52 protein-coding genes (1 of these 52 cut by a window edge) are annotated in these 57,671 nt (G+C 71.4%); 25 read left to right on the forward strand and 27 right to left on the reverse strand.

Annotated features, from left to right (window positions below; translation table 11 throughout):
- Positions 1-300 precede the first annotated feature (300 nt).
- Genes AB0877_RS02980 through purS form a run of 4 tightly spaced genes read right to left on the reverse strand, consistent with a single transcriptional unit; the run spans position 301 to position 4,720 of the window.
- The gene (locus tag AB0877_RS02980) at positions 301-1,056 is read right to left on the reverse strand and encodes a 2-phosphosulfolactate phosphatase (RefSeq protein ID WP_366606194.1); all 756 of its coding nucleotides are present in this window, start codon (positions 1,054-1,056) and stop codon (positions 301-303) included.
- A 4-nt stretch (positions 1,057-1,060) separates the two neighbouring features.
- Positions 1,061-3,730 (reverse strand): phosphoribosylformylglycinamidine synthase subunit PurL, encoded by a 2,670-nt coding sequence (purL, locus tag AB0877_RS02985; protein ID WP_366606047.1) that lies wholly within the window; start codon positions 3,728-3,730, stop codon positions 1,061-1,063.
- Between the two features lie 46 nt (positions 3,731-3,776).
- Positions 3,777-4,460, reverse strand: a complete 684-nt coding sequence (gene purQ, locus AB0877_RS02990) for a phosphoribosylformylglycinamidine synthase subunit PurQ (protein WP_366606049.1) — start codon at positions 4,458-4,460, stop codon at positions 3,777-3,779.
- On the reverse strand, positions 4,457-4,720 hold the full coding sequence (gene purS / locus AB0877_RS02995; protein WP_091624745.1) for a phosphoribosylformylglycinamidine synthase subunit PurS: 264 nt from the start codon (positions 4,718-4,720) through the stop codon (positions 4,457-4,459). Before purS ends, purQ begins: the two co-directional genes overlap by 4 nt.
- 358 nt (positions 4,721-5,078) lie before the next feature.
- On the opposite strand from purS, the gene AB0877_RS03000 reads away from it, so the two are divergent.
- Positions 5,079-5,762, forward strand: coding sequence for a trypsin-like serine protease (locus AB0877_RS03000; RefSeq protein ID WP_366606051.1), 684 nt, complete (start codon positions 5,079-5,081; stop codon positions 5,760-5,762).
- 24 nt (positions 5,763-5,786) lie between these two features.
- Positions 5,787-6,350, forward strand: a complete 564-nt coding sequence (locus AB0877_RS03005) for a YbjQ family protein (protein WP_366606196.1) — start codon at positions 5,787-5,789, stop codon at positions 6,348-6,350.
- A gap of 133 nt (positions 6,351-6,483) precedes the next feature.
- On the opposite strand, the gene purB is transcribed toward AB0877_RS03005, so the two are convergent.
- Positions 6,484-7,908, reverse strand: a complete 1,425-nt coding sequence (purB, locus tag AB0877_RS03010) for an adenylosuccinate lyase (RefSeq protein ID WP_366606052.1) — start codon at positions 7,906-7,908, stop codon at positions 6,484-6,486.
- A 175-nt stretch (positions 7,909-8,083) separates the two neighbouring features.
- Here purB and AB0877_RS03015 point away from each other — a divergent pair, with 175 nt between their 5' ends.
- Both AB0877_RS03015 and AB0877_RS03020 read left to right on the forward strand, forming a co-directional pair.
- Positions 8,084-10,399 carry a PKD domain-containing protein gene (locus AB0877_RS03015; protein ID WP_366606054.1) on the forward strand — a complete coding sequence of 772 codons (2,316 nt, stop codon included), beginning with the start codon at positions 8,084-8,086 and terminating at the stop codon, positions 10,397-10,399.
- Between the two features lie 222 nt (positions 10,400-10,621).
- On the forward strand, positions 10,622-12,946 hold the full coding sequence (locus AB0877_RS03020; RefSeq protein ID WP_366606056.1) for a PKD domain-containing protein: 2,325 nt from the start codon (positions 10,622-10,624) through the stop codon (positions 12,944-12,946).
- Positions 12,947-13,013: 67 nt separating this feature from the next.
- On the opposite strand, the gene AB0877_RS03025 is transcribed toward AB0877_RS03020, so the two are convergent.
- The gene (locus AB0877_RS03025; RefSeq protein WP_366606058.1) at positions 13,014-14,306 is read right to left on the reverse strand and encodes an acetyl-CoA C-acetyltransferase; all 1,293 of its coding nucleotides are present in this window, start codon (positions 14,304-14,306) and stop codon (positions 13,014-13,016) included.
- A gap of 56 nt (positions 14,307-14,362) precedes the next feature.
- Between AB0877_RS03025 and AB0877_RS03030 the strand changes: the two genes are divergently transcribed.
- The 7 genes from AB0877_RS03030 (at position 14,363) to AB0877_RS03060 (ending at position 21,380) form a co-directional block, all read left to right on the forward strand.
- Entirely contained in the window at positions 14,363-15,718 is a 1,356-nt protein-coding gene (locus AB0877_RS03030; protein ID WP_366606060.1) for a 3-oxoacyl-ACP reductase, read from the forward strand.
- 137 nt (positions 15,719-15,855) lie between these two features.
- The gene (locus tag AB0877_RS03035) at positions 15,856-16,671 is read left to right on the forward strand and encodes a MaoC/PaaZ C-terminal domain-containing protein (protein ID WP_366606198.1); all 816 of its coding nucleotides are present in this window, start codon (positions 15,856-15,858) and stop codon (positions 16,669-16,671) included.
- A gap of 81 nt (positions 16,672-16,752) precedes the next feature.
- A complete protein-coding gene (locus AB0877_RS03040) occupies positions 16,753-17,505 on the forward strand; it encodes an NUDIX domain-containing protein (protein WP_366606062.1) in 753 nt (250 codons plus the stop codon).
- Complete coding sequence (locus tag AB0877_RS03045; RefSeq protein WP_366606064.1) at positions 17,502-18,470, forward strand: serine/threonine protein kinase; 969 nt, start codon at positions 17,502-17,504, stop codon at positions 18,468-18,470. The genes AB0877_RS03040 and AB0877_RS03045 overlap by 4 nt, the downstream gene beginning before the upstream one ends.
- A gap of 9 nt (positions 18,471-18,479) precedes the next feature.
- The gene (locus AB0877_RS03050) at positions 18,480-19,439 is read left to right on the forward strand and encodes a hypothetical protein (protein ID WP_366606065.1); all 960 of its coding nucleotides are present in this window, start codon (positions 18,480-18,482) and stop codon (positions 19,437-19,439) included.
- Positions 19,436-20,698 carry an adenylosuccinate synthetase gene (locus AB0877_RS03055; protein WP_366606066.1) on the forward strand — a complete coding sequence of 421 codons (1,263 nt, stop codon included), beginning with the start codon at positions 19,436-19,438 and terminating at the stop codon, positions 20,696-20,698. Before AB0877_RS03050 ends, AB0877_RS03055 begins: the two co-directional genes overlap by 4 nt.
- A 61-nt stretch (positions 20,699-20,759) precedes the next feature.
- Positions 20,760-21,380 (forward strand): DedA family protein, encoded by a 621-nt coding sequence (locus AB0877_RS03060; RefSeq protein WP_366606068.1) that lies wholly within the window; start codon positions 20,760-20,762, stop codon positions 21,378-21,380.
- A gap of 12 nt (positions 21,381-21,392) precedes the next feature.
- On the opposite strand, the gene AB0877_RS03065 is transcribed toward AB0877_RS03060, so the two are convergent.
- Positions 21,393-22,034, reverse strand: coding sequence for a response regulator transcription factor (locus tag AB0877_RS03065; protein WP_366606070.1), 642 nt, complete (start codon positions 22,032-22,034; stop codon positions 21,393-21,395).
- A complete protein-coding gene (locus AB0877_RS03070) occupies positions 22,031-23,182 on the reverse strand; it encodes a histidine kinase (RefSeq protein ID WP_366606072.1) in 1,152 nt (383 codons plus the stop codon). Before AB0877_RS03070 ends, AB0877_RS03065 begins: the two co-directional genes overlap by 4 nt.
- A 167-nt stretch (positions 23,183-23,349) precedes the next feature.
- Here AB0877_RS03070 and AB0877_RS03075 point away from each other — a divergent pair, with 167 nt between their 5' ends.
- Positions 23,350-24,018 (forward strand): DedA family protein, encoded by a 669-nt coding sequence (locus AB0877_RS03075; protein ID WP_366606200.1) that lies wholly within the window; start codon positions 23,350-23,352, stop codon positions 24,016-24,018.
- On the opposite strand, the gene AB0877_RS03080 is transcribed toward AB0877_RS03075, so the two are convergent.
- Positions 23,993-24,631: a TetR/AcrR family transcriptional regulator gene (locus AB0877_RS03080; protein WP_366606074.1), complete on the reverse strand. Its 639-nt coding sequence runs from the start codon at positions 24,629-24,631 to the stop codon at positions 23,993-23,995. The genes AB0877_RS03075 and AB0877_RS03080 overlap by 26 nt on opposite strands.
- A 68-nt stretch (positions 24,632-24,699) precedes the next feature.
- Here AB0877_RS03080 and AB0877_RS03085 point away from each other — a divergent pair, with 68 nt between their 5' ends.
- From AB0877_RS03085 to AB0877_RS03095, 3 genes are all read left to right on the forward strand, one after another.
- A complete protein-coding gene (locus AB0877_RS03085) occupies positions 24,700-25,152 on the forward strand; it encodes an SCP2 sterol-binding domain-containing protein (protein WP_366606077.1) in 453 nt (150 codons plus the stop codon).
- Between the two features lies 1 nt (position 25,153).
- Positions 25,154-26,368, forward strand: coding sequence for an acyl-CoA dehydrogenase family protein (locus tag AB0877_RS03090; RefSeq protein WP_366606079.1), 1,215 nt, complete (start codon positions 25,154-25,156; stop codon positions 26,366-26,368).
- Between the two features lie 194 nt (positions 26,369-26,562).
- The gene (locus AB0877_RS03095; RefSeq protein ID WP_366606080.1) at positions 26,563-28,125 is read left to right on the forward strand and encodes an AMP-binding protein; all 1,563 of its coding nucleotides are present in this window, start codon (positions 26,563-26,565) and stop codon (positions 28,123-28,125) included.
- 63 nt (positions 28,126-28,188) lie between these two features.
- On the opposite strand, the gene purD is transcribed toward AB0877_RS03095, so the two are convergent.
- The 3 genes from purD to AB0877_RS03110 form a co-directional block, all read right to left on the reverse strand.
- On the reverse strand, positions 28,189-29,439 hold the full coding sequence (purD, locus tag AB0877_RS03100) for a phosphoribosylamine--glycine ligase (protein WP_366606082.1): 1,251 nt from the start codon (positions 29,437-29,439) through the stop codon (positions 28,189-28,191).
- 83 nt (positions 29,440-29,522) lie between these two features.
- On the reverse strand, positions 29,523-30,458 hold the full coding sequence (locus AB0877_RS03105; protein WP_366606084.1) for a type IV toxin-antitoxin system AbiEi family antitoxin domain-containing protein: 936 nt from the start codon (positions 30,456-30,458) through the stop codon (positions 29,523-29,525).
- Positions 30,459-30,643: 185 nt separating this feature from the next.
- A complete protein-coding gene (locus AB0877_RS03110; protein WP_366606086.1) occupies positions 30,644-31,933 on the reverse strand; it encodes an adenylosuccinate synthase in 1,290 nt (429 codons plus the stop codon).
- A gap of 124 nt (positions 31,934-32,057) precedes the next feature.
- On the opposite strand from AB0877_RS03110, the gene AB0877_RS03115 reads away from it, so the two are divergent.
- Complete coding sequence (locus AB0877_RS03115) at positions 32,058-33,131, forward strand: diacylglycerol kinase family protein (protein WP_366606088.1); 1,074 nt, start codon at positions 32,058-32,060, stop codon at positions 33,129-33,131.
- Between the two features lie 728 nt (positions 33,132-33,859).
- Positions 33,860-35,734 (forward strand): chromosome partitioning protein, encoded by a 1,875-nt coding sequence (locus tag AB0877_RS03120; protein WP_366606202.1) that lies wholly within the window; start codon positions 33,860-33,862, stop codon positions 35,732-35,734.
- Positions 35,735-35,780: 46 nt separating this feature from the next.
- Here the strand turns inward: AB0877_RS03120 and AB0877_RS03125 are convergent, their stop codons facing one another.
- Positions 35,781-36,209, reverse strand: coding sequence for a DUF3151 domain-containing protein (locus AB0877_RS03125; RefSeq protein WP_366606090.1), 429 nt, complete (start codon positions 36,207-36,209; stop codon positions 35,781-35,783).
- A 249-nt stretch (positions 36,210-36,458) separates the two neighbouring features.
- Here AB0877_RS03125 and AB0877_RS03130 point away from each other — a divergent pair, with 249 nt between their 5' ends.
- Positions 36,459-37,652 (forward strand): hypothetical protein, encoded by a 1,194-nt coding sequence (locus AB0877_RS03130; protein WP_366606092.1) that lies wholly within the window; start codon positions 36,459-36,461, stop codon positions 37,650-37,652.
- Positions 37,653-37,701: 49 nt separating this feature from the next.
- Here AB0877_RS03130 and fbaA read toward each other — a convergent pair whose 3' ends face one another.
- Together fbaA and AB0877_RS03140 are read right to left on the reverse strand one after the other, a co-directional pair.
- Positions 37,702-38,727: a class II fructose-bisphosphate aldolase gene (gene fbaA / locus AB0877_RS03135; RefSeq protein WP_366606094.1), complete on the reverse strand. Its 1,026-nt coding sequence runs from the start codon at positions 38,725-38,727 to the stop codon at positions 37,702-37,704.
- A gap of 135 nt (positions 38,728-38,862) precedes the next feature.
- Positions 38,863-39,246: a phage holin family protein gene (locus AB0877_RS03140; RefSeq protein ID WP_030491363.1), complete on the reverse strand. Its 384-nt coding sequence runs from the start codon at positions 39,244-39,246 to the stop codon at positions 38,863-38,865.
- Between the two features lie 124 nt (positions 39,247-39,370).
- Between AB0877_RS03140 and AB0877_RS03145 the strand changes: the two genes are divergently transcribed.
- Both AB0877_RS03145 and AB0877_RS03150 read left to right on the forward strand, forming a co-directional pair.
- A complete protein-coding gene (locus tag AB0877_RS03145; protein ID WP_366606096.1) occupies positions 39,371-39,583 on the forward strand; it encodes a hypothetical protein in 213 nt (70 codons plus the stop codon).
- A 146-nt stretch (positions 39,584-39,729) separates the two neighbouring features.
- On the forward strand, positions 39,730-41,331 hold the full coding sequence (locus AB0877_RS03150; protein ID WP_366606098.1) for an LPXTG cell wall anchor domain-containing protein: 1,602 nt from the start codon (positions 39,730-39,732) through the stop codon (positions 41,329-41,331).
- Positions 41,332-41,397: 66 nt separating this feature from the next.
- Here the strand turns inward: AB0877_RS03150 and AB0877_RS03155 are convergent, their stop codons facing one another.
- Positions 41,398-42,459: an LCP family protein gene (locus AB0877_RS03155; RefSeq protein WP_366606100.1), complete on the reverse strand. Its 1,062-nt coding sequence runs from the start codon at positions 42,457-42,459 to the stop codon at positions 41,398-41,400.
- Between the two features lie 2 nt (positions 42,460-42,461).
- The gene (locus AB0877_RS03160) at positions 42,462-42,941 is read right to left on the reverse strand and encodes a SigE family RNA polymerase sigma factor (protein WP_366606102.1); all 480 of its coding nucleotides are present in this window, start codon (positions 42,939-42,941) and stop codon (positions 42,462-42,464) included.
- 182 nt (positions 42,942-43,123) lie between these two features.
- On the opposite strand from AB0877_RS03160, the gene AB0877_RS03165 reads away from it, so the two are divergent.
- Entirely contained in the window at positions 43,124-44,710 is a 1,587-nt protein-coding gene (locus AB0877_RS03165; RefSeq protein WP_366606103.1) for an LPXTG cell wall anchor domain-containing protein, read from the forward strand.
- Between the two features lie 193 nt (positions 44,711-44,903).
- Positions 44,904-45,689 (forward strand): DedA family protein, encoded by a 786-nt coding sequence (locus tag AB0877_RS03170; protein ID WP_366606204.1) that lies wholly within the window; start codon positions 44,904-44,906, stop codon positions 45,687-45,689.
- Between the two features lie 166 nt (positions 45,690-45,855).
- Here AB0877_RS03170 and AB0877_RS03175 read toward each other — a convergent pair whose 3' ends face one another.
- From AB0877_RS03175 to AB0877_RS03220, 10 genes are all read right to left on the reverse strand, one after another.
- Complete coding sequence (locus tag AB0877_RS03175) at positions 45,856-46,233, reverse strand: metalloregulator ArsR/SmtB family transcription factor (RefSeq protein ID WP_030332125.1); 378 nt, start codon at positions 46,231-46,233, stop codon at positions 45,856-45,858.
- A 57-nt stretch (positions 46,234-46,290) separates the two neighbouring features.
- Complete coding sequence (gene pyrE / locus AB0877_RS03180) at positions 46,291-46,830, reverse strand: orotate phosphoribosyltransferase (protein ID WP_112586136.1); 540 nt, start codon at positions 46,828-46,830, stop codon at positions 46,291-46,293.
- 168 nt (positions 46,831-46,998) lie between these two features.
- A complete protein-coding gene (locus tag AB0877_RS03185; RefSeq protein ID WP_366606105.1) occupies positions 46,999-47,808 on the reverse strand; it encodes an SDR family NAD(P)-dependent oxidoreductase in 810 nt (269 codons plus the stop codon).
- 10 nt (positions 47,809-47,818) lie between these two features.
- Positions 47,819-48,475 (reverse strand): hypothetical protein, encoded by a 657-nt coding sequence (locus tag AB0877_RS03190; RefSeq protein WP_366606107.1) that lies wholly within the window; start codon positions 48,473-48,475, stop codon positions 47,819-47,821.
- Between the two features lie 72 nt (positions 48,476-48,547).
- Positions 48,548-49,315, reverse strand: a complete 768-nt coding sequence (locus AB0877_RS03195) for a hypothetical protein (protein ID WP_366606109.1) — start codon at positions 49,313-49,315, stop codon at positions 48,548-48,550.
- A gap of 101 nt (positions 49,316-49,416) precedes the next feature.
- Positions 49,417-49,998 (reverse strand): DUF4178 domain-containing protein, encoded by a 582-nt coding sequence (locus tag AB0877_RS03200; protein ID WP_366606111.1) that lies wholly within the window; start codon positions 49,996-49,998, stop codon positions 49,417-49,419.
- 82 nt (positions 49,999-50,080) lie between these two features.
- Positions 50,081-50,935, reverse strand: coding sequence for a hypothetical protein (locus tag AB0877_RS03205; RefSeq protein WP_366606113.1), 855 nt, complete (start codon positions 50,933-50,935; stop codon positions 50,081-50,083).
- A 69-nt stretch (positions 50,936-51,004) separates the two neighbouring features.
- On the reverse strand, positions 51,005-51,385 hold the full coding sequence (locus AB0877_RS03210; RefSeq protein WP_366606114.1) for a hypothetical protein: 381 nt from the start codon (positions 51,383-51,385) through the stop codon (positions 51,005-51,007).
- Positions 51,386-51,493: 108 nt separating this feature from the next.
- A complete protein-coding gene (clpB, locus tag AB0877_RS03215; RefSeq protein WP_366606116.1) occupies positions 51,494-54,085 on the reverse strand; it encodes an ATP-dependent chaperone ClpB in 2,592 nt (863 codons plus the stop codon).
- Between the two features lie 85 nt (positions 54,086-54,170).
- Entirely contained in the window at positions 54,171-54,815 is a 645-nt protein-coding gene (locus tag AB0877_RS03220) for a helix-turn-helix domain-containing protein (RefSeq protein WP_366606118.1), read from the reverse strand.
- 85 nt (positions 54,816-54,900) lie between these two features.
- Between AB0877_RS03220 and AB0877_RS03225 the strand changes: the two genes are divergently transcribed.
- The 3 genes from AB0877_RS03225 to AB0877_RS03235 all read left to right on the forward strand — a co-directional run.
- Entirely contained in the window at positions 54,901-56,037 is a 1,137-nt protein-coding gene (locus tag AB0877_RS03225) for an epoxide hydrolase (protein WP_366606120.1), read from the forward strand.
- A 97-nt stretch (positions 56,038-56,134) separates the two neighbouring features.
- On the forward strand, positions 56,135-56,635 hold the full coding sequence (locus tag AB0877_RS03230) for a TrkA C-terminal domain-containing protein (protein WP_354943754.1): 501 nt from the start codon (positions 56,135-56,137) through the stop codon (positions 56,633-56,635).
- Between the two features lie 5 nt (positions 56,636-56,640).
- Positions 56,641-57,671, forward strand: the 5' portion of a protein-coding gene (locus AB0877_RS03235; protein ID WP_366606122.1) for a cation:proton antiporter. Its footprint extends 184 nt past the window's final position; only the first 1,031 of its 1,215 coding nucleotides appear in the window; the start codon lies at positions 56,641-56,643; its stop codon lies beyond the right edge, outside the window.

Genomic DNA, 57,671 nt, shown 5'->3' on the forward strand with positions numbered 1-57,671 from the left:
GCCAGCCCGGCGGGCGGAACCGCCCGGACACCCCGCCGCCGACCGAGCGCGGCGGTCGCCGCCTCGACTGGCTGGACGACTGACCCCCACCACAGCACGGCGAAAACGGCCACCCGGAGATCCGGGTGGCCGTTTTCGCTGCAAGACCCACTCGCGATCAGTGAAGTCGGGCCATCCCGAAGACCGCGACACCGCGACCTCCGGGAAGCCGAGTTGATCACAGCGCCCGGTCAGCGACACCAGGCGCGGTCCGGCGCGGTCAGCGCAGACCAGGCGCGGTCCGGCGCGGAGCCAGCGCGGTCAGGCGGCGGAGAAGACGCCCTGACGGAGCACCGGCACGACGTCGGACACGCCGATCCGGACGGCGACGTCCACGTCCGCGGCGAAGCCGCTCTCGGTCAACTCCCGTCCGGAGACGCTGCCGCGCACCGCGGCGGGCAGATCCGGGGTGCTCGCCAGCGCGGCGAGCGCCATGGCCGCCTCCACCGAGAGCCCACCGGGCACACCGGAGAGGGCGTCCAGCACCGAGGCGGCACCGAGTTGGTCCTCCACCGACGGTCGCAGCGACCCGTCCGGCCACTGTTCCCCCGAGGCGATCACGCCGATCGGGGCGTCGAGCGTGCCGTACCCCTGGCGGCGCAGCCATTGCCCGACGGCGCGCGCGTTGCGCAGGCACGCCGCGACCACCGGCAGGCCGGTGGCGCTGGCGGCGGCGCTGATGGCCGAGCCGTTCGGGGAGGGCAGCACAAGGTCAGCCACCACCGGTGCGCTGCTCAGCGCGGCGGGCGAGAGCGACCACGGATGGTCCGTGGTCGTCTGCCGTCGCCCGACCGCGGCGGTCGCACCCACCCGGACGGCGTACTCGGCCGCCTGCTCACCCCAGGGGAACGGGTGCACCCGCATCCCCCGGGCGACCGCCACCTCCACGGCGGTGGTGAACGAGAGAACGTCCACCACCACCAGCGCCGCGCAGACCCGGCCGAGTTCGGCCGCACCGGTCAGCCCCCAGTCGAACCGGGCACCCGATCCGGGTTGGCCGTAGACGGCGGCCGTCAACGCCTCAGCGCTCGTCAGGCGACGGCTCGGTGACACCGGAGTCAGACTCGGACACCTCGCCCGGCTGCTCCGACCCGATCGGCTCGACCGCGCCGGTCTCCGGAGACGGACCCGAGGATGCGATCGGCTCGGAGACCACCTCGGCCGCGTCGACCGGCTCGGCCGGCTCGCCCGGCAGCGGAACGGCCTCGACCGCACCCGCCACGCCGGCGGCCGGCGCGGGCACCTCGACGGCCGCCGTACCCCCGAAGAGGCGCGGCAACGTCTCGGTGTGCGCGGTACGCAGCTCGTCCAGGCCGATCCGGAACTGCCCGTGCACCTCGAGCGCCCCGCCGGACGGGTCGGTGACGCCGATCAGCTCGAACGGCACGCCCCGCTCGGCGCAGAGCGCCGCGAACGCCTTGTCGTGGCCGCGCGGCACCGAGACCAGCGCCCGCGTGGCGGACTCGCTGAACAGGTAGACGAACGGCATCGAGCCCTCGGCGAACTGCTCCGGCACCGCGACCCGGGCACCGACGCCGCGACGCAGGCAGGACTCGACCAGGCTCTGGGCGAGGCCACCGTCGGAGAGGTCGTGTGCCGAGCTGAGGTGACCCACCCGGGCCGCCTCGGCCAGCAGCTCGGCGAGCGCCTTCTCGCGGAGCAGGTCGACCTGCGGCGGAATGCCTCCGAGGTGCTCGTGCGTCACCCAGGCCCACTCCGAGCCGGACAGCTCCACGTTCGTCTCGCCGAGCAGGTAGAGCTGGTCGTGGTCGCCGCCGCCGCGGGGCACGAAGCCCATCGGCACCCGGTCCGCGACGTTGTCCAGCACACCCAGCACACCGACAACCGGGGTCGGGTGGATGGCCGCCGCGCCGGTCTGGTTGTAGAAGCTGACGTTGCCGCCGGTCACCGGGATCCCCAGCTCCAGGCAGCCGTCCGCCAGGCCGCGGACGGCCTCGGCGAACTGCCACATCACGCCCGGGTCCTCCGGGGAGCCGAAGTTGAGGCAGTCGGTCACGGCGATCGGCTTGGCACCGGTCACCGCCACGTTCCGGTACGCCTCGGCCAGGGCCAGCTTGGCGCCGTTGTACGGGTCGAGTCGGGTGTACCGGCCGTTGCCGTCCACCGACAGCGCCACGCCCAAACCGGTCCGCTCGTCGAGCCGGATCACGCCGCCGTCCTCCGGCTGGGCGAGCACGGTGTTGCCCAGCACGTAGCGGTCGTACTGCTCGGTGACCCAGGTCTTGTCGGCCAGGTTCGGCGACGCGATCATGCGCAGCACGGTCTCCCGCAGCGCGTCCGGGTCGGCCGGGCGCGGCAGCGTCTCGGCCCGGTCGGCCTGGAGCAGGATCAGGTCGGCCGGCTCACGCATCGGCCGGGCGTAGACCGGGCCGTCGTCGACGAGCGAACCCGGCGGCACGTCGACCACCAGGTGGTCCTGCCAGGTGATCAGCAGTCGACCCGGGCGGCCGTCCGGCTCCGGTGCGGTGACCTCACCGATCGCGGTGGCGAGAACACCCCACTTCTCGCAGGTCTTGAGCACCGCGTCGAGCTTCTCCGGCTCGACGACCAGCAGCATCCGCTCCTGCGACTCGCTGGCCAGGATCTCGTGCGGGTCCATCGAGGGCTCGCGCAGCGGCACCCGCTCCAGCCAGACCCGCATGCCGGTGCCGGCCGCGGCGGCGGTCTCGGTGAGCGCGCAGGTCAGGCCGGCGCCGCCGAGGTCCTGGATGCCGACGACCAGCTGGCCGTCGTACAGCTCGAGGCACGCCTCGATCAGCAGCTTCTCGGTGAACGGGTCGCCGACCTGCACAGCGGGTCGACGTGCCTCGCTGCCCTCGTCGAAGGTCGCGCTGGCCAGCACCGACACGCCGCCGATGCCGTCGCGGCCGGTCTTGGCACCCATCAGAACGACAACGTTGCCCGGACCGGCTGCGGCCTTGTTCTGCAACCGGTTGACCGGCAGCACGCCCAGGCAGAGCGCGTTGAGCAGCGGGTTGCCCTGGTAGGAGGGGTCGAAGACCAGCTCACCACCAATGTTGGGCAGGCCCAGGCAGTTGCCGTAGCCGCCGACGCCGGCGACCACGCCGGTGAGCACCCGGGCGGTGTCCGGGTGGTCCGCGGCACCGAAACGCAACGGGTCCATCACCGCGATCGGGCGGGCGCCCATGGCGAGGATGTCCCGGACGATGCCACCGACGCCGGTCGCCGCGCCCTGGTACGGCTCGACGAAGCTCGGGTGGTTGTGCGACTCGACCTTGAAGGTCACCGCCAGCTCGTCGGAGATCTGCACGACACCGGCGTTCTCACCGATGCCGGCCAGCAGCCGGTCGCTCTGCGGGGCCTTCTCGCCGAACTGGCGCAGGTGCACCTTGCTCGACTTGTAGGAGCAGTGCTCGCTCCACATGATCGAGTACATCGCCAGCTCGGACTGGGTGGGCCGGCGGCCGAGGATCTGCCGGATCCGGTCGTACTCGTCGTCGCGCAGACCAAGCTCGGTGTACGGCTGAAGCTCGCCCGGGGTGCCACCGGCGCGCGGCACGGTGTCCACGCCCTCGGCCCAGACGGCGGCGGCCGGCTGGGCGGGAGCGGTCGCCGGTGCGGCCGGCTGCGCGGGGCTCGGCTCGGCCGGCTGCGCCGGGGCGGAGTACGCCTCCGGCGTGTCCCGTACCGGATCCGGATGGGTGGTCATGACCTCTCCTCGCTGCGCTGGTGCCCGCCGAAGCCGCTCCTCGCACTCATGCCGGCGCCCCGACCAGGTGCTTGAGGACCGATGTGAAGAAGCCGAGGCCGTCCAGCGAAGGGCCGGTGAGCGCCTCTACGGCGTGCTCGGGGTGCGGCATGATGCCGACCACGTTGCCGGCGGCGTTGGTGATCGCGGCGATGTCCCGCTGGGAGCCGTTGGGGTTGCCGCCGAGGTAGCGGGCGACCACCCGGCCCTCGGCTTCGAGCTGGTCCAGCGTCGCGGTGTCCGCGACGTAGCAGCCCTCGCCGTTCTTGACCGGGATGAGCACCTCCTGGCCGGGCTGGAACGCGTTGGTCCACGCCGTCCCGGCCGACTCGATGCGCAGGACCTGGTCCCGGTTGCGGAAGTGCAGGTGCTGGTTGCGGGTGAGCGCGCCGGGCAGCAGGTGCGCCTCGCAGAGGATCTGGAAGCCGTTGCAGATGCCCAGCACCGGCAGACCACCCTGGGCGGCGTCCACGATCGTCTCCATCACCGGGGCGAACCGGGCGATGGCACCGCACCGCAGGTAGTCACCGTAGGAGAACCCACCGGGCAGGACGACGGCGTCGACGCCGTGCAGATCCGGGTCGCCGTGCCAGAGCCGGACCGGCTCAGCGCCGGCGATCCGGACAGCCCGGGCCGCGTCCCCGTCGTCGAGCGAGCCGGGGAAGGTGACGACACCGACCCGGGCGGTCACGAGCGGGCGTCCGCGGTCTCGTCGGCCTCGACCACGCGGACGGTGAAGTCCTCGATGACGGGGTTGGCGAGCAGCTTGTCGGCAATCTCCCGGGCGCGGTCCAGGTCCGGTTCACCGGTGAACTCGATCTCGATGCGCCTGCCGATCCGAACCGAGGCGACATCACTGACGCCGAGCCGGGGCAGCGCGTTTGCGACGGCCTGGCCCTGCGGATCAAGGATCTCGGGCTTGAGCATGACGTCGACGACGACGCGAGGCACTGGGCACTCCTGACTGTGTACGCAGTTGGGTGCCGACCCACAAATGGGCGAGCGCAGCCAGCGTACCTGGCAGATATCGCCGCGGACGCACCGGCCGGGTGCCGCTCAGGCAGTGATCGACATTACTGACGCTCAGGGTGACACGTCAGGCGCTACAGGTGGCCCTAGCAGGACATATACGGCGCAGTGGGTGGCCGAATCGTTACATTGGGCAACCTCGATCACCTCCTTGATAACGATCGCGTCGCGCCCTACAGTACATCGACGTAAGTCGATTTGCTGGCGTCGGGAACCCCCGCCGTCCGGCGCCACCCGCACCCGGCGACCCCGGGCCCGCCCCGTCCAAGGAGTCCACCCGATGCGCATCCGCCCCCTGCTCGCCGTACTCAGCACCGCGCTGGTCGGCGCCCTCGGCGTCACGTCCGCCGCGTCCGCCGCCCCCGCCGGCCCGCAACCCATCATCGGCGGCGAGACCGTCTCGTCCGCGCCCTGGGCCGCCGCGGTGCTCAGCAACGGCTCGTTCACCTGCTCCGGCAGCGTCATCGCCGCGCAGTGGGTGCTCACCGCCCGGCACTGCATCAGCGGCACGATGTCGGTACGCGTCGGAAGCGTGAACCGCACCTCCGGCGGGGTCACCCGCACGGTCAGCGCCACCTACACCCGCTACGACCTCGCGCTCATGCGGCTCTCCAGCACCGTCAGCACCTCCGCGGTGAGCCTGGCCAGCAGCAACCCGCCGATCAACTCGACGAACTCGATCTACGGCTGGGGCATGACCTGCTACAGCGGCTGCTCGGCGTCCACCCAGTTGAAGACCGCCACCGTCCGGGTGACCAGCAACGGCGTCACCGACGCGTACGGCGGCCAGGCGATCCGCAGCACCAGGATCAACGGCAACGCGTGGCGCGGCGACTCCGGTGGCCCGCAGTTCTACAACGGTCAGCAGGTCGGCGTCGCCTCCACCGCCGACGGGTCGAGCATCCAGAACTACGGCAGCGTCGCGTACAACCGGGCCTGGATCACCTCGGTGGCCGGTGTCTGACGGTTAGCGCCCCGCTCGGTGCGGATGGTCGGCCCCGTGCCGACCGTCCGCGCCGCGCCGTTTTGCAGCATCCGATCAGGTGAACAATGCACCCGATCGGGTCGGGCCACTCCTGACAGCATCGGAAACGTGCTGGTCGTGACGACAGAGCAACTGCCCGGCTACGAGATCCGCCAGATTCTCGGTGAGGTGGTGTCATCGATGGCCAGGACGCGCAACCCGTACCGCGAGGGTGTGAAGAACCTGCGTGGTGGCGCGTACGACCCGATGGCCCCGGACAACCTGACCCGGTGGCGCACCGACTCGGTGACCCGCCTCGGCGAGGAGGCCCTCCGGATCGGCGCGAACGCGGTGATCGGCATGCGGTTCGACAGCCGGGACTGCGGCGAGATGTGGATGGAGATCTGCGCGTACGGGACGGCAGTGGTCGCCGTACCCAAGATGCCCGAGGTCATGCCGGCCGACCAGCCGGCGGTCGCGGCGGAGACCGCCACCGACCCGGCCTTCGCCGAATCTCTCGGTGGCATCGCCGAACCCGCCAGCGCCCCGACCCTCCGCACCGCAGCCGAAACCCCAACCGGCGAATAACCCCCAACCCCTCACCCCTGGCCCGGACCCTCGGCCTCGTTGATCATGAAGTTGTTGCCACCCCAATCGGCGTGTCGTGGCAACAACTTCATGATCAACAGCCCCGGGAGGCCAGGGGCCGGGTGGGGCGGGGTTAGAGGATGGGGGGTGGGCTGTAGGTGGCGGCGTTCGGGTGGGCGGTCACCACGGAAGTGATGCGGCTCGTCACGGCTGCCACCTGGGCCTGGGCGGCGCCCACGAAGGCGTTGCGGTCGGCGACCAGGGTGTCGATGTCGGCGCGGGACAGGCCGAGTCGGCCGTCCGCCGCCAGGCGGTCGAAGAGGTCGTTCTCCGGTGAGCCCTTCTCGCGCATCGCCAGGGCCACCGCCACCGCGTGCTCCTTGATCACCTCGTGGGCGACCTCCCGGCCGACGCCTCGCCGGACCGCCGCGACCAGGATCTTCGTGGTGGCCAGGAACGGCAGGAAGCGCTCCAGCTCCCGGTTGATCACAGCCGGGTACGAGCCGAACTCGTCGAGCACGGTGAGGAACGTCTGGAACAGCCCGTCGGCGGCGAAGAACGCGTCCGGCAGTGCCACCCGGCGGACCACCGAGCAGGACACGTCCCCCTCGTTCCACTGGTCACCGGCCAGCTCGCCGACCATCGACAGGTAACCCCGGATGATCACGGCGAAGCCGTTCACCCGCTCCGAGGAACGGGTGTTCATCTTGTGCGGCATCGCGCTGGAGCCGACCTGACCCGGCTTGAAGCCCTCGGTCGCCAGCTCCTGACCGACCATCAACCGGATCGTGGTGGCCAGCGACGACGGCGCGGCGGCCGTCTGGGCCAGTGCGGCCAGCACGTCGAAGTCGAGCGAGCGCGGGTAGACCTGCCCGACGCTGTCCAGCACCCGGGAGAAGCCCAGGTGCTCGGCGACCCGCCGCTCCAGTTCGGCCACCTTGTCGGCGTCACCGTCGAAGAGGTCGAGCTGGTCGGCGGCCGTGCCGACCGGTCCCTTGATCCCCCGCAGCGGGTAGCGGGCGATCAGCTCCTCCAGCCGCTCGTACGCGATCAGCAGCTCCTCCGCCGCCGACGCGAAGCGCTTGCCCAACGTGGTGGCCTGCGCCGCCACGTTGTGCGACCGGCCGGTCATCACCAGCTCGGAGTGCTCGTGGGCCAGCCAGGCCAACCGGGCCAGGGTGGCCACCACCCGGTCACGGATCAGCTCCAGCGACGCGCGCACCTGGAGCTGCTCGACGTTCTCGGTGAGGTCACGGGAGGTCATCCCCTTGTGCACGTGCTCGTGCCCGGCGAGCGCGCTGAACTCCTCGATCCGGGCCTTCACGTCGTGCCGGGTGACCCGCTCCCGCTCGGCGATCGAGGCGAGGTCCACCTGGTCGAGCACCCGCTCGTACGCCTCGACCACGCCGTCCGGCACCGGCACTCCCAGGTCGCGCTGAGCGCGGAGAACGGCGAGCCAGAGCCGCCGCTCCATCCGGACCTTCTCCTCGGGGGACCAGAGGGCGACCAGTTCGGGCGAGGCGTACCGGTTGGCGAGCACGTTGGGGATCGTCGTCACGTGCCTCATTCTCTCCTACCCGGCGGCCCGTGCGGCCAGCAGGCCAGGGCGGGTGCCGGTGGGGCCCGGTGGCCGTTTTGTCGCCCGGGGCGGCACAGCTACCAGCCGGTATCGGATCATGGTCTCCATCTGATCTCCGGCGAAGCCGAATCCCATTTCACGACAGAGGGCTTGCATGCGTAGAAGATCCCTCGCCGGCCTCACCGCGATCGCGGTGACCGGCGGCACCCTCCTGGCCACGGGCGCACCCGCCCAGGCAGACGACCCTGTGATGATTCTGTACGTCAAGCAGGCCGACGCGAACTGCTCCGACCAGGGGCCCGGCTCCCCCGACACGCCGTTCTGCACGATCGGTGCCGCAGCCGCCGTGGTGAAGGCCCCCGGGGCAGTCTTTATCGAAGGCGGCACCTACGCCGAGCGCGTCACCGTCACCAGCTCCGGCACACCAGAAGCGCGGATCGCCTTCAGCGCCCGGACCACCAGCGCACCGGTGACGCTCGTCGGCCCGAACGCGGGCCTGGTCATCGACGGCCAGCACGACATCCAGATCGAAGACATCAATGTCCGCGGGTCAATCGACGTACCCGCCCTCGATCTGCGTAACGCCTCGAACATCATGATCGCGGGCGGCACATTCACGATGGCGAACGTCGCGACCGCACCCGCCATCCGGCTCGCCAATGTGCAGGTGGCGGCGCTGGAACAACTCGTCGCCAGCGGGACGGCGCTGGCCGGCGGCGTGACCATGGATGCGTCCACCAGCGAGGTGCTCGTCGAGGACTCACTGGTGGCGACCGACCCGAAACACGTCGCAGCCGATGGCGTGGGCATTCGAGTCGACGGGCCACAGAACACGATCATCGACGGCGACGTCGCCGGCTTCTCCGGAGCTGCCATCTCGGTGGGCCCGGCCGCCGCCGGGACGGTGATCGCCAACAACCGGATCATGGGCGGGATCGGATACGGCATCCACAACCGCGGAGCCGTGGGCACGGCCATCGCCAACAACGAGATCCAGGACCGCTGCCTGGGCGGCATCCGGGTCGACGGTGCATCGTCGCAGGTCTCGGTGCAGAACAGCGTGCTCCGCAACAACGCCGCCTTCAACCAGGGCTACTGCGACCCGCAGGCTCCCGAGGGCGCTGAGATCGCGGTCCACGACGCCGCGCTGAGCGGCACCGTGATCGATTACAACAACACCTGGCACCAGTCCGCGTCCGGGACCGGCTACTCGTGGAACGGAACCAGGATGGGTCTCGCCCAGTTCCGCACCGTCTCCGGGCAGGCCGCACACGACCGGTACACCTCGGATGTCCGGGAGAACGTCGACTCGGCGAACTCGACGGCACCCGGCTACCAGGAGCTTGACACCAACGGCAAGCCGCGCCGGGACGATCCGGCCGTGGCGAACACCGGTGCCGGCCCGATCGCGTACGCCGACCGTGGCACCACGGAGTCCATCAAACACCCGGTGTCGTCCTTCGACGCCACAGTGGACCTCGCCACGAGCACGGTCAGGGTGGACGCCTCCGCCTCGACGCCGGGCTTCGTCCCGATCCGTGATTACCAGATCAGTTGGGGCGACGGAATCTCCACCACCCACTCCAGTCCGATCGCCACACACAAGTACGCCACGCCGGGCACCTACAACGTCACCGTCAGCCCCACCGGAACCGACGGCCTGACCGGCAGCAGCACCGAGCAGGTCAGCGTGCTGCGGCGCACCGCTTCGGTGGGCCTGCTCGCGATGTCGAACCGTCGCTACGTGGGAACATCCGCGTCGGCTCTCCTGCCGAACCAGGCCGGGTTGACCGCCGCCGCGCAGTACGACCTCGCGGACGCCGGCAACGGCCAGGTGGCCCTCGTCGCGCGGTCCAACGGCCGCTACGTCACGCAGTCGGCCAACGAGTCCCTGAACGCCGCGGGTCAGGTGGTCGGCACGCCGGAGAAGTTCGCTGTCGTGCGCAACAGTGACGGCACCGTCAGCCTCAAGGCCAGCAACAACCTGTACGTCACCGCCGATGCCAGCGGCGCCGTCTCGATGAGCGCCAGCCGGTCCACCATCAGCGCCTCGGAGAAGTTCGCCCAGGTGCCGGTCGCCGACGCGAACAGGTCGCTGAAGGCCAGCGTGAACGGCCGCTATGTGATGGCCGACGGTGCCGGGGTGAAGCCGCTGATCGCGAGCGCGGCGACTATCGGCAGCTGGGAGCGGTTCGACATCGCCGACCTCGGTAGTGGTCAGATCGCCCTCTTCGCCCGCGCCAACAGCCACTTCGTGTCCGCCGACGGCGCGGGCACCAAGCCGCTGATCGCCAACGGCCCGGCCGTCAGCACCTGGGAGAAGTTCACCATGGTCCGCAACAGCGACGGCACGGTCAGCTTCAAGGCCGGCATCAACAGCAAGTACGTCAGCGCCGACGGCGCGGGCAGCAAGCCGCTGATCGCCAACGGCCCGGCCGTCAGCACCTGGGAGAAGTTCACCCTCGGCTGAGCCGGATCACCACCTCGACGCCCGCCAGACCGCACGGTCTGGCGGGCGTCGCCGCGTACGGCTCAGCGCAGCTTGTCAGACGGTGACGGAGGCGGTCAGGCGGACGGTCACGAGACGGGTGGCCGTTTTGTCACCCAGGTCAGCACCGCACTTGTCGATCATGCAGAATCACCCCTATCTGACCTCCGGCGTCGCCGGATCCTCCTCCTTCTCGAGGCCAGCATGCGCAAATCCTTCTTCGCCGGTCTCGCGACCGCTTTACTGACAAGTGGCACCCTGGTGGGCACCGCGCTGCCCGCCCAGGCGGCCGCTCCGACGACGCTCTACGTCCGGCAGAATCCCCCCGCCAACTGCTCCGACCAGTACCCGGGCACCTTGGAGCAGCCGTTCTGCACCATCGGAGCCGCAGCGGCGATCGTCACCGGCGGGCAGACCGTCGACATCGGCGGCGGCAACTACCCGGAGCGCGTCACGATCGGCACGTCCGGCACCCCCGAGCAGCCGGTAACTTTCGTCACCACTTCCACCTCCGCGGCGACCCTGGTCGGCGCGACGGCCGGCTTCGTGATCGACGGCCAGCACGACGTGGTGCTCCAGAACCTCCGCGTCGTCGGGTCCGAGGTGCCGGCCCTGGACGCACGCAACTCCTCGGGCCTCACCATCCGGGGCGGCACCTACGGCCTGAACATACCCGCGACGTCACCGGTGATCCGGTTCGCCGGCGTGACCAGCTCGAGCCTGTCGAAGATCACCGTCAGTGGGTTGACCGCCAGCGCCGGCATCACCATGGACGCCGCCAGCAGTGACGTGGCCATCCAGGACACGAGCGTGCAGGGCTATGCCAACTACATCCTTTCCGACAACACGATCGGCGTCCGGATCGACGGTCCGCGCAACTCGTACATCGGTGGCAGCATCGCCGGCTTCACCAACGCGGCGATCGCGCTCGGGCCCACCGCGGCCGGCACCGTGGTGGCCAACAACGTGATTTCCGGGGGCGCCGGCCACGGCGTGCACAACAACGGGGCCACCGGCACGGCCATCGCCAACAACACCATCAAGGACCGCTGCCAGGACGGCATCCGCGTCGACGGCGCCTCGTCCGGAGTCTCCGTCCAGAACAACGTGCTCGCTCTGAACGGTCACTTCGATCTGGCTTACTGCTCCAATGCGGCGCTGGACGGGGTCGAGATCGGCGTCTACGGCGGTGCCGTCGGGAAGACGGTGGTCGACTACAACAACGCGGACCACTACGACAGCAACTCACCGCAGATCTACGCCTGGAACACCCGGATGTCGCTGGCCGCGTTCCGGGCCGCCTCCGGCCAGGCCGCACACGACCGCGAGACGAGGCAGGCGCGGGACAACATCGACTCGGCGAACTCGGCCGCCCCCGGTTACCCGACCCTCGCCCGCGGCGGCGCGCCGCGGGTCGACGATCCGGGCGTGCCGAACACCGGCGCCGGCCCGATCACGTACGCCGACCGTGGCACCATCGAAGCCCTCCGGAGCCCGGAGGTGCGGTTCGACGTCGCCATGAACATCCAGGCGCGCTCGGTGACTCTGGACGCGTCCGCCTCCCTCCCCGGCTTCAACCCGATCGAGTCCTACCGGTTCTCGTTCGGCGACGGCAGCACCGTCACCCAGACGACCCCGGTCGCCTCGCACACCTACGCGAACCCGGGCGCTTACCAGATCGCCGTCACGGTCACTGGCACCGACGGTCGGTCGGGGACTTACAGCAGGCAGATCAGCATGCTGCGGCCGACCGGGACCGTCGGTCTGCGCGCCCTGTCCAACCGCCGCTACGTGAGTTACGAGAAGAGCTTCGGGCTTCGACCGAACCAGGCCGAACCGAACACCATCGCGCAGTTCGACCTGGCGGACGCCGGTAACGGCAAGGTCGCTCTCTTCTCCCGGGCGGTCGGTCGCTACGTCGCCGTCGCCCAGGCCGACCTCGCCACGTTGACGGCGGACAGCGTGAGCGTGGGCGTATACGAGACGTTCACGTTGGTGCGCAACGGCGACGGCACCATCAGCCTCCAGATCCCCATCACCAGCAAGTACGTGACCGCAGACGTCAACAGCGCCATTCCGCTGAGCGCCAGCCGGCCCTCCATCAGCACCTGGGAGAAGTTCCTCCTGGTCGTCGTACCGGACGCGAACCGGTCGCTGAAGGCCAAGGTCAACGGTCGCTTCGTCAGCGCCGACGGCGCGGGGGCCAAGCCGTTGATCGCGAGCGCGGCGACCGCCAGCACCTGGGAGCGGTTCGACGTGGTGGATCTCGGCAACGGGCAGGTCGGCCTTCTCGCCCGGGTCAACAACCACTTCGTGTCCGCCGACGGCGCTGGCGCCAAGCCGCTGATCGCGAACGCACCGACGGCCAGCACCTGGGAGCGGTTCACAATGGTCCGCAGCAGCGACGGCACTGTCAGCTTCAAGGCCGCCATCAACAACAAGTACGTCAGCGCGGACGGCGCGGGCAGCAAGCCACTGATCGCCAACGGCTCGGTCATCAGCACCTGGGAAAGGTTCACCCTCGGCTGAGCCGTTACCCGCACGGCGACGCCCGCCAGACCCTCGGGTCCGGCGGGCGTCGCTGTGCACGCTCCGTTCAGCGCTCCAGGATGGCGGTCACGCCCTGACCACCGGCGGCACAGATGGAGATCAGCCCACGCCCGCTGCCCCGCTCGGCCAGCAGCTTCGCCAGGGTCGCCACGATGCGCCCGCCGGTGGCGGCGAACGGATGCCCGGCGGCCAGCGACGACCCGTTGACGTTGAGCCGGTCGGTGTCGACAGCGCCGAGCGGCGCGTCCAGGCCGAGCCGGTCCTTGGCGAACTCCGGCGACTCCCAGGCGGCGAGGGTGGCCAGCACCTGCGACGCGAACGCCTCGTGGATCTCGTAGTAGTCGAAGTCCTGCAACGTCAGCCCGGCACGGGCCAGCATCCGGGGCACCGCGTACGCGGGTGCCATCAGCAACCCCTCGTCGCCGTGCACGAAGTCCACCGCCGCCGTCTCCGACCAGCTGAACCAGGCCAGCACGGGCAGGTGGTGCGCCGCCGCCCACTCCTCGCTGGCCAGCAGCACGGTGGACGCGCCGTCGGTGAGGGGTGACGAGTTGCCGGCCGTCATGGTGGCGTGCTCGGCGTCCGGGCCACGGGTGCCGAAGACCGGCTTCAGCGAGGCGAGCTTCTCCAGGCTGCTGTCCGGGCGCAGGTTCGCATCCCGGGTGAGCCCCAGGTACGGCGTCATCAGGTCGTCGAAGAAGCCCCTGTCGTACGCGGCGGCGAGGCGCTGGTGTGAGCGCAGCGCCAGCTCGTCCTGGGAGCGCCGGTCGATCTGCCAGCGGACTGCGGTCCGGGCGGCGTGGTCACCCATGGACAGCCCGGTACGCGGCTCGGCGTTGCGCGGGATCTCCGGCTTGAACGGCTGCGACGGGCGCAGCCTCGCCGCGATCTTGAGCCGTTCGCCCAGCGTACGGGCCGAGTTGAGCTTGAGCAGCGTGCGGCGCATCTCCTCGTTGACGCCGAGCGGGGCGTCGGAGGTGGTGTCGACACCGCCGGCGATGCCCACGTCGAGCTGACCGAGGGCGATCTTGTTGGCGACCAGGATGGTCGCCTCCAGGCCGGTGCCGCAGGCCTGCTGGATGTCGTACGCCGGGGTGTGGGGGTCGAGTCGGGAGCCGAGGACCACCTCACGGGTGAGGTTGAAGTCGCGGGAGTGCTTGAGCACCGCCCCGGTGACCACCTCGCCGATGCGCTGTCCGGCCAGCCCGTAGCGGGCGATCAGGCCGTCGAGCGCCGCGCCGAGCAGGTCCGCGTTCGACGCGTCCGCGTAGCGGGAATTGGAGCGGGCGAAGGGGATGCGGTTGCCCCCGATGACCGCGACCCGCCGGATGCTCTGCACGATCCGCCTCCTCGACATGTGTTTGCTCGAACCCTACTCGCCAGTAGGCTACGCCCATGACCGACAGGTACGCGAGCTTCGTCCAATCGGCCGCCGGCCGCGCGCTGGTCAAGCGCCTCGGGCTGCCCGACCCGCCCCGACTGCGCCGGCACCACCCCGGCGACCCGCTGCTGGCCGGCCCGGCCCTGCTCGGCGCGGCCACCGGCGGCCGGCTCGCCGAGCCGGTCACCAGGATCCTCACCGCCGCCGGGATCGAGCTGGCCGACCCGGCCGCCGCCACCTCGCAGCGGTACGGGGCGCTGCTCTTCGACGCCACCGGGATCACCGACTCGACCGAGCTGCGTCAGCTCTACGACTTCTTCCACCCGCAGGCTCGGGCCGTGCTGCCCAGCGGCCGGGTGATCGTGTTGGGCACCCCGCCGCAGGAGTGCCCGACACCTCGCGAGGCGACCGCCCAGCGCGCCCTCGACGGGCTGGTCCGCAGCATCGGCAAGGAGTTCGGCCGGGGCACCACCGCGCAACTCGTCCACGTCGCCCGCGACAGCGACGCCGCCGGCACCGTCACGAGCCTCGAATCGACCCTCCGGTTCCTGCTGTCCGGCCGCTCGGCGTACGTGTCGGGGCAGGTCATCCGGGTCGGCGGCGGCACGGCGAGCGTCCCGACCGACTGGGACCGCCCGTTGGACGGGCAGGTCGTGCTGGTCACCGGCGCCGCACGGGGCATCGGCGCCGCGCTGGCGAAGGTGCTCGCCCGTGACGGCGCGAAGGTGGTGGCCCTGGACATCCCGGCCGCCGGTGACGCGCTCGCCGCCGTGGCGAACGACATCGGCGGCACCGCCGTCCAACTCGACCTGACCGCGCCGGACGCGCCGAGCCGACTCGCGGAGCACCTGGCCGGCCGGCACGGCCGGGTCGACGTGGTGGTGCACAACGCCGGCATCACCCGGGACAAGACGTTGGGCCGGATGGACGCCGACCGGTGGGACCAGGTGATCGACGTCAACCTCTCCAGTCAGGAACGGATCAACGACGTACTGCTGGAGCGGGAGCTGATCCCGGCCGGTGGGCGGATCATCTCGGTCTCGTCGATCGCCGGGATCGCCGGCAACCGGGGGCAGACCAACTACGCCACCAGCAAGGCCGGCGTGATCGGGCTGGTCGACTCGCTCGCGCCGGCCCTGCGCGAGCGCGGGATCAGCGTCAACGCGGTGGCCCCGGGTTTCATCGAGACCCGGCTGACCGCACGCATCCCGCTGGTGGTCCGCGAGGCGGGACGGCGGATGAACAGCCTGGCCCAGGGCGGGTTGCCGGTGGACGTCGCCGAGACGATCGGCTGGCTGGCCTGGCCGGCCAGCGGCGCGGTCAGCGGAAACGTGGTCCGGGTCTGCGGCCAGAGCCTGTTGGGGGCGTGATGCGGGGAACGAATGAGCCGGACGACGACCTGTCGCTGCACGAGCTGATCGACGGGCCGACCGAGGCGCTGACGGCGGGGACCGTGGCCGCGGCGCTCCGGCCGTCGGGTGGTCGTGCCCCTGTCGAACTGGCCCGGATGCCGGCGGCCGGGGCGTTGCACCGGCGGGCGTTGCTCGGCGCGCTACCGGGTCTCGGCCGTGGGCGACGGGGCTCCGACCTGCCGGCTGTCGAGTTGACAGTGGCTGGGGTGGCCGTCGACCGGGCGCAACTGGCCGACTACGACCGGGTCTGCTCCTTCCGGCTCAGCGATCGGCTGCCGGCGACGTTTCCGCACGTCATGGGCTTTCCACTGGCCCTGCGGCTGATGACGGCACCGGGTTTCCCCATCCCGCTGCTCGGCCTGGTGCACATCGGCAACCGGATCACCACGCACCGCCCGATCACCGCCGACGAAACCCTCGACTTCACCACGTACGCGGAGAACCTGCGCCCCCACGACCGGGGGCGGCAGGTGGACGTGGTGCTGGTCGGCTCGGTCGACGGGACGGAGGTGTGGCGTGGCGTCTCGACGTACCTCGGTCGGGAGGGCAAGCCGGGCGGGCGCGATCCCGGTGAACGGGCCGCAGCGCCGACGCCCACCGCTCGGTGGCGGGTGGAACCGCGCGTCGGTGCGGAGTACGCGCGGGTTTCCGGCGATCACAACCCGATCCACACGTCCCGACTCGGAGCGCGGCTGTTCGGTTTCCGTCGGCCGATCGCGCACGGCATGTGGAGCAAGGCGCGTTGCCTCGCCGCGCTGGAGGCCCGACTGCCGGATGCGTACACCGTCGAGGTCGCCTTCAAGCTGCCCGTACCGCTGCCGAGCACGGTGAGCTTCGCGCTCCTGCCCGACGGGGTGTTCACAGTGCACGACTCCCGCGGCCGACCGCACCTGGCGGGTCTCGTGCGTTGAGTCGCCGCTGCCCTTGGCAGGCGCGCGCTTCTACGCTAAGTTGTTCTCATAGCGAGATGTTCTCAAGGTGAGAGAGACGCGATGAACGAGCAGGAGTTCCTGGCCGCGTACGACCCCCGGGCCTATCCGTCGGTCGCCGTGACCGTCGACGTGGTGGCGCTGACCATCCGCGACGGCGCACTGCACCTGCTGCTGATCCGGCGCGGGGAGGCACCCTTCGCCGGGCACTGGGCGCTGCCCGGGGGCTTCGTCCGCCCCGACGAGGACCTGACCGCCGGCGCCGGACGGGAGCTGGCCGAGGAGACCGGGCTCGGCGGCGAGGCGCTGCGCCGCGTACACCTGGAGCAGTTGGGCAGCTACGGCGCTCCCGACCGCGACCCCCGCATGCGGGTCGTCTCGATCGCCCACCTCGCGTTCGCCCCCGACCTGCCGGACCCGGCCGCCGGCAGCGACGCCGACGACGCGATCTGGCTGCCGGTGACCGCGTTGACCAGCCGGCAGCTCGCCTTCGACCACGGCCGGATCATCGACGACGCGTTGGAACGGGCCCGCTCCAAGGTGGAGTACACCCCGCTCGCCACCCGCTTCCTCGCCGCCGAGTTCACCATCAGCGAGCTGCGCGCCGTCTACGAGACGGTCTGGGGGCACCCGCTGCACGCCGGCAACTTCCACCGCAAGGTGCTCTCCGTGCCGGGCTTCGTGGAGAGCACCGGAGCCAGCACCGAACGCGGCGGCGCGCGGGGTGGTCCCCGGGCCCGGCTCTACCGGGCCGGCGACGCCCGGCTGCTGCACCCGGCGCTGCTGCGACCGGCCCGCGAGGAGACGGTGCGATGAGGACCACCGAGGCCATCGACCTGGTCACGGCCGCCCGCACCGACGCCGACCTGTTCGGCACCGACCAGCCGGCCCGCCGCTACCGCGAGCTGGTCGCGGCCCTGCACCCCGACCGGCTGCCGACAGACCCCGGGGTACGCGCCGAAGCCACCAACGCGTTCATCCACGTCACCACCCGGTGGCAGGCCCGGCAGACGACAGTCCTCGGCGACTACCGGCTCGGCACGCCGGCCCACTCGGGTGACCTCGCCGACCTCTACGACGTCGGCGACGACCGGCTGCTGAAGCTCCCCCGGCGGTCCACCGACAACGACCTGATGGCCCGCGAGGCGCACGCCCTGCGCACCATCGCCGAGCGCGGCGACCCGCGCTACCTGCCGTACGTGCCCCGGCTGGTCGACGAGTTCCGGCACCGCGACGCCGCCACCGGCGCGGAACGGCGGATCAACGTGATCGCCACCGCACCCGGCCTGCACGACCTCGACGAGGTGCGGCGCGCGTACCCCGACGGGCTGGACGCCCGGGACGTCGCCTGGATGTGGCGGCGGCTGCTGGTCGTGCTCGGCCTGGCCCACCGGGCGGGCGTGGTGCACGGCGCGGTCCTGCCCCGACACGTGCTGATCGAGCCGGACGCCCACGGCGTGGTGCTGATCGACTGGTGCTTCTCCGCGGCGGTCGGCGGCACCATCCCGGCGGTGGTCCCCGGCCACGGCTGGGACCCGGAGGAAGTCCTCACGAAGCAGCCGTGCGGGCCGGGCACCGACATCGCGACGGCCAGCCACTGCATGAGCTGGCTGATGGGTCCGCGCGCCCCCCGCGAGCTGCACACCTTCGCGCAGGGCTGCCGGCAACGGTCGCTGAGCGCCCGGCCCGACGACGCCTGGCGGCTGCTGCGCGAACTCGACCAGGTGCTGGACCGGCTCTACGGGCCCCGCACCTTCCGACCCTTCACCCTCACCCCCTAAGGAGCTGTCATGGGCAGTGGAATCTGGTCCACCGACGTGTACGACGCCGCCGACCGCTACCGCCGGTCCACCGGTAGGAGCGCCTTCTCCTACAGCGACAGCGGGGCGCGCACCGTGCACCCCGCGCTCGACCCCAGGGACGCGACCCGCGAGAGCCGCGACTCCGCCGAGCACCCCCGGTCGACCCCCGTCGCGGTGCTCTTCGACGTGACCGGCTCGATGCGCACGGTGCCGCGGGTCCTGCAGACCAAGCTGCCGCAACTGCTCGGGCTGTTGCAGCGGCAGGGCTACGCCAGCGACCCGCAGATCATGTTCGGTGCCATCGGCGACGCCACCTGCGACCGGGTGCCGTTGCAGGTGGGCCAGTTCGAGTCGGACAACCGGATGGACGACGACCTCGGCCGGATCGTGCTGGAGGGCGGTGGCGGCGGTCAGATGAGCGAGTCGTACGAGCTGGCCATGTACTTCATGGCCCGGCACACGGTCACCGACAACTGGGAGAAGCGCGGCCGGCGCGGCTACCTGTTCATCATCGGCGACGAGCTGGCGTACCAGCGGGTGAAGGCCCGGGAGGTGGCCGGCCTGATCGGGGACGACCTCTCCGAGGACGTGCCGCTGCGGCAGGTCGTCGACGAGGTGACCCGGCGCTGGGACACCTACTACCTGCTCCCCACCGGCAGCCACTACTCCGGCAACGCCACGGTGCTCGACTTCTGGCGGGACCTGCTCGGGCAGAACGCCATCGTGCTCGACGACCTCGACGCGGTCTGCGAGACCATCGCGCTCACCATCGGCCTCGGCGAGCAGGCCATCAACCTGGACGAGGGCCTGCGCGACCTGGACCGCGCCGGCTCCGGCGCCACCGGGACCGTGTCGAAGGCGCTGGCCCGTCTCGGCCGGGAGCGGCGGGCCGAGGTGTCGACGCTGCCGGCGTTCACCGACACGGCCAGCGGGGTGACCCGGCTGTGAACCACGTGGCGGTGGTCGACCTCGGCTACGGCGACGCCGGCAAGGGCACCGTGGTGGACTGGCTCTGCGCCACCCGGCGGGTGCACACGGTGGTCCGCTTCAACGGGGGCGCGCAGGCGGCACACAACGTCGTGCTGCGCGACGGGCGGCATCACACGTTCGCCCAGTTCGGCGCGGGCACCTTCCATCCCGGTGTGCGTACGCACCTGTCCCGGCACGTGGTGGTGGACCCGTTGGCGATGGCCGCCGAGGCCGACCACCTCGCGACGGTCGGGGTGCCCGACGCGCTCGACCGGCTGACCGTCGACGGGGACGCACTGCTCGCCACCCCGTACCACCGGGCCGCCAACCGGGCCCGCGAGATCGCCCGGGGAGCCGACCGGCACGGCTCCTGCGGGCTGGGGGTGGGCGAGGCCGTCGCGTACGGTCTCGCCCACCCCGACGACGCGCCCCGGGTCGCCGACTGCCACCACCCGGCACTGCTGCGCCGCAGGCTGACCATCCTGCGGGACCGGCTGACCGCCGAGCTGGGCCCGCTGGACGCGCCACCGATCGAGGACTGCCTGCCCGCGTACACCGGGTTCGCCGACCGGGTCGCCGTCGTCGACGGCAGCTGGCTCGCCGGGGCGCTGCGCACCGGAACCTGCGTCTTCGAGGGCGCGCAGGGGGTGCTGCTCGACGAGTGGCACGGCTTCCACCCGTACACCACCTGGAGCACCACGACGTTCGCCAACGTCGACAGCCTGCTGGCCGAGGCGGGCCGGCCCGGCGACGTGACCCGGATCGGGGTGCTCCGCGTCGTCACCACCCGGCACGGGCCCGGCCCGCTGGTGACCGAGGACCCCGGTCTGCCGTTCGCCGACGCGCACAACGCCACGAACCCGTGGCAGGGCCGGTTCCGGTTCGGTCACTTCGACGCGGTCGCCCACCGGTACGCCCTCGCCGCGGCCGGCGGCGTCGACGGCCTGGCCCTGACCCACCTCGACCTGACCGGCCCCGACCTGCGAATCTGCCGCCGCTACGACACCACCGACCGGCTCACCCCGGGCCCGCCCGGCGACCTGGACCGCCAGGCCGCGCTCACCGCCCGCCTGCTGCGTTCCCGCCCGGTGTACGACGACCCACCGGCGGACTGGGCCGAGGCGGTGCGCGCGGAGCTGGGCACCCCGGTGGTGCTGACCTCGCACGGCCCCACCGCCGACGACAAGATCCCGCACGGCCCACTGCTGGCCCCACCGGCCCTGGTCCGCGCCAACTGACAACTCCGGGGGATCTGGCGACTCGCCCACCGGGCAGGTCGCGCCCGGCCAGCATGAGGGAATGGACGCCCTGCTCGACCTCCTCCGTGGGACGGTCACGTCGCCGTGGGTCTACCTGGTGATCTTCGGCCTCACCGCGATCGACGCGTTCTTCCCCGCGGTGCCGGGCGAGGCGGCGGTGATCACCGCGGGGGTGCTCTCGGCGAGCGGAGGGCACCCCAGCCTGACCCTGGTGATCGTCAGCGCCGCCGTGGGCGCGCTGGTCGGCGACCACATCTCGTACGCCATCGGAAAGGGCGGAGGTGCCCGCCGCCTGGCCCGCCTGCCCGACGGCAGCCGCCGGCGGGCCAGCTCCGAGTGGGCCCGCCGGGCGGTGGACAGACGCGGCGGGATGATCCTGACCACCAGCCGGTACGTGCCGGGCGGGCGGACCGCCGTCACCCTCACCATGGGCGCGGTGGGCTATCCGCGCCGGTCGTTCCTGCTGTACGACAGCATCGCGACGGTCACCTGGGCGCTGTACTGCGGGCTGCTCGGCTACTTCGGCGGGCTGGCCTTCGAACGTGACCCGGTGAAGGGCGTGCTGGTCGGCGTGGGGGTCTCGCTGGTCGTCACGTTCGGGCTGGAGGGGATCCGGTGGCTGCGCCGCCAGGCGCACCGTCGCGCCGCCGCCCGACGCTGACGGGCACACCCGTCACAGCAGGTCGGCGTCGTACACCAGGATGGCCAGCTGGACCCGATTGCCCGCGTGGAGTTTCGCCAGCGCCCGGCTGACGTGTGCCTTGACGGTGGCCTCGCTCATCGTCAGCCGCCGGGCGATCTCCGCGTTGCCGTGCCCGCGCGCCACCTCCCGGACGATCGCCAACTCCCGCTCGGTCAGGGGTGCGAGCCGCGCACGGGCCGCGTCCCGGCGGGCCGGACCACGCTCGGCGAACGAGCTGATCAGGCGCCGGGTCACCGTCGGGGCGAGCATCGCGTTCCCGGCGGCCACCGTGCGGACGGCGGCGGCCAGCTCGCGGGGCGGGGTGTCCTTGAGCAGGAAACCGACCGCGCCGGCCCGAAGCGCGCGGTGCACGTACTCGTCGAGGTCGAAGGTGGTCAACATGATCACCTTCGGGCCGACGGCGACCACCTCGGGCGCGACGGTCAGCCCGTCGACGCCCGGCATCCGCACATCGAGCAGCACCACGTCGGGGCGTAACCGATGGGCCTGCTCCAGCGCGCCGGCGCCGTCCGCCGCCTCACCGACGACGGTGATGTCCTCCGCCGCCTCGAGGATCAGCCGCAGCCCGGCCCGAACCAACTGCTCGTCGTCGACCACCACGACCCGGATCACGCCGCATCCGCCAGCGGGATCAGGGCCCGGACCAGGAAGCCGCCGTCCGCGGGGGCCGCCTCCAACCGGCCCCCGAGCAGCTCCACCCGCTCGCGCAGCCCGAGCAGCCCCTGCCCGGCACCCGGCAACGCCGACCCGCCCTCGGACGGGCCGTTACGGACCAGCACCTCCAGCCCGTCGGGCAGGTAGCGCAGGCAGACCGTCGTCTCGGCGTCGGCGGCGTGCTTGCGGACGTTGGTCAGCGCCTCACGGACCACCCGGTACGCGGTACGCCCCAGCGTCGCCGGAAGCGCCCTCGGCACACCCTCGTCCCGCCGGGACACCCGCAGCCCGGCGGCACGGGACTCGCCGATCAACTCGTCCACCGTGTCGAGCCCCCGCTCCGGCGTCACGGCCGGGTCGGCCTGGCGCAACACACCCAGCACCTCGCGCAGGTCGGTGAGCGCCTGCCGGCCGGTCGTCCGGATCAACGCGGCCGCCTCGACGGTGGCCGGGTCCACGGCGGTGACCTCCAGCGCCCCGGCGTGCACCACCATCAGCGAGACCCGGTGTGCCACCACGTCGTGCATCTCCCGGGCGATCCGGGTGCGCTCCTCGGCACGGGCCCGGTCGGCGCGGGCCTCCTGCTCGCGTTCCAGCCGCTCGGCCCGGTCCCGCAGCGCGGCGAGCGTGTCCCGACGGGCCCGCACCCAGAGGCCGAAGACCAACGGGAGCCCGACCAGGCAGGCGGCCAGCAGCAGCACGTTGCCGGTGCTGGCGGTGGTCATCCGGCGTACGCCTCCCACCGCCAGCCCGACCAGCACCCCGCCGGTCAGCACCCCCGCCGCACCGGCGAGGTAGCCGGCGAGTTGGCGGCCGCGCAGCCGCAGCCCCGCCTGGTACGACGCCAGCACCCCGGCCGCCGCCGCGGCCAGCACCAACCAGCCGACCGCCGCGGCCAGGAACAACGGCCAGCGGCGGGCCTGGACCGTGCCGGCGGCCCACGCCGAGCCCAGTGCGATCAGCAGCACGATGACGCTCGGCAGCGGCGAGCGGACCCCGATGTCACCGGTCGCGCTGGCCCACACGGCCACGCCGACCAGGACGGCCAGCAGCGGCGGGGCGTACCGATGGACGACCCGCCGGAGGGCGACGGCGCTGGAGGCCACGCAGCGAGCCTAGGGCCCCGCCGACGCATCGGGCCGCCCCGCGGCGCCGTACCCGGGTGCGGTGGGGGATGACCCCGATGCACAGTCCGGGCCGGCCGCTACCTAAGTAGTGCCGTCCACCTGACCACTGGCCGATGTCGGGAGCAGCCGCACCGACCAGCATCAGGATCATGGATCTGCTCGACCTGCTGCACGACACGATGTCCTCGCCCTGGGTATACCTGGCGATCTTCGCGATCGCGGTGTTCGACGGCTTCTTCCCGGTGGTGCCGAGCGAGACGGCGGTGATCACCGCGGGGGTGTTCGCGGCCTCCGGAGCGCCGTACCTGCCGGCGGTGATCCTGGTGGCCGCCGCCGGGGCACTGGTCGGCGACCACATCTCGTACGCCATCGGGCGCGGTGGCGGCACCCGGCTGCTCGACCGGCTGCCGCCCGACGGTCGACGCCGCGCCGCCATCGACCGGGCCCGTCGGGGGATCGCCACCCGGGGCGGTCTGATTCTCACCGTGGCCCGCTACATCCCGGGCGGCCGGACCGCCGTCACCCTCACCATGGGTGCGGTGCGGTATCCACGGCGACGGTTCCTGGCCTTCGACGCGCTGGCCGCCGGCTCGTGGGGGCTCTACTCCGCGCTGGTCGGATACGTCGGCGGGCTCGCCTTCGAGCAGGACCCGCTGCGTGGTCTCCTGCTCGGTCTGGGCCTCGCCCTGACGGTGACGGTGGTCGTCGAGGTGGTCCGCTGGCTCCGCAACCGCCGCCGTCCGGCGCTGGTCGGCGAGCCGGGCACCGACGCTCTTCCCGCCGGGGCCGTCAGTCGGCCGGCGGACGCCAGGTGACGCCGTGCAGCAGTTGGGCAGCGCCGAGCCAGGCCACGTTCATCATCCGGGTGGCCGTCTTCTCCGGGTCGGCGTCCGGGTGGTCCGCGAGCCAGTCGGCCAACGACTCGGTCGCGCCGACCAGGGCGTACGCGACGACCTCCAGGTCGATGGCGGCGATCTCGCGGCCCTCGGCGCGCAGCGCGTGGTCGAGCATTCCGGCGACCACCTCGACCAGTCGGGCCCGCATGGTGGCCAACTCGCCGGCGAACGGCTGCTCGCCCCGGGCCTGCCGGTAGAGCACCGCCCAGCCGTCCCGGTACGCGCCCACGAAGCCGAAGAACGCCCTCAGCCCGCGCCAGAGCCGTTCGTCGGCCGGCAGGTCGGGGGCCGCCGCCCCGGCGATGGCCTGCATCATCCGGGTGCCCTCCCGGTGCAGGCAGGCGACGAAGAGCTCCTCCTTGGTGCCGAGGTATGCGTACACCATGGGTTTGGAGATGCCGGCGTCCTCGGCGATCTCGTCCATGCTGGCGGCGTGGAAACCACGTCGGGAGAAGACCTTGACGGCCGCGTCGAGCATCTGCTGCTCGCGGACGGCGCGAGGCAGGCGCTTGAAGGCGGGGACGCTGGACACCTTGCGAGCATACCTACTCGTGCGTAGGGTTACGCGCGAGTAGCCAATCTTCCGGAAGGCGCACCCTGATGACTGACTTCGACCCGGCCAACTTCGCCAACGTCGGCCCCAAGGAGTTCGCCCAGCTGGTCAAGTCCACCCCGGACGACAAGATCGCCCAGGTGATGTCCGGCGACCTGCGCGACAAGGTCCTGGGCGAGGTGTTCGGTCGGATGCCGTCGCTGTTCCGCGCGGACCGGGCCGGCGCCACCAACGCGGTCATCCACTGGATCATCACCGGTCGCCCCGACGGCGGCAGCGACACCTACGAGGTGGTCATCGCCGACGGCACCTGCGTCGTGAACTCGACCCCGCAGCACGACCCGAAGCTCAGCCTCACCATGGGCCCGGTCGAGTTCCTGAAGATCGTCTCCGGTGGCGCCAACCCGGTGATGATGTTCATGACCGGCAAGTTGAAGGCGAAGGGCGACCTCGGCCTCGCCGCCAACATCGCCAACCTGTTCGACATCCCCAAGGCCTGACATGGCCGAGTTCTCGCTCGACCTGAACGAGGAACAGCGGGATCTACGCGACTGGGTGCACGGCTTCGCCGCCGAGGTCGTGCGCCCGGCCGCCGCCGAGTGGGACGAACGCGAGGACACCCCGTGGCCGGTGATCCAGGAAGCCGCCAAGGTCGGCCTCTACGGCTTCGAGTTCCTCGCCACCTGCTGGGCCGACCCGACCGGACTCTCCCTCCCGATCGCCAGCGAGGAACTCTTCTGGGGTGACGCCGGCATCGGTATGAGCATCTTCGGCACCTCGCTCGCCGTCGCCGCCATCTACGGCGCCGGCACCCCGGACCAGATGGTCGAGTGGGTGCCGCAGTGCTTCGGCGACGTCGACTCGCCGACCGTCGCCGCCTTCTGCACCAGCGAGCCCGAAGCCGGCTCCGACGTCGGCGCGATGCGCACCCGGGCCGTCTACGACGAGGCCACCGACGAGTGGGTGCTCACCGGCCAGAAGGCGTACGCCACGAACGGCGGCATCGCCGGGGTGCACGTGGTCACCGCCTCCGTCGACCCCACGCTCGGCTCCCGGGGTCAGGCGGCGTTCGTCGTACCGCCCGGCACCCCCGGCCTGGCCGCCACCCGCAAGCTGCGCAAACTCGGCCTCCGCGCGTCCCACACCGCCGACGTCTTCCTCGACGGGGTACGCGTACCCGGCCGCTGCCTCCTCGGCGGACGGGACGCCCTGCTGGAACGCCTCGACCGTGCCCGCTCCGGTCAACGGTCCACCGGGCAGGCCGCGATGCGCACCTTCGAGCTGTCCCGACCCACCGTCGGCGCCCAGGCGCTCGGCGTGGCCCGGGCCGCCTACGAATACTCCCTCGACTACGCGAAGGACCGCGTCCAGTTCGGGCGCCCGATCATCGAGAACCAGGCGGTCGCGTTCGCGTTGGCCGACATGCGGATGGAGATCGACGCGGCGCGGCTGCTGGTCTGGCGGGCCTCGTGGATGGGCCGCAACAACCGCCCGTTCACCGCTGGCGAAGGATCGATGTCCAAGCTCAAGGCCGGCGAGGTTGCCGTGTCGGTCACCGAGAAGGCAGTGCAACTGCTCGGCGGCGCCGGCTTCCTGCGGGACCACCCGGTCGAACGCTGGTACCGGGACGCCAAGATCTACACCATCTTCGAGGGCACCTCGGAAATCCAACGACTGGTCATCTCCCGGGCGATCTCCGGGATGCAGATCCGCTGACCGCTGACCGCTGTCGGCCCCTCCTCGACGGGCGGGCCGACGGCGGCCCGGACTCCACGATCTGTGCCGTCTTTGTCACCCCACGCCGACGCCAACTGGGCCTTCAGCCACGCCCGGTGCATGATCAAGGAAGAAGCCCTGATGGACGGGCGGGCCGCCGCCCGTCCGCGTACCACCCCGAGGAGGTCTGCGGCATGGACCTGCCGTTCGTCGTCACCACGCTGACCCGTCGCGGGCTACTCACCCCCGGCAGCCCGATCCGGGTCGCCTCGCAGCTCAACGCGTTGCGCACGTGGGGGTGGAGTCTGGCAGGAGAGCTACGGCAAGCAGCCGCCCGGGATCCGGGCCGACCCGCCGTCATCGACGAGAACGGCGTCGAGCTGACCTACCACGACCTGCTCGACCGGGCCGAACGGATGGCCCGCTCGATGCGGGCCGGGCTCGGCGTACAGGCCGGCGACCGGATCGGCGTGCTCTGCCGCAACCACCACGGACTGATCGAGACGATCGTCGCCGCCACCCTGCTCGGCGTCGACGCGGTACTGGTCAACACCGGGCTCAGCGCCGCCCAGCTGGGCACCGTCGCCGAAGAGCAGCGACTGCGGCTCCTCGTGCACGACGACGAGTTCGCCGATCGGGTCCTCGGCCTCCCCGCCGAACTGCACCGGCTCGACGAACGCGCCCGCGAGGAGTTGGTGGCCGGCGCACTGCCCGGTGACCTGCAACCACCCGAGCGCGACGGCCGGATCATCGTGCTCACCTCCGGCACCACCGGCACGCCCAAGGGTGCCCGTCGGCCCACACCCAGCGGCTTCGGCCCACTGGTGTCCATCATCGACCGCATCCCCCTGCACGCCCGGGACCGGGTGATGATCGCCGCACCGATCTTCCACACCTGGGGATTCGCCGCCCTCCAGGTCTGCCTGGCACTACGGGCCACCATCGTGCTGCACCGCCGCTTCGACCCGGCCGCCACGCTCGCCGCCCTGACCGCGCACCGCTGCGACGCGCTCTTCGCCGTACCGGTGATGGTGCAACGGCTGCTGGAGGTGCCACCGCCGGACCCGCGCCCCCAACTCACCGTCGTCGCGGTCAGCGGCTCCGCCCTGCCCGGCGGACTGGCCCCGAAGTTCATGGACGTCTACGGAGACGTCCTCTACAACCTCTACGGTTCCACCGAGGTCTCCTGGGCCTCCATCGCCGGGCCGCAGGACCTGCGTCAGGCACCCACCACCGCTGGTCGCCCCCCGCACGGCACCCGGCTGGAGCTGCTCGACGACAACGATCAACCCGTACCGGATGGACAGGTCGGGCGGATCTTCGTCGGCAACGAGATGCTCTTCGAGGGCTACACCTCGGGCGCCAGCCGGGAAACCCACGACGGCCTGCTCGACACCGGCGACCTCGGCCGGCTCAACGCCGACGGGCTGCTCTTCGTCGACGGCCGGGCCGACGACATGATCGTCTCTGGCGGCGAGAACGTCTTCCCGTCCGAGGTGGAGGACCTGCTCGCGCAACTGCCACAGGTCCGCGAGGCGGCAGTGATCGGCGTGCCCGACCCCGAGTACGGCCAGCGCCTCTCCGCGTTCCTCGCCCTGCACCCCGGCGAGACCCTCGACCCCGAGGCGGTCCGCGAGTACGTCCGACACTTCCTGGCCCGGTTCAGCGTCCCCCGCGACGTGATCCTCGTGAAGTACCTGCCCCGCAACGCCACCGGCAAGGTGCTCACCCGAGAACTGCGCCGCTACTACGGCTGACGGCGGGTCGTACCGGGCGAGGTCGGCGCGACCGGTGGCGGCTGCGACGGGGGTTGCCCGAGTTCAGCCGGGAATCGTGATCCGGTCCTCGATCGCCGCGGTGGCGATGTCGGTGCGGTGCTGCGAGCCGGCCAGCTCCACCCCGTTGACCAGCGCGTACGCGGCGTCCCGCGCGGCGGCCAGGTCGGCGCCGGTGGCCGTACCGCAGAGGACCCGGCCGCCGGCGGAGAGCAACGCGCCGTCGTCGGCCCGGCGGGCGGTGCCCGCGTGGATGATGCCCGGACCCTCCGCGCCGGTGATCACGTCACCGGTGCGCGGCGCGGCCGGATAACCCGACGAGGCGAGCACCACCGTCACCGCGCTGCCGTCCCGCCACCGCAGCGGCGGATGCTCGGCCAACGTGCCGGTGGCCGCCGCGTGCAGCAGCCCGCCCAGCGGAGTCTCCAGCAGCGCGAGCACCACCTGGGTCTCCGGGTCACCGAAGCGCGCGTTGAACTCGATCACCCGAGGGCCGGCGGCCGTGATCGCGAGCCCGACGTAGAGCAGGCCGGCGAACGGGGTGCCCCGGCGACGCATCTCCGCGAGCGTCGGGTGCACCACGTCGCGCATCACGTCGTCGACCAGACCGGGCGGGGCCCAGGCCAGCGGCGCGTACGCGCCCATGCCGCCGGTGTTCGGCCCGCTGTCGCCGTCACCGAGGCGCTTGAAGTCCTGCGCCGGCAGCAGCGGCAACGCCGCCTCACCGTCGGTGACCACGAAGAGGCTGACCTCCGGGCCGTCGAGGAACTCCTCGACCACGACCCGTCCACACTCGCGGGCGTGCGCCAACGCGGCGGACCGGTCGTCGGTCACCACCACGCCCTTGCCGGCGGCGAGCCCGTCGTCCTTCACCACGTACGGTGCGCCGAACTCATCCAACGCCCGAGCGGTGCTCTCCTCGTCCGTGCAGACGTACGCCCTGGCGGTCGGCACGCCGGCGGCGGTCATCACGTCCTTGGCGAACGCCTTGGAGCCCTCAAGCTGCGCGGCCGCGCCGGACGGGCCGAACACGGCGATGCCCTTGGCGCGTACCGCGTCGGCGACCCCGGCGACCAACGGCGCCTCGGGCCCGATCACCACCAGGTCAGCCGCCGTCTCGACGGCCAACGCCGCCACCGCGGCCGGATCTGTGGCATTGACGGCCCGCAGCTCAGCCACGCTGGCGATCCCCGGATTCCCCGGTGCCGCGACAACCGCGGAAACCCCCGAATCTGCCGCCAACCCGAGCGCGAGCGCGTGCTCGCGCCCACCACCACCCACCAGAAGAACCCGCACGCCCGAGATCCTACTGCCCACCCTTACCCCACCGTTGATCATGAAGTTATTGCCCTCCGCCGCGGCGTGTCGTGGCAACAACTTCATGATCGACGGTGCCGGGCAGCGGCGATTGCCTGCCGGACTGTGTGGGGGATGTAGGCGGGGTGCAGGGTGTCCTGCCAGGTGAATCGGAGGACGGTCCAGCCTGCGTTGACGAGGCGGTTCTGGCGACGGCGGTCGGCGTAGGCGGCCTCCGGGGCACCGTGAGGGCCGCGGCCGTCGGCCTCGGCGATGACGCGAGCGCCCCGCCAACCGAGATCCCCGATCCCCAACAGGTAGCCGTCCTCATCGCGTACCTCAAGTTGCAGCGCGTCCGGTGGCACTCTCCCGTCCACGCAGCGCAACCTGGTCCGCGTCTCCAACGGGGACTGCGCACGCCCATCGACCTCGCTGAGGTAGCCACGCGCCACGACCGCACCGCGCCGTCCTCGAACGAGGCGCGGAATGGCGAGCAGATCATCGGTGGTTACGAGCCGACGATTCAGTGCCGAATCCAGCACACTCACCGCCGAAAAACGATCAACCCGAAGGCTCACGTCGGCAAGGGTCCGCAGCGGTTCTGTAGCGGTGATTCCGTTCACCCGGACAAGTTGGTCGGGCTGAATGACCAACTGATGGACCACCACCTCCGGGTGGGCGAGCCGGGCCGGCCGGGCGATCGGGCCTGGCACCGACAGGTCGATCACGTCGGTGGCCCGCAGACCGGCCAACCCGTGCAGCTCCACAGCCGTTGCGAGCACAGCGGCTGCGGCTGGCCCGAAGGAGGCCACGGCAGCCCTGATCCGCGCCGCGCGGGGAACGCCGTCGTACCGGGCAGCGTCCACCAGGTAGGCGCCACGCGCCACGACCCGCCAGCGTCCGGCCCGACAAAGCCGCTGCACCTCATGCGTCGTCAGGCCAGCCGCACGCGCCTGCCGGAGTGTTACAACTCCGTCCCGCCCGGCCGCAATCTGCCGCACCACATCCAAGGCATCCACCCGGCCACCCTGGCCCAACCCGAAACCCGAAGAAACCCCCTGTGGACAACCCCTCCACCCCTGTGGATAACCAGGCTCTCAGAGCTGGTTGATCATGAAGTTATTGCCACGACACGCCGACAGCGATGGCAATAACTTCATGATCAACGCGGAGGAGGCGGGGTGGGGCCGGGGTGGGGCCGGGGTTAGGGGAGGAGGGGGTGGAGGACTACGTTTTCTTCTCGGCCTGGGCCCACCCCGACGACGCTCACCTTGGTGTTGCAGAGTTCTTCGACCCTCGCGATGTAGCGGCGGGCGTTCTCCGGGAGGTCGTCGATCGTGCGGGCCTTGGTGATGTCCTCCCACCAGCCGTCGAGTTCCTCGAAGACGGGCTTTGCGTGGTGGAAGTCGGTCTGGCTCATCGGCATGTCGTCGACCCGGACGCCGTTGATCTCGTAACCGACGCAGATCGGCACCTTGGGCAGGCCGGTGAGCACGTCCAGCTTGGTGATGACCAGGTCGGTGACGCCGTTGAGGCGGCAGGCGTACCGGGCGACGACCGCGTCGAACCAACCGCACCGGCGCTCCCGCCCGGTGGTGGTGCCGTACTCAGCGCCGATCTTGCGCAGGTGGTCCCCGTTGGCGTCGAACAGCTCGGTCGGGAACGGCCCGGCACCCACCCGGGTGGTGTACGCCTTGCTCACCGCGATGACCTTGTTGATCGCGGTCGGCGGGATGCCCGCGCCCACGCAGGCGCCGCCGGCCGTCGGATTGGACGAGGTCACGAAGGGGTAGGTGCCGTGATCCATGTCGAGCATGGTGGCCTGGGCGCCTTCCAGCAGCACCGTCTCGCCCCGGTCCAGAGCGTCCCAGAGCATCGCCCGGGTCTCCGCGATGTACGGCTTGAGCCGCTCCGCGTACGCCAGGTACTCCTCGACGGTCGCGTCGACGTCGATCGCCTTGCGGTTGTAGACCTTGAACAGGATCTGGTTCTTCTCGCGCAGCGCGAGTTCCAGCTTCTTGCGCAGGATGCCCGGGTCGAGCAGGTCCTGGAGGCGGATGCCGATCCGGGCGACCTTGTCGCCGTACGCCGGGCCGATGCCCCGCCCGGTGGTGCCGATCCGGGACGAGCCGAGGTAGCGCTCGATGACCCGGTCCAGCGCCCGGTGGTGCGGCATGATCAGGTGAGCGTCACCGGAGATCCGCAGGCGGGACACGTCGACGCCGCGCTCCGCCAGGCCGTCGATCTCGGCGAGCAGCACCTTGGGGTCGACCACCACACCGTTGCCGATGACGATCATCGCGTTCGGCGAGAGCGCGCCGGACGGCATCAGGTGCAGCGCGTACTTCTGGCCGTCCGGGGTGATCACCGTGTGCCCGGCGTTGTTGCCGCCGGAGTAGCGCACGACGTAGTCGACCCGCTCACCCAGCAGGTCGGTAACCTTGCCCTTGCCCTCGTCGCCCCACTGAGCACCGATGAGCACGATCGCTGGCATCTTTTCCGCCTCCAGAAGGCTCGGGTGCCAGGTGGCGACCGCTCGGCGAGCCCGGGGTGTCAGGTTAACAAGTAGTGACGGCGTGGCCGGCAGGGGTCGCGTCGAGAGGCAGGAGGCTCCTTCCGTGTACGACGTGGTGCTGCTCACCCTTGGTGCGGAGCGGGACGCTCCCGGGGGCTGTGGCAGCGGCGGGGCCTGCTGCGGCGGCGCGACCGGGGCCGACACCGGCCCGACGAGCCAGGCCGACACCGGCCAGGCCGACACCGACCAGGTCAGCAGCGGCCAGACCGCCAGCGACCAGACCGACTCCGGGCAGTGCGCGACGGATCGGCCACGGGTGCCGGTGCTGGCGTGCGCCGACGCGCTGAACGCCCGGGGTGCCCGGGTGGAGACGGTCACCGCCCGCTCCGACGCCGAGATCGACGCGGTGCTGGCCCGGTTCGACGGCCCGGCCCGCCCGGACGGCCTCACCTGGCCGGACCAGGACAGCAAGACCCGGCTGGTCATCGCCACGGCCAGCGACGGGCAGTTGCGCGCCGTGCTGCGCCGGCTGGTCAAGCGGTACGCCCCGGCGCCGAGCAAGCGCCCGGCGGACCTGCCCGGCAACCGGACACTGCCCGACCTGCCTCCGGTGGCCGTACTCCCGCTCGATCCGGCCCGTGGCGGCACCCACCGGGACCTGGCCGCGCAGCTCGGGCTGCCCCGTGACCCGGCGGCGGTGGCCGCCGCGGTGCTGGACGGCACACCGCGCCGGTTGGACCTGCTCCGCAACGACGGTGGCTCGGTGACCCTGGACGGCGCGCTCCTCGGCGCAGCCGACGACGCCGGCCGTCCCCTGCACTGGCGCGCCCGGGTGGAGGTCGACGACACCATCCTCAGCGACGGTGGGGAGCCGCTGCTGGCCTGCGCGGTGGGGAACGCCGGCGGGTACGCGGCGCTCAACGACGTGACGCTGCTGACCGCGCCGGACCCGGCCGACGGCCAGGTCGAGGTCGCGGTGGCCGTTCCGGTGGTCGCCCGCGCGGCGTGGGGGCGCAAGCGGGTACGCCTCGAAGTTCGGCGGGCCCGTGGGCGGGCGGTGTCGGTGCTGCCCAGGGAGGGCCGGGTGCCCTATCTCGACGATGGTGTCGAGGGTGAGCTGACCCGTAAGCGTTCCTGGTGGGTCGAGCCGGGTGCCTGGGCGGTCTGGTCGATCTGACCTCGGCCGCGACCGGCCGACCTGCCTGCGCCGATCGGCCCTGCTGGGCGATTGGGCCTATCCTCGCAGGAGGACTGGGGAGGGCCGTAATGGACGAGAACGCCGACCGGGCGCAGGTGCCCGGCCAGCAGCCGGTGCCGGAGCGGGACGTCGAACCACTCTGGCCGCCGGATCCGGGCGACCGGGGCGCGGTGCCGCCCTGGGCTGCGGTCGCCGAGCAGCGGGGTGGGCCGTCGCCGGTCACAGATCCGGTCACGCCACCGGTGGCCGCGCCGCCGATCGGGCGACCGCCGGTTCCCGGCCAGCCCGGCGCCGCGGCCCAGTCGCCGCCGTCACCGTCGGACTACCCGTCGCTCACCGGCGCTGTCCCGGCGCCTGGGGGGTGGGGGGCCAGCGGCCCGTCCGGTGTCGGGTCGGGTTGGGCGCCGGCACAGCCGAGCTGGCCGCCCCCGACCGACCCGGCCGCTGCGTCACCACCGGCAGGCCCTGCCGCTGCGTCACCGCCGGCGACCGCTGCCTGGGCGACGCCGCCGTCGACTGGCCCCGGGGACAACGGCGGGCCAACCAGCCCGGGAAGCAACGGTGGGCCGGCCAGCCCCGGCATCCCGGCTGCCGACGCGGCACCGAGTACCGCCTCCGCACCGCGCGACGGCCGTCCCGCCGCGAGCGACGCGGGCAGCGGGACGGCCGACGCGGCGCAAGTGATGCCCGCTGACGCGGCGCAGGTGATGCCCGGCGAGCGGGGCGGCCCGGCCGCCGCGCCGATCACCCCGGGCGGCGTTGACCTGAACCTGCCGTTCACCCTGGACCACCCGACCGCCGCCGACCGCTCCGCCGCGTCGGCACCCGCCGACCCCCCCACCACGGCCGCCGCCACCGACTCGCCCATTCCGGCGGCCACCGCGTCCGCCGCCAACCCGAACGCCACCGACACCCCGCGTGCCGCCACCAGCCCAACGGCCGGCGGCCCCGCACCGGCAGACCCCTCGGCCGCAACCGTCGCGGCGGCCCGGTCGGCACCACAAACTGGTGTGCCCGCGCCGCAGACTGGCGGGCCGGCACCACAAACTGGTGTGCCCGCGCCGCAGACTGGCGGGCCGGCACCACAGACTGGCGGGACCGCACCACGGACTGGCGGGCCGGCACCACAGACTGGCGGGACCGCACCACAACCCGGCCAGCCGGCGCAACAGCCCGGCGCGGCCGGTGCGGACGGGGCCCCCGACGGTCCGGCGCGGCCGATCGCCGAGTCGCCGTGGGCGTACCCGCCGCAACGCCCGTCCGGAACGCCCGCGCCCGCTCCGGACGGGGCCGGCGCGACACCTCCGATTCCGCCTCCACCTCCGGTCGTTCCGCACGCCGGTCCGGCGCAGGCACATCCCGGGCAGCCGTTCATCCCCGGCCAGGTCGGCCCGGCGCAGATTCCGCCGCCGCCCGACGTGACGCAGTTCAGCAACCCACCGCATGGCCTTGCCGCGCCGCAGCACGCTCCTGGGCAGGCCGGGCCGCCGACCCCACCGCCCGGGCCGTTCCCGCCCTCGCCGGGCTGGCACCCACCGCCCTGGCAGCAGGGCTCGCCCGCCGGCACGCCCGGCCAGCCGTACCAGGAGGCCGACGGGGTGACCCGGGTGCCGGCCCCCGCGTACCCGGACGCGAGCTGGACACCGGACACCACAGCCGCACCGACCGCCGAGGACTTCGCCCGACGCCGCCAGGTTCGACCCGCCGACCCGGTGGCGACCATGGGCGTACGCGCGGTGGTCAACAAGATGGGCCTGCTCCGGCTCTCGCCGGGGCGGCACGAGCAGGAGCTCAAGCGGGACATCGAGATGGTGCGCCGCAACTTCGGCGGCCTGCGCCAGGTGACGGTGGTCAACCCGAAGGGCGGCGCCGGTAAGACGGTGGCCATCCTGCTGCTCGCGATGACGTTCGGTCAGAAACGCGGCGGCTACGTGCTGGCCTGGGACAACAACGAGACCCAGGGCACGCTGGGGATGCGCGCCCAACAGGACTTCCACTCCCGCACGGTGCGGGACATGCTGCGTGACCTCGGGCAGTTCCAGGGTGCGCACGGGCGGGTCGGGGACCTGTCGCAGTACGTCCGCTCGCAGGGCGAGGGAATGTTCGACGTCCTGGCCTCGGACGAGTCGGCCACCGGCGGCGAGATGTTGACGGCTGCCGCGTTCGCCGAGATCCGAGAGGTGGTCAGCCGGTTCTATAAGTTGATCTTCGTGGACACCGGGAACAACGTCCGGGCGCAGAACTGGCAGGCGTCGATGGACGCCACCGACCAGTTGGTGGTCACCATGTCGGCCCGTAACGACTCCGCCGAGACCGCGGCCCGGATGCTCGACCACCTGGAGCAGAGCGGCCGGCAACGGCTGGTCCGTCAGGCCGTGACGGTGGTGTCGATGCCACCGTCCCGCAAGGAGATCGACCTGCCGGCCATCCAGGAGCACTTCGCGGCCCGCACCCGGGCGGTGCTGCTGGCCCCGTACGAGCGGCTCATCGACAGCGGCGAGCCGATCCGGTACGGCGGGCTCTCCTCGGCCACCCGGGACGCCTGGCTGAAGATCGCCGCCGCGGTCGCCGAAGGGCTGTGACCCGCCGACGGCCGGCCCGATCTCGGGCCGGCCGTCGGGGCAGGGGTCAGTTGCTCGCCAGCGCGTCCGCCGCTTCCGGGTCGCAGTCGCGCAGGAACTGGGCACAGCGGGCCGCCTCGTCGGCCTCGCCGATCTCGTCGGCGGCACGGGACAGCACGTAGAGGCAGCGGAGGAAGCCCCGGTTGGGCTCGTGTGACCACGGCACCGGGCCGTGCCCCTTCCAACCACTGCGGCGCAGCTGGTCGAGGCCCCGGTGGTAACCGGTGCGGGCGTACGCGTACGCCGTCACCACCTGGCCCTGGGCGAACGCCCGCGCCGCGAGCTCCGCCCAGGCCGCGCTGTAGGTCGGGAAGCCGGCCGCCACGTTGGCGTACGCCTCGTCGGTGCCGGCCTCGTCGGCGGCGGCCAGGGCGGCGTCGGCCTCGGCGTTCGCGGGCAGGCGGGTGGCCGGTGGCTCTGGCAAAAGGTTCTGCATCGCCCCATTCAACCCGCTGGACAGGGCGACACGCGAGCGGGTCGGCCGACGTGTCCCGCTGAACGGCTGAGGAGTTGGTCACGCCTGCGGCCTATGCCGCTGCCTGGTGTTTTCCACTACAACTAATGGTCCGGAGCCTCCCCAGGAACCGGTAACGCAGGAGCCCGGTGGCCACGACCATCGGGCTCCTGTCGGTTCCACCCCCGGCCCGAGGTTTGACCGGCCCCGCAGGAGGGGCAGGATGGCCCGGTGCCGACCCCACCTCCCGCGGACGTCATCGAGCCGCACCTGCATGCCGGTGAGATCCAGACCCGGGCCGAGTTCGACCAGCAGCTGGCCACCGGTCGGCTGGCCGGGCTGACCGTGCAGGGCCTGCGGCTCGACCTCGCGCCGGTGCCCGACCTGACCGGCGTCGACGTCGCCGGCACCCTCTTCGTCGGTTGCCGGTTCGCGTCCCGGGACGTGGGCGCCGACCTGGTCCGGCGCGGCGCGAACGTGGTGCCGCCGTTCTCCGGGTTGCCGTACCCGACCCAGCCGACGCACCTCTACACCCCGGACGACCTGGCCGCCGGGTTCGCCGAGGGCGGGTTCACCGGGATGTACGACACCCGGGTGTACGACCACTACCGGGCGCACGGCGGCGCGTTGCCGGACGTCAAGGAGGCGCTGGGTCAACGGCTGCACGATCACGGCGTGGACAACGCGCTGGCCGACGCCACCCGGGTCTGGCTGAGCGCGTACGGGCCGCAGTCGGTGGTGGGCATCATGGGCGGGCACGCGGTGCGGCGCGGCAGTCCCGCGTACCGGATGGCGGCCGTGCTGGGTTGGGAGCTGGCGCGGGCCGACCGGCTGGTGGTGACCGGCGGCGGCCCGGGTGTGATGGAGGCCGCGAACCTCGGCGCCTACCTGGCGGACCGGCCGGCGACCGATGTGACGGCCGCGATCGATGTGCTGGCCACCGCCCCCGACTTCACCGACCACCACCGGTACACGGCCACGGCGCTGACGGTCCGGCAGCGGTACGCGGGCGTGCCCCGGCAACGTGGCGACGAGCTGGGCTGGGCGCGTGCGGGTGGTCTGGCCATTCCGACCTGGCTGTACGGGCACGAGCCGGCGAACCTGTTCGCCGGGCGGATCGCGAAGTACTTCTCGAACGCGATCCGGGAGGACACCATCCTGCGCCTCGCCCGGGGCGGCATCGTCTTCGCGCCGGGGCGGGCGGGCACGGTGCAGGAGGTGTTCCAGGCGGCCACCAAGACCTACTACGGCACCGATGGCGCCAGCGGGGCGTACATCTTCCTGGACCGCTCCTACTGGACCGTGGAGTTACCGGTGGAGGCGTTGTTGCGTCCCCTGCTGGCGGCATCGCCGTTCGGTGACCTGTCGTCGACGATCCACCTCACCGACGACGTCCGCGAGGCCGTACGCCTGCTCACGACGTGACGACGACGGCCGACTCCCCGTGGGGAGCCGGCCGTCGGGTGGGACGTCGTTACTTGGTCATCGTGGTGCCGGTGGAGCGGAGGTGCTCGCAGGCCTCGACGACCCGGGCGGCCAGGCCGGCCTCGGCGGCCTTGCCCCAGGCGCGCGGGTCGTACTGCTTCTTGTTGCCGACCTCGCCGTCGATCTTCAGCACGCCGTCGTAGTTGCGGAGCATGTGGTCCACGACGGGGCGGGTGAAGGCGTACTGGGTGTCGGTGTCGATGTTCATCTTCACCACGCCGTAGTCGAGCGCCTCACGGATCTCGCTGAGCAGGGAGCCCGAGCCGCCGTGGAAGACCAGGCTGAGCGGCTTGTCCTTGCCGTACTTGGCGCCCACCGCCTCCTGGATCTGGTTGAGGATCTCCGGACGCAGCTTGACGTTGCCCGGCTTGTAGACGCCGTGGACGTTGCCGAAGGTCAGGGCCGCCATGTAGCGGCCCTTCTCGCCGAGGCCGAGCGCCTCGACCATGGCCAGGCCGTCATCGGTGGTGGTGTAGAGCTTGTCGTTGATGGCGTTCTCGACGCCGTCCTCCTCGCCACCGACGACACCGACCTCGATCTCAAGGACGATCTTGGCCTTGGCGGCCTCGTCGAGCAGCTGCGCGGCGATCTCGAGGTTCTCCGCGACCGGCACTGCCGAGCCGTCCCACATGTGCGACTGGTAGAGCGGCTCCTCGCCGCGCTTCACCCGCTCCTGCGAGATGCCCATCAGCGGACGCACGAACCCGTCCAGCTTGTCCTTCGGGCAGTGGTCGGTGTGCAGCGCGATGTTCACCGAGTACTTCTTGGCGACCTCGTGCGCGTACGCGGCGAACGCCACCGCGCCGGTGACCATGTCCTTGATCGAGGGGCCGGAGAGGTATTCGGCGCCACCGGTGGAGACCTGGATGATGCCGTCGCTCTCCGCGTCGGCGAAGCCCTTGAGCGCCGCGTTCAGCGTCTGGGAGGAGGTCACGTTGATCGCGGGGTACGCGAACCGGCCAGCCTTGGCGCGGTCCAGCATCTCCGCGTAAGCCTCGGGGGAAGCGATGGGCATGTGATGTGCTCCTTACTTACCACTCTCGGCCGTGCTGGCCGCTGTTCTTCATTTGTGCGCCGGACCGCGCTGTCCTCCACCCGGAAGTATCCCGTAGGTGAGGTGCGCCGGAACAACCGACCCGGCGCTGGTCGTTCACCGGCGGTCCAGGTTGTCCGGCACGATGACGCTGATCAACCAGGTCACCACTGTCATCACGATGGCTCCCCAGAACGCCGGCCAGAATCCGTCCACCTGGAACGGCAGGTCGAGCCCGCGGGCGATCCGGTCGGTGAGCAGGAACAGCAACGCGTTGACCACCAGCGCGAACAGGCCCAGGGTCAGCAGGTAGAACACACAACCGACGACCCGGATCACCGGCTTGAGCACCGCGTTGATGACGCCGAAGATCAGAGCCACCACGATCAGGGTGAGGACGGTGTTGCCACCCGAGCGACCGTGCACGTCGACGCCGGGCACGATCAGCGTGGTGATCCACAACGCGACCGCGGTGATCGCCAGTCTGATGAGGAAGCCCACCACACCATCCTGGCATCGGGGCGCGTCGCCGAGGGCTGATTCCGTCTACTCGGCTTCCGGGCGGTGCGCCGGCCCAGCCCGTACGGTGGGTGGGAACCGTGCCCCGAGACCCCCGGGAGGGACGATGGGTCAGCCCGACGAGGACTTCAGCCCCGGCGACCACCTCACGCCCGACGAACGCGACCCCGAGGCGGACCCGGCCGACGCGGTCGAGCAGGCCACGGTCGCCGGCCCGGCCGACGTCGACGGTGAGCCGCACCGTGGCCTGGAGGTCGACGACTGGGACGCGATGGAACAGGCCCGGGTGGTCACCGGGGACGAGGACGACTACCGCTGATGCCGTCGCGGGGTCGGTTGCCCGTTGCGACAGGGCTGCTCAGCCGTTCGGGTCATTAGACAAATGTCGATCCGAAGGGGTTACCGGAGGGGTCCGGGCGTCCCTACGTTGGACGAGCGCCACCTGTACCCCCACGGGAGGACCCCATGCTCAAGCACTCGCTCCGCTGGCTGACCGGGCTCGTCGCCGCAGGCGCGTTGATCGCCGCCTCCGCGAGCCCCGCCGTCGCCACGCCGACGATCAAGCCCTACTTCCAGGACGCCACGCTGGCCATCGGCGCGGCGGCACCCATCCGCGGCCTGTTGCTGCACGCCGACGAGCCGACGGTCCTCACCGACGTCTCCGTGCGGTACGACTACCGGTCCCTGGCCAGGAAGATCACTGTGACTCCTGCCGACGGCCAGGAGTGCACAGCGCCGGAGCCGGGCGTTCTCGTCTGCACGGAGCCCTCCGATGTCGTCCTGTCCGAGATGCCGCCGCTCGGCAGCGGGATCTACCGCAACGGGGCCAAGCGGGTGAACCTCGGCCTCACCGAGGATGCGCAGCTCGGCGACTCCGGCGACGTCGCGGTCAGCTTCCAGGCAGCCGGGGGCCAACGCGGCAGCTACACCTCCCGGGTCCGGGTCGGCGAGGGGGTCGACCTGGCCGGCGGACCGCACACCAGCCTCTCCGCCAGGCCCGGTGGGAAGTTCACAGTGCCGCTGGTCGTGGCCAACGCCGGCGACCGGACCGTCACCGGATTCGTCGCGGTCTTCGACCTCCCCTACTCGATCCGAACCAAGGACCGCTTCAGCAACTGCCGCTACTCCGACGACCACCTGGTCTCCTGCCACTTCGACGAGGAGATCCCGGTGGGCACCGGCCTGGCCACCACGCTGAACCTCGAACTCGGCAAGGACACCGCCGCGCCGACCAACCAGACCGGCTACGCCCAGTTCATGACCACTGCCGACTTCGAGGACCTGACCCGGGTGCGGACGGCCGCCGGCGCACGGGCGGCCACCCTCGGCAGCGGCCCGAAGCTGACTCTGGCCGAGGCACCCAGCAGGGCGCGGCAGGCCGACCAGACCGATGTCGGCCCGGGTTACGACTACACCGGGTGGACCGTCAAGGCCACCGGCAGGAACGGCACCGACCTCGCGGCCGTCGGCGCCACGATCAAGGGCACGGCTGGCACCGTCGTCACAGCGACCGTCGGCTTCCGGAACAACGGCCCGGCGACGCTCGACAGAACGAACGAAGACTTCGAGGCCGCCACCCACACCGACGTCGAACTGCCGCCGGGCACCACCGCCGTCGGGGTCCCCGGCAACTGCTGGTTGCGGCAGGACACCACCCGCACGTACCTGTGCGCCTCCGAGATGCTCCTGGTGGCCGGGCAGACCTACACCGTGAAGTTCCGGCTGCGTATCGACAAGGTCATCTCCAACGCCCGGGGCGCGGTGCGGGTCAACGCGCCGTGCGAGTGCCCCGCCGGCGGCGGCTTCCAGGACGACACCAGACCCGCGAACGACAGGGCCACCATCGTGGTCAACGCGGCCCAGGGCGGCGGTGACCACGGGGACGGCGACGGTGCTGGTGACGGTCGTGGCGACGGTGGCGGCGGGGGTGGCGGGGGTGGCGGGGATTCGCTGCCGATCACCGGCGCCCCCAGCACTGTGATCGCCGGCATCGGCACTCTGCTGCTCCTGACCGGCGCCGGCTGCTACCTGCTCGCCCGACGCCACGGCAGCCGCTCCGCCGCCTGACCCGACCCGACCGACGCCCCGCCGGCCCGTACCGGCTGCGGGGCGTCGTCGTGACGTCTCCGTCCGTCAGCGGACGGGATTGACCTGTTCCGGGTGCTGCGCCACCCACTGCGCCAACCGGTCCTCGCGCAGCGCGGCGAGGAACCCCGGGCCCTGCTTCGGATCCAGCGACAGCCGCGAAGCGTTGCCCGCCGAAGGGCCGACCGGCAGGCTGAGCCCCACCGGGTCGACGCTCCTCAGCTCGGGCAGCACCGCCACCAGCCTGGTCAGCGACAGACCGTCGTCGTCGACCGCCAGACCCGTGCCGGCGGCCGACAGCAGCGCGGTGAGCCGTACCGGGTTGGTCAGCACGTCCTGGGCGACTGCCCGCCGGACCAACCCGGCGACGTAGCGCTGGGCGTTGCGGTCCCGGTCCAACGCCCCGTCGGGCAGATACCGCCGTTGCCGCAGCAGGTCGACGGAGGCAGCCCCGTCGAGCAGTTGGCAGCCGGACGGGAAGGTCCGGCGGGTGTGCCAGGACCGGACCTCCTTCGGCAGACACACCTCCACCCCGTCGACCGCCTCGGTGATCCGGCGCAGACCGGCGAAGGTCAGCACCGCGCCGGCGTCGACGCGTACCCCGGTCAGGTCGGCGACCACCCGGCGGGTCAGGTCGTAGCCGGCGTCCAGGTCGGGTCGGCGCTCGCCGGCGCCGCTGTAGAACGCGCTGTTGAGCTTCTCGACCCCCCGGCCGGGAATCGAGACCTCCAGGTCGCGCGGCAACGAGATGAGGTACGGCCGGCTCCGGTCGGCCGGGATGTGCACCAACAGGACGGAGTCCGCCAACCGGTACGGCGGCTGCTGGCCGAAGCCGTCCACCCCGAGCAACAGGACGTTCAGCGCCCCGGACCGCGTTCCAGTCGGCTGACCGGAGAGCGGTGGGCCCTCCGCCGGCCGATCGGGGCGCAGTTGCGGCACCCCGACGCCGAGCGCGGCCAGCAGGGCGAGAGTGACGCCGGCGGCCTGGAACCGCTGCCGGCGACGACGGCGGACAGCGGCGAGCCGGTCGATCGCAACCCGCAGCGGGCCGGTCGACGGGGTCAGTGTTTCGTGCCGGGCGAACGCGGCCCGCAGGTCATCCTCGATCATGTTCACGCCTCCACGTACTCGGCCCGAAGCGTGGCCAGGGCTCGGGAGATGGACGAGCGGACGGTCCCGACGGCACAGCCGAGAATGTCGGCGATCTCGACGTCGGGCAGATCCTCGTAGTAACGCAGCACCAGAGCGGCCCGCTGTCGACGCGGCAGCCGGGACAGCCAGGACCAGACCTGGTCCCGATCCACGGCGGACTGGGCGTGGTCGGTGGGCACCGGCACCGATGTGTCGGGCTCTCCGCGCAACAGCACCCGACGCATCCATGAGCCGCGCCGCCAGTCGACGTACTGGTTGGTGAGCATCCGGCGTACGTACCGCTCGGGCGAGTCCGCTCGGGCGACCCGACGCCAGTTGAGCTGGACCCGGACCATGGTCTCCTGCACCAGATCCTGGGCCTGGTGTGGTTCGCCGGTCAGCATCACCGCGTACCGCAGTAGCGGGGCCAGCCGCGCGTCCGCGAACTCCTCGTACGTCACTGCACCTCCCGGAGGGCTCCTGCCTCACTTGACGGAAGCGGACCGGCCGAACATTGCGGTGACTCTGATCAACCTTTTGGTTCGTCTTGCTCGGCGGGTGGCTTTGCGGGCTGCAGTGAGCCTTAGCAATTCCTTAAGATCCGCAGGCTCCACCTGATCCCCCAACTGGAGGAATCCCCCTCATGCTCACCCACTCCACCCGGCGTTGGCTCGCCGGACTGGGCGTAGCAGGCGCGTTCGTCGCCGCCGCCGCCAGCCCGGCCGTCGCCGCCCCGGAGGCGCCCATCGAACTGGGCGTCTACTTCAGCGACACCACGATTGCTGCGGGGTCCGAAGGCAAGATCGACTCCCCCCTCCTGTTCGCCTCCGAGCCGGTGGTGGTCGAGGGCCTCACTGTCACCTACGACTACCGGGACCTGAGCGGTGTCGTCCAGGTCAAGCCCGAATCGTCGAGCTTCGACTGCAAGTCGCCGGAGGCCGGCGTTCTGGTCTGCACCGACCCCTTCGAGATCGGTCTCGAGGAGTGGGCCTTCGGCGGCCTCTTCGAGGTGGCCCTGATGCCGGCCGCGAAGGCTGCCGACGGCGACACCGGCAACCTCAAGGTCACGGTCAGCGCGGAGGGTCTCGCTCCGGCCAGCCACACCGCCAAGCTGCGGATCGGCGAGGGCGTCGACCTGGCCGCCCCGGGCGAGGAGACCGAAATCTCGTCGGCTCCCGGAGGCACGTTCAGCGCTCCGCTGACGCTCAGCAACGCTGGCAAGACCGCCGCCAAGGGAGCGGTCGCGGTCTTCGACCTCGATTACGCGATCCGCCCCGACAAGCAGTACAGCAACTGCACCTACGAGGACGGGCACCTGCGGACCTGCGCCTTCGACGAGGTCACCGCCGCCGGCAAGGCCCGCTCGGTTTCGCTGTCCTACGTGCTCGGCAAGGACACCTACGCGCCGGGCAGCGAGTACGGCTACTACAACTGGATGACGATCGCCGAGTTCGAGGACTTCAACGCCTACCTCCAGGCCGGCGGCATCTCGGTCGGGAAGCCCGGCAACGGTCCGGTCCTGAGCCTTCCGGAGGTCCCGTCCAAGATGGGGGCGCGCGGCTTCCAGGCTGACACCGACCCGATGAACAACTGGTCCGGCATGAGCGTCAAGGTCACCGGCAAGAACGGCACGGACCTGGTGGCGGTCGGCGGCCAGCTGACCGGCAAGGCCGGCGACGTGGTCACTGCCTCCGTCGGAGTCCGCAACGACGGCCCGGCCGCGCTGGACTTCGGCCGCTCGGGCAGCCCGGTTACCAAGATCGACATCGCCGTTCCGGCGGGCACCACCGCGGTCGAGGTTCCCGAGTTCTGCGCGCCGCTCAACGGCGACGAGCAGGACTGGGAGAACGCCGGCAAGCCGGGCGCGAAGCTCTACCGCTGCTACCCGGACATCTTCATCGGTGTCGGCGAGGAGCAACTGGTCGACATCGGCCTGCGGATCGACAAGGTGATCGAGAACGCGGCGGGCACCGTCACCATCAACGCCAAGTGCGAGTGCGAGGGCTTCACCGAGGACCTGAAGCCGGCCAACGACGTCGCCAAGATCCTGGTCAACGTGGCCGGCGGCACGGGCGGCGGTGGCGACGGCAACGGTGACGGTGACGGCGGCTCGCTGCCGATCACCGGTCAGTCCACCGGGCTGATCGCCGGCCTCGGCGCGCTGCTGCTCGCCGCGGGCGTCGGCGGCTACCTGGTGGCCAAGCGCCGCCGGACCCGCTTCGTCGCCTGATCCACCCGCACCACCGGTGCCCCGTCGACCACCACGGTCGGCGGGGCACCGTCGTTGGGCCCCGCGACGGCGGGGCACGGTCGTGGGACCCGGCGGCGCGGGTGGGTGGTGACGGGCCGGTCCGGCGCGGCCGGGACCCTGGGCTTCGGTACCCTTTGTGGCCGTGGACACAGCTGAGAAGACCCGCGCTCTCATGGAGAGCGTCGCCCTGAACCCGCTCGATCCCAAGGATCTGCTGCAGACCTTCGGGCTGATCGGCGTGTGGGTGATCCTCTTCGCCGAGACCGGCCTGCTGGTGGGTTTCTTCTTCCCGGGTGACTCGCTGCTGTTCCTCGCCGGGGTGGCCTCGTCACCGGTGGCGGACGCGATCTTCGGTGACGGCACCCGCCTCTCCCTCGCCGGCCTGCTGATCGGTGGGCCGATCTGCGCGATCGTCGGGGCGCAGTTGGGGCACTGGCTCGGCGCGCGGTACGGCCGGCCGATGTTCGAGCGGCCGAACTCCCGGCTCTTCAAGAAGGAGTACGTGGAGAAGGCCGAGTACTACTTCGAGAAGTTCGGCCCGGCGAAGGCCGTCGTGCTGGCGCGTTTCATTCCGATCGTCCGGACGTTCCTCAACCCGGTCGCGGGCGCGCTCGGCATGCCGGCCAAGAAGTTCCTGCTCTGGAACATCGTCGGCGCGGTGCTCTGGGTGGACGGCATCCTGCTGATCGGCTACCTGCTGGCCGAGCAGATCTACCAGGCCATCGGGGACAAGATCGACCACTACATCCTGCCGGTGGTGGCTCTGATCATTCTGATCTCGGTGCTGCCGATCTTCTTCGAGTTCCTGCGCGACCGGCGGGCCCGTAAGCGCGGCGAGGCGGTCGCGGTGGTCGCGGCGGCCAGCGCCGCGGGCGCTGTGGAGGCGGCCCGCGAGGCGTTCGACCACGACCGGCACCACGATGGCCGTCAGCGCCCGGAGCACGGTCAGGACCGTTGAGCGGTACGACGACGGCCGGCCCCCTGGTGCGGGGGTCGGCCGTCGGCATGTCGAACCCGGCCTCCGGTGGTGCGACCGGGGCCGAGCAGGTGTCAACCACCGGTGGCGCCACCCCTGGCTCGCCACCGGACGCCGCCCCGGCTCGGGACGGCGTGGGGTGCCTATGTCAGCGGGCCTTCTTGGTGGCCCGCTTACGCGGCGGGGTCAGCAGGTCGGCGATCGTCGCGATCGCACTCGGGACCAGGCTGTAGTACGCCCAGACACCGCGCTTCTCCCGCTGCAACAAGCCAGCCTCGGTGAGGATGCGCAGGTGGTGACTGACCGTCGGCTGAGAGAGGCCGAGCGGCGCGGTCAGGTCACAGACGCACGCCTCGCCCTCGGGGGCCGACTGGATCAGGCTGAGCAGCCGCAACCGAGCAGGATCAGCAAGGGCCTTGAGGACCCCGGCCAGACGCTCGGCATCGGCACGTTCGATCGGCTCGCCGTTTAGCGGCGAGATCTGAGGCATAGTCATTTCGGCCAACGCAGTTCCCACGTATTCCATCCTTCCACCAGCAGCATCGATCCGCCTGCATATCAGCAGATCCGAATCGGCAGACTTTTACGCCACAAGGCCGAGGTCAGCCAACGTATAGGCCGCCCGGTACGGCAATCCGGCGGCTCGCACCGCGTCGCCGGCGCCTCGATCAACAATAACCACCACGCCTACGACTTCCGCCCCGGCCTCGCGAAGCGCCTCGACAGCCGTCAAAACACTTCCGCCCGTCGTGGATGTGTCCTCCACCGCCAACACACGGCGGCCAGCCACCTCCGGTCCCTCGATCCGCCGCTGAAGACCGTGGGCCTTGCCCGCCTTGCGCACCACAAAGGCGTCCAGGGCCCGGCCGGTCGGAGCGGCGGCGTGCAGCATCGAGAGCGCGACAGGATCCGCGCCCAGGGTGAGGCCCCCAACGGCGTCAAACTCCCAGTCGGCGGTGAGGTCGAGCAACACCCGGCCGACCAGAGGAGCGGCCCGGTGATGGAGCGTGACGCGCCGCAGATCCACGTACCAGTCTGCCTCCCGCCCGGACGAGAGCACGACCCGGCCGTGGACCACGGCCAGGTCGGTAATGAATTTACGCAGGTCGTCGTGGTCCCCCATGGCGATAGAGGTTACTGCGCAACTCTGAACGCCGTGTGCGGGGTCCACCCTGATCAGCCCAGAGAGGAACCGATGAGTGGCGATGTTCGACTACGCTCAGCAACTGGCCCGACAGCGGCGTGCCAACGCCGTTCCACCGCTCGCTCGGGGTCGGCGGGCCGGTCGGGCTCAGCGCTCGTCGCGACCGATCCGGCCGCGGGTGTCTCGCGCGACCGCCTGGAGCAGCCGCCGCGGCGCGTGTCGCATACCTGCGACGACCACCTTGTACTTCCACGCCGGGATGCTGACCATCTTGCCTTTGCGCAGGTCACGCAGGGCTTCGTCCACTACGTCCTCGGCCCGCAGCCACAGCCACTCCGGCGTCTTGGACATGTTGATGCCGGCCCGCTGGTGGAATTCGGTGCGGGTGTAGCCGGGGCAGAGGGCCATCACCTGAACGCCGAACGGCCGCGCCGACTGGCCGACGGACTCACTGAAGTTGGTGACCCACGCCTTGCTGGCGGAGTACGTCGATCCGGGCATGGCCGTACCGAAACCGGCGACCGAAGAGACATTTATCACTGCCCCATTTCGCCGTTCGGTCATCGGTCGGAGCGCCGCCAGGGTCAACCGCATGACCGCGTGGACGTTGAGTCGCAACAGTCGCGCCTCGTCCTCCGCCGTGGAGCGCAGGAACGGTTTGTTCAGGCTGATCCCCGCATTGTTGACCAGCAGATGCACCGGGCTGCCGTCGGCGAGCCGCTGCTCCACGGTGGCGCAGCCGTCGTCGGTGGACAGATCCGCGGAGATCGTCTCCACCTCGCGTCCGGACGTGGCACCCAGCTCAGCGGCCAGCTCGGCCAGGCGGGCCGCGTCGCGGGCGACGAGCACCAGGTGCCAGCCATCGGCGGCCAGTCGTCGCGTGAACGCCGCGCCGATGCCGGCGGTGGCCCCGGTGATCAGGGCTCGGCGCTCGGCAGTCGTGGGGTCGAGCGTCACGGAACGGTCCTCACCTGGGCGGGTACGGGGGCGTGTGCGGCGCCGACGGGGGCTGGTGCGGGGCGGGCGGGAACAGGGGCGGTGCGGTTGGCGCCGTCGGGCGGTGGCGGCCGAACCAGTTGTTCGCCGCCGGCAGCGCCAGCAGCGTAGCTACTACAAGGTAACCGAGTGCCTGGGCGACGGAAAGCCCGGCGTTGAGCGGGATCCACCAGGACGGGTACGCGTCGCCGACCAGACCCAGCAACTCGGCGAGGGACCGGTCGCCGGAGCCCATTCGCAGCGGCGCGGCCCGTTCGCCGACGACCACCACCATGCTGCAACAGGCGGCCAGCAGACCGAGCCCGCTGACCACCCAGGTCGCCACCCGGACGCCGTTGCGACCGGCCAGCAGACCGAGGGCCAGGCCGGCCAGCAGCAGCGCGGACAACGCCGCCACCACCGCCGACAGCACCGCGGACGCACGGAGCAGAGCCACCACGCCGTCGACCTGCTCCGGGCTCGCCGAGGTGTCGCGGGCGGCGGACCGGAACCCGTCGACCGTCCCACCGAGCACCACCAGGGAGACCACCGCGTACGCCAGCGCGGCGACCGCCATCACCAACAGCACGGTCGCGGCCGTCAGGGCGGCGGCGGGCCGGCGGGCCGGTGCCGATTCCGGGTACGACACGACGGATCCCTCCGGTAGGCGTCGGGTTGCAACCTACTCGGAGGGATCGTCGGCGTCGTGCTTATCGAACCGTCAGTTGCTCGGCGGCGGGGTTGACCCGGGCCGATCCGTGGGCGGCGTGTCGTCCGGCCGGTTCGCGGCCGGTGGCGGCGGGTAGCTCGGCTCCCCACTCGACGGATAACCCGGCTCACCGGATGCCTGCGGGTAACCGGGCTGACCCGGCGCCTGCGGGTGGCCAGGGTAGCTGGCGCCCGGGGTGGGCGGTTCCCAGCCCGCTGTGGGCTTGCGGAAGAACGGGTTCGCCTTCGGCAGCGCCAGCAGGACCAGCGCCGTGATCAGCGCGATCAGGCCGAGCACACCGAGCAGGAGGCTGACCGGGGTCACCCAGGAGGGCAGTGCCTCGTCCAGCCGGCGCTGGATCTCCTCCGGGCTCGGCGCGTCGCCGCTGGTCCCGCCACCGGTGGTGAAACCGCCGGCCGCGTTGCTGAGCAGACCGCCACCCAGGCAGCAGACCATGATGCCGCCGACGATCCAGGTGGTGATCCGGGCGCCGTTGCGGCCCTGGTTGTTGAACAGGGCCAGCACGCCCAGCACCACCGCGAGCAGCAGCAGGACGATGCTCCCGCCGATGCCGACGACGGCGAAGACGTCGGCCACCTGGTCGCCGTCGGTGGCGCTGCCCTCGTACGCCGCGCGGAGCGCGTCCCGCGTCTTGCCGAAGGTGCTGAGCGAGATGATCAGACTGACCACCTGGAGCGCCAGGAACAGGAAGAGCAGGTAACTGGAAATCGACACAATGGATGGCCGCTGACGGGCCGGCGTGCTCTGGGAATCGACCACGATTCTCCTTCCCTAAGATCGCGCCCACACCGTATCGACAACCGGCCAGTTCGGCATGCCGTGACGAGCCCGGCGCGTCCGCCTGGCCGGCCTCGACGGCCTCAGACCCGGGGCGGGAGGATCGTCAGGTCGGCGGGGTCGAGAAGGTCACCGCGGGCCACCCGCCAACCCTCTTCGCCGTACGCCTCGAAGGAGAGCCGTGCGGTGCCACCGGACTGGTAGTCGTGGTAGCGCATCGTTCCGGTCGACGGCAGCTCTGTCTCGCCGGTCGCGGTGTAACGCGCCTGCCCGGTCTCGGCCCAGGTGAAGCGCCGCCTGCCGAGTTCGATGGTCGGTGCCCCCGGGGTGACGGTGGCGCCCGGTTCCGGGGTCCAGAAGACCAACTCCAGTTCGGGGCCGTCCTCCACGGAGAGCCGGTGGCGGGTGCCGGAGTCGTCGTCGAGGAGGTGTTGCACCCAACTCCAGTCGCCCTCGACCAGGCGGATCGTGGCGCTCACCGCGTACTCCCGCTCGCGGATCCGCACGCTGTCACCCGGAGCCAGCCGGCGCAGCGGGCCGCCGCGCGGCGGCTCCGCCGATTTGTGGACGGGCCGGCCCGTCGGCCGCCGGCGGGCCCGCACGACGACCACGACCACCGCGAGTACGGCAACAGCCGCCACCAGGCACGTCACCAGCGCGTCCACGCGACCACCTCCCCAGGTACGTCGGCGCAGACGGTAACAACCGTCGGCACCCGGAAGGCCCGTGCTGTGGCCGACAGCTCAACTAGCGAGTGTCCTCGGGTGCGTCCTCCGGAGGCGGCACCGGCGGTCCGGTCGGCCCTGGTGGGGCGGCCGGCGCTCCCGGCGTCAGGTGCGCGGCCGGGTCGGGGCAGATCAGGTAGCCGGGTGGGAGCGGCTGGTTCGGCGGCAGGAAGCCCGGCACCGGTGGGGCTGTCGGATATCCGTAACCGGTCGGGGCGTAGGTGAGGGCGGGCATCACCCACGCCGGGCCGGGCAGCGCCTCGTTCGCGGTACGCGGCACGAACCAGCGGTTCGCCGGTGGCAGCGCCAGGAGCAGGGCCACGGCTGCGGAGAGGACCAGAACGGTGAGCACACCCAACCCTGCCGCGGGGACGAGCAGGTCCTCCCAGGGGTCGGTGCCGGCGTACAGCGTGTCGAAGAACGTCGAGCTCTCCCACTCTTCGTCCCAGTCCGGTGGCGGCTCGTCGCCGATCTCCGGCATGGTCAGCAGCGGCACGAGAAAGCCTCCGGAGCAGCACTGCCCGAAGCAGACCAGCAACTGCGCTCCGCTGGCCACGAAGACCAGGATCCGCGCGACGTTGGCACCTCGCCAGACCGGGACGGCGGTGGCCGCCAGCCAGACCGCGAGCAACACCGCCGGCACGCCGAGGATCAGTGTCATCGCGACGTTGCCCTGCCGCTCGCCGGCCACCTCGTCCGGGTCGGCGTCCGGCACCAGTCGTACCGCGCGGTCGATCTGGCCATCGAAGCGCACCGCCTCGGCCACCGCGAGCGCGGCCAGGCCGAGCAGCACCAGCACCACCGTCAGTTGCAGCCAGAAGGCGATGGTCACGGTGGCCGGGCGGGGCGGACGCGGCACGGTGGCGGGCGGGCTCATGGCTGGCAACGTACGGTGCGTCGCCAGCGACCGGCAGAACCGATCGGGCAGCACCGACCGGCGAATGGATCATGCTGCGGCGAGCCGCCGACTGGCGTAGGCGCCAAGGGTTTCCCGGTCCATCACGCAGCCGACGAAAGTGGTCAACTCGCTCGGATCGTCCCGCAGCGACGTCCACGTCGCTCGGGCCTTCTCCGGGTCGACCCGCTCCAGCAGCGTGGCCGCGTACGCCCGGCCGGCGGGTGTGCCGTCGGCCAGCACCCGGTCGAGCTGGCGGCGTACCTCATCGGGGTGGTCGCCGAGGGCGGCCTCGACCCGGTGGTACGCCTCGGTCACCGGCAACAGCGTGCCCGCGATCCCCACCCCACCAAAGGCGAGCGTGTCAGCGGCCACCAACTCGTCCACGGCGGCGCCCAATTCGCGCTCCCAAGCCTTCCGCATCCCAAACATGCCTCCACCCTTTCCCCGTCCGGGCCCACTCCACCCCCGCCCCACCCTGTTGATCAAGAGGTTTGCGTCAGGACAGGACGCGAACCTCTTGATCACCGCGTCGGGGGGTCAGGCGGGGGATACGGAGAGGGTGTTGGTTTCGGTGGAGCGGTCCACCTTCACCGTTTCTCCGTCTCGGATCGATCCGGAGAGCAGGGCCCTGGCGAGTTGGTCTCCGATCGCGCTCTGGACCAGCCGACGGAGCGGTCGCGCACCGTAGATCGGGTCGTAGCCGTGCTCGGCCAGCCAGTCCCGGGCGGCATCGGTGATCTCCAGACCCAGCCGACGATCGGCCAACCGCCGCCGCATCCGGTGCAGCTGGATGTCGACGATGGAGCGCAGGTCGTCCCCCCGCAGCGAGGCGAAGACCACCATGTCGTCCAGCCGGTTGAGGAACTCCGGCTTGAAGTGCGAGCGGACCACGGCCAGCACGCCCTCGCGGCGCTGCTCGTCGGCGAGCGTCAGGTCGCTGATCACCGACGACCCGAGGTTGGACGTGAGGATCAGAATCGCGTTCCGGAAGTCCACGGTGCGGCCCTGGCCGTCGGTGAGCCGGCCGTCGTCGAGCACCTGGAGCAGCACGTCGAAGACGTCCGGGTGAGCCTTCTCCACCTCGTCCAGCAGCACCACGGAGTACGGCCGCCGGCGCACCGCCTCGGTGAGCTGACCACCCTCGTTGTAACCGACGTAGCCGGGCGGGGCACCGACCAGGCGGGCGACCGAATGCTTCTCGCCGTACTCGCTCATGTCGATGCGGACCATGGCCCGCTCGTCGTCGAAGAGGAACTCGGCGAGGGCCTTGGCCAGCTCGGTCTTGCCGACGCCGGTGGGGCCGAGGAAGAGGAAGCTGCCGGTCGGGCGGTCCGGGTCGGCGATACCGGCGCGAGCACGGCGTACCGCGTCGGAGACAGCGCCCACCGCCTCGGTCTGGCCGACCACCCGGTCGCCCAGCGACTCCTCCATCCGCAGCAGCTTGGCCGTCTCGCCCTCGAGCAGGCGGCCGGCGGGGATGCCGGTCCAGGAGGCGACCACGGCGGCGATGTCGTCCGCGCCGACCTCCTCCTTCAGCATCGCGCCGTCGGCCTGGAGTTGCGCCAGCTCCTCCTCGGCCTGCTTCAGCTCGACCTTCAGGGCGGGAATCCGGCCGTAACGCAGCTCGGCGGCGCGTTCCAGCTCGCCGTCGCGCTCGGCCCGCTCGGCCTCACCGCCGAGACGTTCCAGCTCCTCCTTCGCGGTGGAGAGCTTGGTGATGTGGCTCTTCTCCGTCTGCCAGCGCTCGGAGAGCACAGTGAGCTGCTCGCGCTTGTCGGCCAACTCCTTGCGGAGCCGCTCCAACCGCTCGGCCGAGGCGGCGTCCGGCTCCTTGGCCAGGGCCATCTCCTCGATCTCCAACCGCCGGACGGCCCGCTCGATCTCGTCCACCTCGACCGGACGCGAGTCGATCTCCATCCGGAGCCGGGACGCGGACTCGTCGACCAGGTCGATCGCCTTGTCCGGCAGGAACCGGTCGGTGATGTACCGGTCGGACAGCGTCGCGGCGGCCACCAGCGCGGCGTCGGTGATCCGTACGCCGTGGTGCACCTCGTAGCGCTCCTTGAGCCCACGCAGGATGCCGATGGTGTCCTCGATGGTCGGCTCACCGACCAGCACCGGCTGGAAACGGCGCTCCAGCGCCGGGTCCTTCTCGATGTGCTCGCGGTACTCGTCGAGCGTGGTGGCGCCCACCATCCGCAGCTCACCACGGGCCAGCATCGGCTTGAGCATGTTGCCGGCGTCCATCGAACCCTCGCCCTTGCCCGCGCCGACGACGGTGTGCAGCTCGTCGAGGAACGTGATGACCTGCCCGTTGGAGTTCTTGATCTCCTCCAGGACGGACTTCAGTCGCTCCTCGAACTGGCCGCGGTACTGCGCGCCGGCGACCATCGCGCCGAGGTCCAGCGAGATCAGTTTCTTGTCGCGGAGGGACTCGGGCACATCGCCGGTGACGATCCGCTGGGCCAGGCCCTCGACGATCGCGGTCTTGCCGACGCCGGGCTCGCCGATCAGCACCGGGTTGTTCTTGGTACGCCGGGAGAGCACCTGGATGACCCGGCGGATCTCGGAGTCCCGGCCGATGACCGGGTCGATCTTGCCATCGCGGGCGCTGGCGGTGAGGTCGACGCCGTACTTGGTCAGGGCCTGGTAGGTCTGCTCCGGGTCGGCGGTGGTGACCCGACGGTCCCCACCGCGCACGGTCGGGAAGGCCGCGACCAGGGCTTCCTCGGTGGCACCGACGGCCTTCAGCGCGCCGGACACCGCCCCGCCCACCCGGGCCAGGCCGGCCAGCAGGTGCTCGGTGGAGGTGTACTCGTCGCCCAGCGGCCGGGCGATCTGCTCGGCGGCGCCGATGGCGTTGACGAACTCCCGAGCCAACGTCGGCTCGGCGATGCTGGAGCCGCGGGCGGCCGGCAGGTTGTCGACCGCGCGCTGGGCGGCCTGGCGCAGCTCGGTCGGGTCGGCCCCGACGGCGCGCAGCAGACCGGTGGCGGTCGAGCCGTCGGTGTCCAGGAGTGACAGCAGCAGGTGCCAGGGCTCGACAGTGGCATGACCGCGCTGGTTGGCCAGCGCGACAGCGCCCGTGATGGTTTCGCGGCTCTTGGTGGTGAGTCTTTCGGTGTTCATGGGCTCCCCCGGATCGGCGTTGTCCACTGGGTTGGACACAACCAGAGTTGAGCGTATTCCGCTCAACCTTAGCGCGTGACGCCCATCACTCCCGGCGTCGCCACCGCCAGTCGAACTCGCCGGCCGCCGGAGCCGGGCCGGGCAGCGGGCCAGCGTCCGGCTCCGACGACAGGCCCGCCACCAGGACCGCGAGCTGGCGACGGCGCAGCTGACGGGTCCGCTCCGGATCGGGTACGCGGACCGCGGCACACGCCTCCAACAACAACCCCAGATCGTGGACGACCGCGTCTGGGCGCAGCCGCCCGCTCGCGTGGGCCCGGTCGACCAGGGCGGCGGCCAACTCACCGGCGCGCACCGCGTCCCGTCCCATCTCCTCGGTCGGGGTGAACGTGCCGGCCAGGTGGACGGTGAGCGAGTGCACGTCGGCGTCGACCACCCGGGCCAGGAAACCGGTGAACGCGGCCCAGTCGTCCGGCTCGGCGAGGGCGGTCTCGGCCTCCGCGACGTACCGACGCAGCCCGTCGTGGCAGAGCTGGCGCAGCAGGTCCTCCTTGCCCGCGTACCGCCGGTAGAGGGCACTGATGCCGACGCCGGCGCGCTCGGCGACGGCGGCGATCGGGGCCTTCGGGTCGTCGAGGAAGACGGCGCGGGCGGCTTCCAGGATGACCTCGTCGTTGCGGGCGGCCTGGGCGCGGCGACCGCCGAGGGTCTTGCCGGACGTCGGTGACATGAGTTCAGACTAACAGTGGAACGGATCGTTCCGCTCTGCTATGGTCATTGCAGAACGAAACATTCCGTTCCGAAGGAGTTCCGGCATGAGTGACACCGCTGTCCACCCGTTCCGCGTTGAGATCCCGCAGGCCGCCCTCGACGACCTGGCCGCCCGGCTGGACCGCACCCGCTGGCCCGTCGAGCTGCCCGGCGCGGGTGACTCGTACGGGATGAGCAACGACCGGGTGCGCGCCCTCGTCGACAGGTGGCGGGGCGGGTTCGACTGGCGCGCCGTCGAGGCCCGCCTGAACGCCCACCCGCAGTTCGTCACCGAGATCGACGGCGAGCGGATCCACTTTCTGCACGTCCGGTCGTCCCGGCCGGACGCCACCGCGCTGGTGCTCACCCACGGCTGGCCCGGCTCGGTGCTGGAATACCTCGACGTGATCGCCCCGCTCACCGAGCCGAGCGACCCGGACGCGCCGGCCTTCCACGTGGTCGTCCCGTCGCTGCCCGGCTTCGGCTTCTCCGGCCCGACCCGCAGCGCCGGCTGGAACCGGTTGCGCATCACCCGCGCCTGGGCCGAGCTGATGAACCGCCTGGGGTACGACAGCTACGGCGCGGTCGGCAACGACGCCGGCTCGATGATCTCGCCGGAGTTGGGCCGGACCGACCGGGAGCACGTGCTCGGCGTCCACGTGACTCAGCTCTTCTCGTTCCCCTCGGGCGACCCGGCCGAGTTCGCCGGGCTCTCCGAGGCGGACCAGGCGGCGCTCGGGCACCTTCAGTGGTTCTACGAGAACAAGTTCTCCTTCAACCAGGTGCACAGTCAGCAGCCGCAGACCCTGGCGTTCGGACTGACCGACTCACCCGTGGGGCTGCTCGCCTGGAACGCCCAACTCTTCGACGAGAGCCTGGACGCCGACTTCATCCTGGCCAACGTGGCGCTCTACTGGTTCACCGGGACGGCCGCCTCGGCGATGCGGCTCTACTGGGAGGACGCGCACGCCGGCGAGCCGCCGACCGAGCCGACCACCGCACCGACCGCGCTGGCCATGTTCCCCGGGGACTTCCAGTCCATCCGCGCCTTCGCCGAGCGGGACCACTCGAACATCGTCCGGTGGACGGCGTACGACGCCGACGTCGAGGGTCGGGGCGACGTCGGCGGTCACTACGCGGCCCACCAGGCCCCCGAGGTGCTGGTCGCCGACATCCGCGAGTTCTTCGCCAGCATCCGCTGACCGCCAGCGCTCGATCGATGAGCTGCGCAGGGGCTGGTCTGACGACCGGCGGCCGTCCAAGATCTGCGGATTGTTCATCAAGCGGTAGCCTTGGCTGGTGCGAGTACGTGTCGAGCAGACCGCCCTACCCGGGATCGGGGTACGTCACGATTTGGTGACGGAGTCCGGACGCCGCCTGGGCGTCGTCTCCCATCGCAATGGCCGCCGTGATCTCGTTCTCTACGATCCCGACGACCCTGACGCCTGCCAGGCGGACATTCCGCTCACCGACGACGAGGCCGAGGCTCTGGCTGACATCCTCGGCGCGTCGCTGATGCTCGGTCAGCTCTCCGGGCTCCGCGAGCAGGCCGCTGGTCTGCTCACCGAGCAGATCGCCATCACGGCGGGCTCCCCGTACGTCAACCGGAAGCTCGCCGACACCAAGGCGCGTACCCGCACCAGCGCCTCCATCGTGGCGGTGCTGCGCGAAGGCGAAGTGATCGTCTCGCCACTCCCCTCCTTCCGCTTCGCAGCCGGCGACGTGGTGGTCGTCGTCGGGACCCGCAGAGGTCTCGACGGCGTGTCCGCCATCCTCGCCGACAGTGACCCGGACGGCTGAGGCGGATGCACGATTTCACCACGCTGCTCATCGAAGTCGGTGCGCTGCTGTTGCTGCTTGGCCTCCTCGGCCGGCTGAGCCGACGCTTCGGCCTCTCGCCCATTCCCCTCTACCTGCTCGCCGGGCTCGCGTTCGGGCACGGCGGGCTACTGCCGCTCGCCGCCAGCGAGGAGTTCTTCGCGGTCGGCGCCGAGATCGGCGTCATCCTGCTGCTGGTGATGCTCGGCCTGGAGTACTCGGCCAACGAACTGGTCGGCAACCTCCGCTCGGCAGCCCCGGCCGGGCTGATCGACGGCGTGTTCAACGCGCTGCCCGGCGCGGCCTTCGCCCTGCTGCTCGGCTGGGACTGGGTCGCCGCCCTGGTGCTCGGTGGCATCACCTGGGTCTCCTCCTCCGGGGTGATCGCCAAGGTCCTCGCCGACCTGGGCCGGCTCGGTAACCGGGAAACCCCGGTGATCCTCTCGGTGCTGGTCATCGAGGACCTGGCGATGGCCCTGTACCTGCCGCTCGTCACTGCCGTACTCGCCGGCACCGGCCTGCTCGGCGGCGGGATCGCGCTCACCGTCGCGGTGGGCACTGTGCTGATCGTGCTGGTGGTCGCCATCCGGTACGGCCACCTGATCTCGTCCGCCCTGTCGGCGAAGGACCCGGAGGCGCTGCTGCTCGGCGTACTCGGTCTGACGTTGCTGATCGCGGGCATCGCCGCGTCGCTCCAGGTGTCGGCGGCGGTCGGCGCGTTCCTCGTCGGCATCGCGCTCTCCGGCCCGGTGGCGCACCACGCCACCGAGTTGCTCTCGCCCCTGCGGGACCTGTTCGCCGCGGTGTTCTTCGTCTTCTTCGGCCTGACCACCGACCCGCAGGACATTCCGCCGGTGCTGCTGCCGGCGCTCGCGCTGGCCGTGATCACCATGGCGACGAAGACGGCGACCGGTTACCTCGCCGCCCGTCGGGTCGGCATCGCCGAACCCGGTCGATGGCGGACCGGCCTGGCGCTCGTACCCCGAGGTGAGTTCTCCATCGTCATCGCCGGTCTCGC

Origin of the sequence: Micromonospora sp. NPDC047644, assembly GCF_040704315.1 — a bacterium.
Classification (GTDB): Bacteria; Actinomycetota; Actinomycetes; order Mycobacteriales; family Micromonosporaceae; genus Micromonospora.

Bases quoted from the DNA above. Each gene is read 5' to 3' on its own strand.
- purL (WP_366606047.1), bottom strand. From the start codon at position 3,730: ATGACCACCCATCCGGATCCGGTACGGGACACGCCGGAGGCGTACTCC.
- AB0877_RS03000 (WP_366606051.1), top strand. From the start codon at position 5,079: ATGCGCATCCGCCCCCTGCTCGCCGTACTCAGCACCGCGCTGGTCGGC.
- AB0877_RS03005 (WP_366606196.1), top strand. From the start codon at position 5,787: ATGGTCGGCCCCGTGCCGACCGTCCGCGCCGCGCCGTTTTGCAGCATC.
- AB0877_RS03015 (WP_366606054.1), top strand. From the start codon at position 8,084: ATGCGTAGAAGATCCCTCGCCGGCCTCACCGCGATCGCGGTGACCGGC.
- AB0877_RS03020 (WP_366606056.1), top strand. From the start codon at position 10,622: ATGCGCAAATCCTTCTTCGCCGGTCTCGCGACCGCTTTACTGACAAGT.
- AB0877_RS03030 (WP_366606060.1), top strand. From the start codon at position 14,363: ATGACCGACAGGTACGCGAGCTTCGTCCAATCGGCCGCCGGCCGCGCG.
- AB0877_RS03035 (WP_366606198.1), top strand. From the start codon at position 15,856: ATGCCGGCGGCCGGGGCGTTGCACCGGCGGGCGTTGCTCGGCGCGCTA.
- AB0877_RS03040 (WP_366606062.1), top strand. From the start codon at position 16,753: ATGAACGAGCAGGAGTTCCTGGCCGCGTACGACCCCCGGGCCTATCCG.
- AB0877_RS03045 (WP_366606064.1), top strand. From the start codon at position 17,502: ATGAGGACCACCGAGGCCATCGACCTGGTCACGGCCGCCCGCACCGAC.
- AB0877_RS03050 (WP_366606065.1), top strand. From the start codon at position 18,480: ATGGGCAGTGGAATCTGGTCCACCGACGTGTACGACGCCGCCGACCGC.
- AB0877_RS03060 (WP_366606068.1), top strand. From the start codon at position 20,760: ATGGACGCCCTGCTCGACCTCCTCCGTGGGACGGTCACGTCGCCGTGG.
- AB0877_RS03085 (WP_366606077.1), top strand. From the start codon at position 24,700: ATGACTGACTTCGACCCGGCCAACTTCGCCAACGTCGGCCCCAAGGAG.
- AB0877_RS03090 (WP_366606079.1), top strand. From the start codon at position 25,154: ATGGCCGAGTTCTCGCTCGACCTGAACGAGGAACAGCGGGATCTACGC.
- AB0877_RS03095 (WP_366606080.1), top strand. From the start codon at position 26,563: ATGGACCTGCCGTTCGTCGTCACCACGCTGACCCGTCGCGGGCTACTC.
- AB0877_RS03110 (WP_366606086.1), bottom strand. From the start codon at position 31,933: ATGCCAGCGATCGTGCTCATCGGTGCTCAGTGGGGCGACGAGGGCAAG.
- AB0877_RS03120 (WP_366606202.1), top strand. From the start codon at position 33,860: ATGCCCGGCGAGCGGGGCGGCCCGGCCGCCGCGCCGATCACCCCGGGC.
- AB0877_RS03125 (WP_366606090.1), bottom strand. From the start codon at position 36,209: ATGCAGAACCTTTTGCCAGAGCCACCGGCCACCCGCCTGCCCGCGAAC.
- fbaA (WP_366606094.1), bottom strand. From the start codon at position 38,727: ATGCCCATCGCTTCCCCCGAGGCTTACGCGGAGATGCTGGACCGCGCC.
- AB0877_RS03145 (WP_366606096.1), top strand. From the start codon at position 39,371: ATGGGTCAGCCCGACGAGGACTTCAGCCCCGGCGACCACCTCACGCCC.
- AB0877_RS03150 (WP_366606098.1), top strand. From the start codon at position 39,730: ATGCTCAAGCACTCGCTCCGCTGGCTGACCGGGCTCGTCGCCGCAGGC.
- AB0877_RS03155 (WP_366606100.1), bottom strand. From the start codon at position 42,459: ATGATCGAGGATGACCTGCGGGCCGCGTTCGCCCGGCACGAAACACTG.
- AB0877_RS03165 (WP_366606103.1), top strand. From the start codon at position 43,124: ATGCTCACCCACTCCACCCGGCGTTGGCTCGCCGGACTGGGCGTAGCA.
- AB0877_RS03170 (WP_366606204.1), top strand. From the start codon at position 44,904: ATGGAGAGCGTCGCCCTGAACCCGCTCGATCCCAAGGATCTGCTGCAG.
- AB0877_RS03175 (WP_030332125.1), bottom strand. From the start codon at position 46,233: ATGGAATACGTGGGAACTGCGTTGGCCGAAATGACTATGCCTCAGATC.
- pyrE (WP_112586136.1), bottom strand. From the start codon at position 46,830: ATGGGGGACCACGACGACCTGCGTAAATTCATTACCGACCTGGCCGTG.
- AB0877_RS03205 (WP_366606113.1), bottom strand. From the start codon at position 50,935: ATGAGCCCGCCCGCCACCGTGCCGCGTCCGCCCCGCCCGGCCACCGTG.
- AB0877_RS03210 (WP_366606114.1), bottom strand. From the start codon at position 51,385: ATGTTTGGGATGCGGAAGGCTTGGGAGCGCGAATTGGGCGCCGCCGTG.
- clpB (WP_366606116.1), bottom strand. From the start codon at position 54,085: ATGAACACCGAAAGACTCACCACCAAGAGCCGCGAAACCATCACGGGC.
- AB0877_RS03220 (WP_366606118.1), bottom strand. From the start codon at position 54,815: ATGTCACCGACGTCCGGCAAGACCCTCGGCGGTCGCCGCGCCCAGGCC.
- AB0877_RS03225 (WP_366606120.1), top strand. From the start codon at position 54,901: ATGAGTGACACCGCTGTCCACCCGTTCCGCGTTGAGATCCCGCAGGCC.